This is a genomic window from Corynebacterium sp. KPL4015 (assembly GCF_040225725.1).
GTDB classification, from domain to species: domain Bacteria; phylum Actinomycetota; class Actinomycetes; order Mycobacteriales; family Mycobacteriaceae; genus Corynebacterium; species Corynebacterium rhinophilum.
The window spans coordinates 1-45,350 of the sequence record NZ_JBEHGF010000022.1 but is presented as its reverse complement, the minus strand read 5'-3'; the positions used below and the strand labels follow the sequence as shown (position 1 = coordinate 45,350).

40 protein-coding genes and 4 tRNA genes are annotated in these 45,350 nt (G+C 57.9%); 19 read left to right on the top strand and 25 right to left on the bottom strand.

Annotated features, from left to right (window positions below):
* Nucleotides 1–119 precede the first annotated feature (119 nt).
* Together sugR and lexA are read right to left on the bottom strand one after the other, a co-directional pair.
* On the bottom strand, nucleotides 120–902 hold the full coding sequence (gene sugR / locus ABRP64_RS08810) for a transcriptional regulator SugR (RefSeq protein WP_296087144.1): 783 nt from the start codon (nucleotides 900–902) through the stop codon (nucleotides 120–122).
* A 487-nt stretch (nucleotides 903–1,389) separates the two neighbouring features.
* Entirely contained in the window at nucleotides 1,390–2,100 is a 711-nt protein-coding gene (gene lexA, locus ABRP64_RS08805) for a transcriptional repressor LexA (RefSeq protein ID WP_296087146.1), read from the bottom strand.
* Nucleotides 2,101–2,353: 253 nt separating this feature from the next.
* Here lexA and ABRP64_RS08800 point away from each other — a divergent pair, with 253 nt between their 5' ends.
* Together ABRP64_RS08800 and nrdR are read left to right on the top strand one after the other, a co-directional pair.
* Nucleotides 2,354–2,758: a hypothetical protein gene (locus ABRP64_RS08800; RefSeq protein ID WP_296087147.1), complete on the top strand. Its 405-nt coding sequence runs from the start codon at nucleotides 2,354–2,356 to the stop codon at nucleotides 2,756–2,758.
* Between the two features lie 205 nt (nucleotides 2,759–2,963).
* A complete protein-coding gene (nrdR, locus tag ABRP64_RS08795; RefSeq protein ID WP_023017363.1) occupies nucleotides 2,964–3,422 on the top strand; it encodes a transcriptional regulator NrdR in 459 nt (152 codons plus the stop codon).
* Between the two features lie 291 nt (nucleotides 3,423–3,713).
* Here nrdR and hrpA read toward each other — a convergent pair whose 3' ends face one another.
* On the bottom strand, nucleotides 3,714–7,616 hold the full coding sequence (hrpA, locus tag ABRP64_RS08790; RefSeq protein WP_349866171.1) for an ATP-dependent RNA helicase HrpA: 3,903 nt from the start codon (nucleotides 7,614–7,616) through the stop codon (nucleotides 3,714–3,716).
* 121 nt (nucleotides 7,617–7,737) lie between these two features.
* Here hrpA and ABRP64_RS08785 point away from each other — a divergent pair, with 121 nt between their 5' ends.
* Nucleotides 7,738–8,670, top strand: coding sequence for a hypothetical protein (locus tag ABRP64_RS08785; protein ID WP_284769663.1), 933 nt, complete (start codon nucleotides 7,738–7,740; stop codon nucleotides 8,668–8,670).
* Between the two features lie 65 nt (nucleotides 8,671–8,735).
* On the opposite strand, the gene ABRP64_RS08780 is transcribed toward ABRP64_RS08785, so the two are convergent.
* Nucleotides 8,736–9,683: a hydrogen peroxide-inducible genes activator gene (locus ABRP64_RS08780; RefSeq protein ID WP_284769664.1), complete on the bottom strand. Its 948-nt coding sequence runs from the start codon at nucleotides 9,681–9,683 to the stop codon at nucleotides 8,736–8,738.
* Between the two features lie 162 nt (nucleotides 9,684–9,845).
* Here ABRP64_RS08780 and ABRP64_RS08775 point away from each other — a divergent pair, with 162 nt between their 5' ends.
* Together ABRP64_RS08775 and ahpD are read left to right on the top strand one after the other, a co-directional pair.
* A complete protein-coding gene (locus ABRP64_RS08775; protein ID WP_023022697.1) occupies nucleotides 9,846–10,439 on the top strand; it encodes a peroxiredoxin in 594 nt (197 codons plus the stop codon).
* A gap of 99 nt (nucleotides 10,440–10,538) precedes the next feature.
* On the top strand, nucleotides 10,539–11,063 hold the full coding sequence (gene ahpD, locus ABRP64_RS08770; protein ID WP_126319209.1) for an alkylhydroperoxidase, AhpD family: 525 nt from the start codon (nucleotides 10,539–10,541) through the stop codon (nucleotides 11,061–11,063).
* 124 nt (nucleotides 11,064–11,187) lie between these two features.
* Here the strand turns inward: ahpD and ABRP64_RS08765 are convergent, their stop codons facing one another.
* Both ABRP64_RS08765 and ABRP64_RS08760 read right to left on the bottom strand, forming a co-directional pair.
* Nucleotides 11,188–13,731 carry a DEAD/DEAH box helicase gene (locus ABRP64_RS08765; RefSeq protein WP_349866169.1) on the bottom strand — a complete coding sequence of 848 codons (2,544 nt, stop codon included), beginning with the start codon at nucleotides 13,729–13,731 and terminating at the stop codon, nucleotides 11,188–11,190.
* A 34-nt stretch (nucleotides 13,732–13,765) separates the two neighbouring features.
* Nucleotides 13,766–14,782 (bottom strand): PAC2 family protein, encoded by a 1,017-nt coding sequence (locus ABRP64_RS08760; protein WP_284769667.1) that lies wholly within the window; start codon nucleotides 14,780–14,782, stop codon nucleotides 13,766–13,768.
* Between the two features lie 260 nt (nucleotides 14,783–15,042).
* On the opposite strand from ABRP64_RS08760, the gene ABRP64_RS08755 reads away from it, so the two are divergent.
* A complete protein-coding gene (locus tag ABRP64_RS08755) occupies nucleotides 15,043–16,128 on the top strand; it encodes a DUF4192 domain-containing protein (RefSeq protein WP_349866167.1) in 1,086 nt (361 codons plus the stop codon).
* Between the two features lie 9 nt (nucleotides 16,129–16,137).
* Here ABRP64_RS08755 and galE read toward each other — a convergent pair whose 3' ends face one another.
* From galE to ABRP64_RS08710, 9 genes are all read right to left on the bottom strand, one after another.
* Entirely contained in the window at nucleotides 16,138–17,121 is a 984-nt protein-coding gene (gene galE, locus ABRP64_RS08750) for a UDP-glucose 4-epimerase GalE (protein ID WP_284796054.1), read from the bottom strand.
* A 3-nt stretch (nucleotides 17,122–17,124) separates the two neighbouring features.
* Nucleotides 17,125–17,802 (bottom strand): metal-dependent transcriptional regulator, encoded by a 678-nt coding sequence (locus ABRP64_RS08745; protein ID WP_284796056.1) that lies wholly within the window; start codon nucleotides 17,800–17,802, stop codon nucleotides 17,125–17,127.
* A 235-nt stretch (nucleotides 17,803–18,037) separates the two neighbouring features.
* Nucleotides 18,038–19,051 carry a sigma-70 family RNA polymerase sigma factor gene (locus ABRP64_RS08740; RefSeq protein WP_349866165.1) on the bottom strand — a complete coding sequence of 338 codons (1,014 nt, stop codon included), beginning with the start codon at nucleotides 19,049–19,051 and terminating at the stop codon, nucleotides 18,038–18,040.
* A gap of 190 nt (nucleotides 19,052–19,241) precedes the next feature.
* Nucleotides 19,242–20,006, bottom strand: a complete 765-nt coding sequence (locus tag ABRP64_RS08735; protein ID WP_410755708.1) for a helix-turn-helix transcriptional regulator — start codon at nucleotides 20,004–20,006, stop codon at nucleotides 19,242–19,244.
* Between the two features lie 129 nt (nucleotides 20,007–20,135).
* Entirely contained in the window at nucleotides 20,136–21,509 is a 1,374-nt protein-coding gene (locus tag ABRP64_RS08730; protein ID WP_284796058.1) for an L-serine ammonia-lyase, read from the bottom strand.
* A 37-nt stretch (nucleotides 21,510–21,546) separates the two neighbouring features.
* Complete coding sequence (locus ABRP64_RS08725; protein ID WP_284796059.1) at nucleotides 21,547–22,941, bottom strand: SLC5/6 family protein; 1,395 nt, start codon at nucleotides 22,939–22,941, stop codon at nucleotides 21,547–21,549.
* Nucleotides 22,942–23,303: 362 nt separating this feature from the next.
* Nucleotides 23,304–23,747 (bottom strand): D-aminoacyl-tRNA deacylase, encoded by a 444-nt coding sequence (gene dtd / locus ABRP64_RS08720; protein WP_284769675.1) that lies wholly within the window; start codon nucleotides 23,745–23,747, stop codon nucleotides 23,304–23,306.
* Nucleotides 23,748–23,788: 41 nt separating this feature from the next.
* Nucleotides 23,789–25,366, bottom strand: coding sequence for a DUF7782 domain-containing protein (locus tag ABRP64_RS08715; protein ID WP_284852022.1), 1,578 nt, complete (start codon nucleotides 25,364–25,366; stop codon nucleotides 23,789–23,791).
* Between the two features lie 48 nt (nucleotides 25,367–25,414).
* Nucleotides 25,415–25,798, bottom strand: coding sequence for a DUF3099 domain-containing protein (locus ABRP64_RS08710; RefSeq protein WP_284769677.1), 384 nt, complete (start codon nucleotides 25,796–25,798; stop codon nucleotides 25,415–25,417).
* A gap of 138 nt (nucleotides 25,799–25,936) precedes the next feature.
* Here ABRP64_RS08710 and ABRP64_RS08705 point away from each other — a divergent pair, with 138 nt between their 5' ends.
* Nucleotides 25,937–26,188 (top strand): DUF3039 domain-containing protein, encoded by a 252-nt coding sequence (locus tag ABRP64_RS08705; protein WP_005278940.1) that lies wholly within the window; start codon nucleotides 25,937–25,939, stop codon nucleotides 26,186–26,188.
* On the top strand, nucleotides 26,185–27,948 hold the full coding sequence (locus ABRP64_RS08700; RefSeq protein WP_284769678.1) for a DEAD/DEAH box helicase: 1,764 nt from the start codon (nucleotides 26,185–26,187) through the stop codon (nucleotides 27,946–27,948). Before ABRP64_RS08705 ends, ABRP64_RS08700 begins: the two co-directional genes overlap by 4 nt.
* Before the next feature lie 146 nt (nucleotides 27,949–28,094).
* Here ABRP64_RS08700 and ABRP64_RS08695 read toward each other — a convergent pair whose 3' ends face one another.
* Together ABRP64_RS08695 and ppgK are read right to left on the bottom strand one after the other, a co-directional pair.
* Nucleotides 28,095–29,573 carry an RNA polymerase sigma factor gene (locus ABRP64_RS08695; RefSeq protein ID WP_284769679.1) on the bottom strand — a complete coding sequence of 493 codons (1,479 nt, stop codon included), beginning with the start codon at nucleotides 29,571–29,573 and terminating at the stop codon, nucleotides 28,095–28,097.
* 196 nt (nucleotides 29,574–29,769) lie between these two features.
* Nucleotides 29,770–30,528, bottom strand: a complete 759-nt coding sequence (gene ppgK / locus ABRP64_RS08690) for a polyphosphate--glucose phosphotransferase (protein ID WP_284782078.1) — start codon at nucleotides 30,526–30,528, stop codon at nucleotides 29,770–29,772.
* On the opposite strand from ppgK, the gene ABRP64_RS08685 reads away from it, so the two are divergent.
* Together ABRP64_RS08685 and ABRP64_RS08680 are read left to right on the top strand one after the other, a co-directional pair.
* Nucleotides 30,527–31,414 (top strand): inositol monophosphatase family protein, encoded by an 888-nt coding sequence (locus ABRP64_RS08685; RefSeq protein WP_349866163.1) that lies wholly within the window; start codon nucleotides 30,527–30,529, stop codon nucleotides 31,412–31,414. The two genes, ppgK and ABRP64_RS08685, sit on opposite strands and share 2 nt — an antisense overlap.
* A gap of 111 nt (nucleotides 31,415–31,525) precedes the next feature.
* Nucleotides 31,526–31,816 (top strand): DUF4193 domain-containing protein, encoded by a 291-nt coding sequence (locus tag ABRP64_RS08680; protein WP_023022651.1) that lies wholly within the window; start codon nucleotides 31,526–31,528, stop codon nucleotides 31,814–31,816.
* A gap of 702 nt (nucleotides 31,817–32,518) precedes the next feature.
* Here the strand turns inward: ABRP64_RS08680 and ABRP64_RS08675 are convergent.
* Nucleotides 32,519–32,989, bottom strand: coding sequence for a DUF3093 domain-containing protein (locus tag ABRP64_RS08675; RefSeq protein ID WP_023022647.1), 471 nt, complete (start codon nucleotides 32,987–32,989; stop codon nucleotides 32,519–32,521).
* Nucleotides 32,990–33,092: 103 nt separating this feature from the next.
* Here ABRP64_RS08675 and dut point away from each other — a divergent pair, with 103 nt between their 5' ends.
* The 5 genes from dut to dxs all read left to right on the top strand — a co-directional run bounded on the left by dut (nucleotide 33,093) and on the right by dxs (nucleotide 38,543).
* The gene (gene dut / locus ABRP64_RS08670; protein ID WP_349866161.1) at nucleotides 33,093–33,566 is read left to right on the top strand and encodes a dUTP diphosphatase; all 474 of its coding nucleotides are present in this window, start codon (nucleotides 33,093–33,095) and stop codon (nucleotides 33,564–33,566) included.
* A gap of 14 nt (nucleotides 33,567–33,580) precedes the next feature.
* Nucleotides 33,581–34,552, top strand: a complete 972-nt coding sequence (locus tag ABRP64_RS08665; RefSeq protein ID WP_284784254.1) for a DUF3710 domain-containing protein — start codon at nucleotides 33,581–33,583, stop codon at nucleotides 34,550–34,552.
* A 29-nt stretch (nucleotides 34,553–34,581) separates the two neighbouring features.
* Nucleotides 34,582–35,289, top strand: coding sequence for a DUF3159 domain-containing protein (locus ABRP64_RS08660; RefSeq protein ID WP_284782249.1), 708 nt, complete (start codon nucleotides 34,582–34,584; stop codon nucleotides 35,287–35,289).
* On the top strand, nucleotides 35,282–36,538 hold the full coding sequence (locus ABRP64_RS08655; RefSeq protein ID WP_284784253.1) for a class I SAM-dependent RNA methyltransferase: 1,257 nt from the start codon (nucleotides 35,282–35,284) through the stop codon (nucleotides 36,536–36,538). The genes ABRP64_RS08660 and ABRP64_RS08655 overlap by 8 nt, the downstream gene beginning before the upstream one ends.
* Before the next feature lie 106 nt (nucleotides 36,539–36,644).
* Complete coding sequence (gene dxs / locus ABRP64_RS08650; protein WP_284769686.1) at nucleotides 36,645–38,543, top strand: 1-deoxy-D-xylulose-5-phosphate synthase; 1,899 nt, start codon at nucleotides 36,645–36,647, stop codon at nucleotides 38,541–38,543.
* Here dxs and ABRP64_RS08645 read toward each other — a convergent pair.
* Nucleotides 38,540–39,760: an HRDC domain-containing protein gene (locus tag ABRP64_RS08645; protein WP_349838349.1), complete on the bottom strand. Its 1,221-nt coding sequence runs from the start codon at nucleotides 39,758–39,760 to the stop codon at nucleotides 38,540–38,542. The genes dxs and ABRP64_RS08645 overlap by 4 nt on opposite strands.
* A 1-nt stretch (nucleotide 39,761) precedes the next feature.
* Complete coding sequence (locus tag ABRP64_RS08640; protein ID WP_284852026.1) at nucleotides 39,762–40,436, bottom strand: DUF3000 domain-containing protein; 675 nt, start codon at nucleotides 40,434–40,436, stop codon at nucleotides 39,762–39,764.
* A gap of 152 nt (nucleotides 40,437–40,588) precedes the next feature.
* Between ABRP64_RS08640 and hemQ the strand changes: the two genes are divergently transcribed.
* Nucleotides 40,589–41,290, top strand: a complete 702-nt coding sequence (gene hemQ / locus ABRP64_RS08635; protein ID WP_284769689.1) for a hydrogen peroxide-dependent heme synthase — start codon at nucleotides 40,589–40,591, stop codon at nucleotides 41,288–41,290.
* A 95-nt stretch (nucleotides 41,291–41,385) separates the two neighbouring features.
* On the opposite strand, the gene msrB is transcribed toward hemQ, so the two are convergent.
* From msrB to ABRP64_RS08610, 5 genes are all read right to left on the bottom strand, one after another.
* A complete protein-coding gene (gene msrB, locus ABRP64_RS08630) occupies nucleotides 41,386–41,802 on the bottom strand; it encodes a peptide-methionine (R)-S-oxide reductase MsrB (protein ID WP_023022629.1) in 417 nt (138 codons plus the stop codon).
* Nucleotides 41,803–41,812: 10 nt separating this feature from the next.
* Nucleotides 41,813–42,964, bottom strand: a complete 1,152-nt coding sequence (locus ABRP64_RS08625; RefSeq protein ID WP_284849953.1) for a glycosyltransferase family 87 protein — start codon at nucleotides 42,962–42,964, stop codon at nucleotides 41,813–41,815.
* A gap of 6 nt (nucleotides 42,965–42,970) precedes the next feature.
* Nucleotides 42,971–43,669 carry a pyrimidine reductase family protein gene (locus tag ABRP64_RS08620; protein ID WP_284849952.1) on the bottom strand — a complete coding sequence of 233 codons (699 nt, stop codon included), beginning with the start codon at nucleotides 43,667–43,669 and terminating at the stop codon, nucleotides 42,971–42,973.
* 45 nt (nucleotides 43,670–43,714) lie between these two features.
* Nucleotides 43,715–44,617 (bottom strand): DMT family transporter, encoded by a 903-nt coding sequence (locus ABRP64_RS08615; protein WP_284769692.1) that lies wholly within the window; start codon nucleotides 44,615–44,617, stop codon nucleotides 43,715–43,717.
* A gap of 87 nt (nucleotides 44,618–44,704) precedes the next feature.
* A tRNA-Val gene (locus ABRP64_RS08610) sits at nucleotides 44,705–44,779 on the bottom strand.
* 255 nt (nucleotides 44,780–45,034) lie between these two features.
* On the opposite strand from ABRP64_RS08610, the gene ABRP64_RS08605 reads away from it, so the two are divergent.
* The 3 genes from ABRP64_RS08605 (at nucleotide 45,035) to ABRP64_RS08595 (ending at nucleotide 45,350) form a co-directional block, all read left to right on the top strand.
* A tRNA-Gly gene (locus tag ABRP64_RS08605) sits at nucleotides 45,035–45,110 on the top strand.
* A gap of 54 nt (nucleotides 45,111–45,164) precedes the next feature.
* Nucleotides 45,165–45,236 (top strand) — tRNA-Val (locus ABRP64_RS08600).
* Between the two features lie 38 nt (nucleotides 45,237–45,274).
* Nucleotides 45,275–45,350 (top strand) — tRNA-Gly (locus ABRP64_RS08595).

Below are 45,350 nucleotides of genomic sequence, written 5' to 3'. Positions count from 1 at the left end.
ACTTCGTACTCTCAAAGAAAACTACTCCCTACTAGTCGGTAACTGATTTCTCAGTCCAACTAATGGGGAGCAGTTCACGGCGCCGAGGCAGGGAGGGCGAAGTCGTGTGCGGCCTGGATCTATTCGCTGGCTAACACAACGTCTATCTCGCGCTCGCGGAGAGCATCGACGAAGGATTCCGGCGTGCCGGAATCAGTGATGACGACATCGATATCGGCAATGGAAGCGAAGCTCACCAGGTAGTCGTTGCCCAATTTGCTGGAATCGCACATGACCACGACCTTGTGGGCATTCGTGACGAAGGCGGATTTGATGGCTGCTTCTTGGGAATCGGCCGTAGACAAGCCGTGATCGAGGGTCAGGGCATTGGTGCCGATAAAGGCGACATCGGCACGCATGAGCGCCATGGTGCGCAAGGCGGTATCGCCGACGACGGCCTGAGTGATTGCGCGTACGGTTCCGCCGAGGAGCTGGACATCGGGGACGCCACTATTGGCGAGGGACAGCGCAATGGGCAGGCTATTGGAGACGATATTGAACTGCGCTTGCGGGTATTGCTGGCTGATGAGCTCGGCAAAGGTATTGATGGTGGTGCCGGCGTCCAAAAAAATGCTGCCGCCGCCAGGGGGAAGGAAATCGAGCGCGGCATGCGCGATGGCGGCCTTGGCCCCCGATGCGGATCGCTGACGGGTATCGAGCGTGAGCTCTGCGGTTTGGAAGGCTTGCGAAGCAACGGCGCCGCCGTGCACGCGGTGGACAACGCCCTCTCTATCCAGCACAGCTAGGTCGCGGCGGATGGTTTCGGCAGTCACATCGAAACGCTCTGATAAATCGGTGACATTAACGCGACCCTCGACAGCAGTTTGGGACGCGATTTGGCGGCGTCGCTCCTCTGCGTACACGGACCCTCCTTGCTCCTTGCCTTCGGCCGGGCGGTTACTCCATTTGCGTATGCAGGTGCGCGGTGAAAGCTATATGATGTGGGATTTCTTCCTCCATTGTGTCAAAATTCAGCGGTAATCGGACGAAAACAAAAATGCAGGTTTGTGCGGCTGTCCGTTTTTGAACAAAACTTGCTGGTCAGTAAGCAATATTTCACCTTGATGAAAGTCAGACCAATTAGCGGTTAACTTACGGATCCGTTATTTCGGGGGTGCTTTATCAATAGGGAGCCCGAGTTCAAGTTGGTTTTGTGGGGCGTGATTGTATGGATGAACGGTCTTAAACTTCGGTAAAACTGGTACGCCCTGCTCTCCAAGTCGGGGAGACAGGGCTGTGCGAGTGGGTCGAAAGAATGCGTTTCAAGGAAGCGGGCGCAGAATACAGGTAGCGGTTATGGCCGCTGGTGAAGAACCGGCGTACAGCGAGTTCACATCTGCCTGGCGCGACTTAGAGCTTGCGGAAGACGGATACTACCTTGCCCATAATCTCTGCATCGTCGCCGTTGATGGGTGGGTAGGCATCATTGTGGGGAAGGAGCCACACGCCGGAGGAGTCGCGGTGGAATTCCTTGACGGTGGCCTCGGAGTCATCGAGAAGCGCGGCGACAAACTCGCCTTCCTCAGCCACTGACTGCGACCGGATGATGACCCAGTCGCCGTTAAGGATGCCGGCATCCTGCATGGAATCACCCACAACCTGCAACATATAAAGCTCGCCGCCGCCGACGACCTCGTCCGGCATGGGGAAATACGTATCAATATTTTCCTCTGCGGTGATCGGTGCACCGGCGGCAATGCGTCCCACGACTGGAATATAAGCTACGGCAGCGGACTCTTCAGGGCTGCGGGCAGAGGTATCGGTGGCCTCTTTAGATTTACGACCTGGTTTCTTTTCGCCGTCGTCAGTATTGAGGTGACGCACATCGACCGCGCGTGGCTTATTAGGATCGCGGCGCAAGAAGCCCTTTTCTTCCAGCTGCTTGAGCTGATAGGCCACGGACGAGGTGGATTGCAGGCCTGCGGCATCGCCAATTTCGCGGATGCTGGGTGGGTAGCCGCGTAACATCACCGCATCGCTGATGACGTTCAGGATGCGGCGTTGCCTTTCGGAAAGAGAAGCGTAATCGTTCTTTGCGTTGCTTGCTTTTTTGCGGCCCATGTGCGGCTCCTAGCTAGGGGTCTGAGGTTCTGCGGTCGTGGCTTGAAAAGGGGACTGGGTGGCAGTTGCGTGCCATAACCCATTTGTAGCACGAAAAGTACAGGCGTTCGAGATTTGCACACAAAACTGGACAGGTTTTCGAAGGAATGCTATAAATCGAACATAGAATCAATCTCGAACACAGGAGCGACATTATGCTTCTGTCGTGTCAAGGGGCCGCTTTAGACTTACGGCGGTCGTCGAAAGGAAAGAAATGTCTCAACTACTTAACTCTCGCAATAACATGGTTAAACAGCACTCGGTACGTCCACAGATCGTACCTTCAGCCGCTATCTGGGATATTGATGATCGTAGGTGGGGTGCTCAGCATCCCCGCTCTGAAAGAGGAAAAATTAGGACACTAGATTCTGAATATCGAACGAATTCTAAAGGGGATTCGAATATGTGGACTGAAGAGTATTCGTTGCCTAATGTGGCAAACAAGACGATCGAAGAAGACGATGCCCAGAGTTCACGCAAGAATTATCTCCTTGGTGCTGTGTTCGGCGCTGCGGTATTTTTTGGCACGGTCGTCGGCGGATTGATGGGCACGAGCGCTGAGGCACCGACTGAACCTGGCGCTTCGGTACAGCAAGTAGAAGCAGCGCTCGTTCAGTAATGCATCTAGTACTTAAGCGAGCGTTGGGAGGGCTTTAGGCTTGGCGTCTTTTTTGCCATCAGCTTGCCTTCCTCTGATTAGACGAGACCTGCTCACTTAACGAGGCAGGCATGCCGGTAACAGGAGTCTGGTGTATTGGCGTCTGAATCCTGGTTTGGCCTCGGGGTAAACTAAGCCGAGAAGCTAAAATAGCGAAAGGACTAGCGTGTACTGCCCGTTTTGCCATAACGAACAATCCCGCGTTATTGACTCTCGCGTGGTTGATGCAGGCGCATCGATACGGCGCCGCCGCGAGTGTGCTTCGTGTAAAGGGCGTTTTACCACTGTGGAAAAGGCCGTACTGCTGGTCGTTAAGAGAAACGGCCTTGCAGAACCATTTAGCAGGGACAAACTCATTCGGGGTGTCAGGCGCGCTTGCCAGGGCCGAGATGTTAGCGATGATGCCCTTAAGAAGTTGGCACAAGAAGTTGAGGAAACAGTGCGGGGCCATGGGTCATCGCAGGTTAACGCCAACGAAATTGGGCTTGCGATCCTTGAGCCGCTGCGCGACCTAGACGAGGTCGCATATCTGCGCTTTGCCTCGGTATATAAATCTTTCGAGAGCGCGGACGATTTTGAATCGGAGATTCGACTGATGCGGCGACGCGATCGCGGGGACCTTTAAAATGCGGGGCTTATGGCGGTTTCTTAGCAGTTATACGGCCATGCGAGTGCAGGTTTAGAGCAGTTTTAGCTGGCTTTTTGCATCATTATTTCGCTGTGGTCGGCTAATTCTCATGGCGCCGGCGGCCAAGAGAACGGATTTCCTTGTGGTTCGTCGGCAGCGGCGCATGGGCGGCAGTTGTGTTTGGGCTGCGGCGATAGTCGGCTGGCGGTTTTGGTTAGCCAGCCGACCGACCAGCGATGGCGGGAGCGGAGTTCTCAGCGGGTGACGGGGACTCGAGGTGCTGGGAGGTCAGCGCAGTTTATCCACTGCCTTCTGGATCCTCCGCAGGGATACCGCGTGCGCCGTTCCGAGGCGCTGGGCGAATAGCGAGACCCGCAATTCCTCGATCATCCAGTGGAGGTCCTTGACCTCGCGCGTCTTTTCACGACCCGCGGGGAGGTTGCGCAGCCGGTTTGCCAGGTAGGCCATGGCGTTATCTACCTCGGCCTGACGGTCGGCATCGCGATCTGGGTCGAGCGACAGGTCTTCCAAGCGGATCCGCATTGCCTGGATGTAGCGGGGAAGGTGTCGCAGGTGCGCGGCTCCGTGCACGGTGATGGCATTCGGCGGGAGAAGGAAAGCGAGTTGCTTTTCCATATCGTCGATGGCGGGACCGTCCCAGTGAGAAAGCTCGGCGCGGAGATTGGAATACTCAGCTAAGCCAGGTGCGATCGAGACAATTGATTGCCGCACGCGGCCGGGGACCTGTGGTTTTACAGATTCCTTGAGCTCGGTAAACGCCTCAGGGGAGCGTACGGGGCCGCCGGCTTCGAGCATAAGATCACGGATTGCCGCGACGCGTGCGTCATTGACCAGCCCGTCGGCACCGCCATGCGGATAAGAGTCCACGGCGACGCGCTGTTGCAAGGGTAGCCCCTTGACCATTTGCGCGGTCGAGACAGAAATTTCGCGCATCAAGAGCGTGAGGGTGGTGGTGACCATGGCGGCATCGGCAGCGGCCTTGGTGGGGTGAACCTTAAGCTCCACGCCGTCTTTGGTGGCCACCAGCGCTGGGTAGGCGGTGACTTCGTGGCCGTCAACGGTGGTGGTGACGGTCTCGTCAACGGTGCCGAGGGTATCGTCGGTCCACTCGCTGACTGCGGTCGATTCGGCGGTGCGGCTAACTTGAGAGACGGACGATTTGATGTGCCCGGCCTGGCGCTCGCGCAGGGCGGCAAGGTCCCTATCGGAGTCGATGATGGTGCCACGCTTGTCGATGGCCGCGTAGTTCATCCGCAAATGATCCGGCAACTTGTCCGGTTGGAAGTCGGAGGCGTTGATGCCGTGGCCACCGAGCTCGCGCAGGACATCGGCAAGCTGCTGGGTAAGGGGGCCTTCGAAGGGAATGAGCCGGTCCATGGCGCGCTCGGCAAATTCCGGGGCGGGCACGACGGTGCGCCGCAGGGCCTTGGGAAGGGAACGAATAAGCTCGTTGACGAGCTCGAATCGCAGGCCGGGAACGAGCCAATCGAAGCCTTCGGTATCGAGGCCGGCAAGCATGGGAACGGGGACCATGACGGTGACGCCATCGAGCGGGTCGCCGGGTTCGAATTTATAAGTCAGCTCGTAATCGATGGAGCCTTTGCGCCAGTGATCTGGGAAGGAGACTTCGGTTACGTCGTGGGAGTCATCGACAAGCGTGGCTGGGTCGAAATTCAGCAGATCGGGTTCCTGGCGGCGCTTTTTCTTCCACCAGGAATCGAAATGGCGGCCCGTGGTGACCTTGGCGGGAATGCGCTGGTCATAGAAATCGAAGAGGGTATCCTCATCCACGATAAGGCCGCGGCGGCGGGCCTTTTCCTCGTATTCGGCCGCTTCATCAAGGGCCTGCGCGTTTGCCTTGAGGAAGTCGTGGTGCGCGTTCCACTCGCCGGCGATAAGCGCATTGCGGATGAACATATCGCGCGCCGCGACGGGATCCACGCGGTGATAGGGCACGGTGCGATCCGCGACGATGGGCACGCCGTAGAGCGTGGACTTCTGGTGTGCGATGGCGGCCGCGCGCTTGCGGGACCACGTGGGATCGGAATAGTTGTGTTTGAGCAGGTCCGCACCGAGTTTTTCCACCCAGGCCGGATCGATAGCGGCAACGTCGCGTGCCCAAAGCCGAGAGGTTTCGACGAGCTCCGCCGCCATGAGGAACTCGGGTGGCTTTTTGGCCAAGGCGGAACCTGGAAAGACGAGGAAACGGGTATTGCGCGCGCCGTGGAACTCCTTGGAATTGCCGTCGCGGGCGCCAATATTGGAAAGCAGGCCAGATAGCAGCGCGATGTGAATATCGTCGGAGCGGCGTTCGGTGCCTTCTTGGTAATCCCACCCCAGCTGCTTGGAGACGTCTTTGAGCTGGCGGACCAGGTCGAACCACTCGCGGATGCGCATGTAGTGGAGAAACTCCTGCTTCATGCGCTTGCGGAATTTATTGCCTGATTGCTCATTGCGGGTCTGTTTGATGTAATCCCACAACTTCAGCATGGACAAAAAGTCAGAGGTCTTGTCCTTAAAGCGCGCGTGCGCTTGATCAGCTTGCGCTTGGTAGTCCAGCGGGCGTTCGCGCACGTCTTGGATGGTCATGGCGGCAACGATGACGATGACATCGTGGAGGCAGCCGTTGGTATGGGCCTCGATAAGCATGCGTGCCATGCGGGGATCGAGTGGGATGCGGGCCAAATTGCGGCCGGTTTCGGTCAGCGCCGGTTTCTCGTGCTTGTCTTGGAGGGCACCGAGCTCGTGGAGGAGGTTGAGGCCATCGCGAATGGCCTTGAACTCGGGTGGCTGGAGGAAGGGGAATTTCTCGATATCGCCGAGCTTGAGCGAGACCATCTGCAAAATGACGCTGGCCAGGTTGGTGCGCAGGATTTCCGGATCAGTAAACTCTGGTCGGCTTTGAAAGTCTTGCTCGCTGTAGAGGCGGATAGCGATGCCATCGGCGACGCGGCCGCACCTACCCGAGCGCTGATTGGCAGAGGCCTGCGAAATGGGCTCGATAGGTAGGCGCTGCACCTTGGTCCGCGTGGAATAGCGCGAGATGCGCGCGGTGCCGGTATCCACGACGTAGCGGATTCCGGGCACGGTCAGCGAGGTTTCGGCGATATTGGTGGCCAAAACGATGCGCCTTCCGCGGTGATTGCTAAATACGCGGTGCTGTTCCTGGTTGGACAGGCGCCCGAAGAGGGGAGCGACCTCCACGTTTTTCCACTTCTTAGCCTCGATTGCTTCCATAGCATCGCGGATATCGCGCTCGCCTGGGAAAAAGCAGAGGATATCGCCGTCGCCTTCTGCCATGAGCTCCTCGATGGCCTCGGTTAAGCCATCGAGCGGGTCTTGATCCACCAGCTTTCCACCGGCCTCGAATTCGAGGGGACGGTAGCGGATTTCTACCGGATAGGTGCGCCCGGATACCTCGATGATGGGCGCAGGGGTGCCATCGGGCTGGGCGAAGTGCTCGGCAAAACTTTCCGGATCGATCGTCGCGGAGGTGATGATCACTTTGAGATCGGGCCGCTTGGGAAGCAACCGCTTGAGATACCCCAAGAGGAAGTCGATATTCAGCGAGCGCTCGTGCGCCTCATCGATAATGATGGTGTCGTATTTATTAAGGAAGCGATCGCGCCGCATTTCCGCGAGCAGGATACCGTCCGTCATGAGTTTTACGGCGGTGCTATCAGAAACCTGGTCATCGAAGCGGATGGCGTAGCCTACAGATTCCCCGATATCTTGGTCCAGCTCGGAGGCGATGCGCTCGGCGACGGTCCGCGCGGCAATGCGGCGCGGCTGCGTATGGCCGATAAGGCCGCGGCGGCCCCGGCCGATGTCGAGGCAGATTTTAGGGATCTGCGTGGTTTTACCGGAACCGGTTTCGCCGGCAATGATGACGACCTGGTTTTCTTCAATCGCGGCAGCAATATCGTCCTTGCGGCCGCTGACCGGCAGGGAATCGGGGTAGGTGAGTGGGGGAACGGCGGCATCGACAAGCGCTAGGCGATCTGCGGCAGCCTGGATATCCTGGCCGACTTCGCGCAGGGCCTTGGGGGCGCGTGCCTTCGATAGGCGGCGGCGGAAGCTGCGGGCCTCGGCGATGGTGACGTTGTCTAATGCGGCAAAAAGTTCATCGCGGCTAGGGGCCTGCGATGTCGTGGTTTCATGCTGTGTCATGGCTAATCTATGAGCTTACCCCGGTTTCGTGGAGTGGAAAAAGTTGCTATTGTGAAAATACTTGTCTAAAAGATATTTTTCTCGTTGCACCCAACCCGAATATAGAAGGAAGGCACCGCTGATGAACGACAAAAACTCCGGTGGAAATGACGATTTTCCCCGCTATGAACCGACTGATCACCCGGAGGATCAGCCGAGCTACGGAAGCCTGCCGTCCTATGGCGGCAGCCACGAGAGCGGCAGCTACGAAAGCTCCGGCAATCAAGGATATGCGGGCTACCAAGCACAGGACAATACCGTAAATTCCGGCGGATTTACCGGAAAGCCCTCGGCCATTGATTCGATTTCGTGGGCCTTTCGCACGGTGTTTAAGAACTGGAAACTGTGGATACTCGGTGCCTTGCTCGTTGGCGTCATTGTCATAGCAGTCTCCGGAGTGAGCCTGGCCGTTGCTCCCGCAGAGGGCGCGGATGCCTCCGGTGCGGGATCCATTGTGCAAATCGTGTCCTACGTGATCATGGTCGTCGTCAGCTTGTTGGCGATGCGACTGGCGCTTTTCCAGATCGATGACCCGCGTACTGGGTGGAGCTATGTGGGCAAGGACGTGCGGTGGTGGCAGCCACTGGTGATCATGATCATCATCGGTATTATTTCCTCGGTAGTAATGTTCATCTTCGTTGGTGGCTCGATCTTCCTCGGCCCAGACGCGGGCGCCGACGCCACCGAGGACGAGGCGTTGGAAGCCATGGCGAGCTTTTTCGGAGTCATGGCTGTAGTGGCTCTCATCGGCCTATTCATCCAGCCGCTTTATATGCTGATGCAATGGTTTGCAGCCGACGGTGACGGGGTTGGCCAAGCCATTAAGAACGGTTTTAAGGCCGGTAAAGGAAACTACGGCCAGCTCCTGCTGCTGACGGTGCTCAACGCGCTGATTACGATTGCCGGCGGCATCCTGTTGCTGGTTGGCTTGATTGTGGCCGTACCGGTTACCTTACTGGCTACGGCTTACTTGTTCCGCCAGTGTGCAGGCCGCGCGACCGGCCAAACTGCGTAAGCGCTTTAGCATTATTTAAGGCCACCGAGGCATTGCTTCGGTGGCCTTAATCGTGTGTGGCGGTTTTATCCCTCCAGCGAGCGTGCGAGGGCATTTTCATAAGCGGCGGTAATCAGGGTGCCGAATTCGCGGAACTCTTCACTGCGTGCGGCAGAGGAGCGGAAGACGAGGCCGATTTCGCGCTCAGCGGTGACATCGGGATCGAAGTAGGCGATGCCGAGGTTTTTGCCGTGGCATTCGGTGGCCAATGCGGACTTGGGGATAAGGGTGCAGCCGAGCCCGCCCATGACCAGCTGCATAATGGTGGTAAGCGATGAGGCACGCGTGACGGAATTGGTTGCTTCCGCCGGGTTGACGTGGGCGTGCCGGCAGAGATCGACGATTTGGTCGCGGAGACAGTGGCCATCGTCAAGCAGCAGCAAATCCAAGTCCCGCAGCTCCGCCACCTGGACGTCCGTACGCCCGGCGATGGGGTGATCGGGCGGGCTGACGATGGCGAAGTCCTCGGTGTACAGCGGGCTGTCGACCATGCCCGTGGCCTCTGAAGGCAGCGCAAGGACGGCTAAATCGAGGTTGCCGTTGCGCAGGCGCGCGATGAGGTGCTGGGTTTGCTCCTCCACAAAGCGCGGCTCAAGCTCTGGGTAGGTCTCCGTAATCATCGCCAGCAAGTCCGGGAGGATATACGGGGCGATGGTCGGGATGACGCCAATGGTCAACGGGCCGGACAGCGTGCCGTGGGCGCCGCGGGCGTGCGCGAGAAAGGTATCGGCGGCCTCAAGTGTGGATTTGGCATAGGGCAGAAGGGTTTCACCGGCCGAGGTTACGATGACCTTGCGGGTGGAGCGCTCGATGAGCTGCACGCCGAGCCCCTGCTCGAGTGCCACGAGGCCCTGGGAGAGGGAGGGCTGAGAGATCTCCAGCTTGGCGGCAGCGGTGCCGAAGTGCTTGTTTTCCGCCACGGTGACAAACGTGCGCAGCTGGGCAAGTGTTGGTCGATACTCTTTATTATGCATGCCTATCACTCTAACATTTATCTATAGGATTAGCTATTGACGTGACCGGAATTAATGGTATTGTCTTTGGTGTTGGGCCGGAGAGGGTCCGGCCCGTGGTCCTCGGTACGGGACTGTCAGAAACTTGAAAAAGATTACCCTTTTAAGAAGGAGTTGAAGAACATGCCTATCATGACCGTTGGCGAAAAGTTCCCAGAATTCGACCTCACCGCCCTGACCGGCGGCGACCTGCACGACGTTAACGCTAGCCAGCCAGAGGACTACTTCGAGCAGGTTTCCTTGGACAAGTACGAGGGCAAGTGGAAGGTCGTCTTCTTCTACCCCAAGGACTTCACCTTCGTTTGCCCGACCGAGATCGCTGCCTTTGGCAAGCTGGATGAAGAATTCCAGGACCGCGACACCCAGGTGCTGGGCGGATCCACCGATAACGAGTTCGCTCACTTCAATTGGCGCGCAACCCACCCGGACCTGAAGGACGTTCCGTTCCCGATGTTCTCTGACGTGCGCCACGACCTGATCCGCGCCCTGGGCGTAGAAAACGCTGACGGCGTTGCTGACCGCGCAACCTTCATCATCGACCCAGATGGTGTTATCCAGTTCGTCTCCGTTACCCCGGACGCTGTGGGCCGTAACGTTGACGAGGTTCTGCGCGTTCTCGACGCCCTGCAGTCCGAAGAGGTCTGCGCCTGCAACTGGGAGAAGAACGACCCAACCAAGAACATCGACAAGATGGACGTTGTTCAGTCCCAGCTTTAAGCCTTAGTTATCAGTAGGTGCTTCCCCCGCCGTTCTGGCGGGGCACGCACTTGCCTTGCAATTTAAGTTACTGAGAAAAAATTTAGAAGGAGAAAAACTGTGTCTATCGAGAACTTGAAGTCAGCACTGCCTGAGTACGCCAAGGACCAGAAGCTCAACCTCGGCGCGTTGACCCGCACCACCGAGCTGGATGAAGAGCAGCTGTGGGGCACCCTGCTCGCCTCGGCGGCAGCTACCCGCAATGACACCGTGATTTCTGAAATCGCGGAAGAGGCGCAAGAGCACCTCTCTGAGGAAGCTATCAACGCCGCTTACGGCGCTGCTACCGTCATGGCAATGAACAACGTTGCCTACCGCGCCAAGAGCTGGTTGGGCGATGACTACGCACAGGTTAAGTTTGGCCTGCGGATGAACTTCATCTCCAAGCCTGGCGTGGAAGACGCTAACTTCGAGCTGTGGAATATCGCCGTGTCCGCTATCAACGGCTGCGAGCACTGCTTGGGCGCACACACCCAGAAGCTCAACGATACTGGCGCGACCAAGGAGCAGGTCTGGGAGGCCATCAAGGTTGCTTCTGTCATTCAGGCAGTCGCACAGGCCGTCCAGATTGAGGCCGCACGCTAAAAGCGCTGCTTAATTAGCCTTTGGAATAAGCCACCCCCGCGCGCTGCTTCCCTCGGTGTCCCCCATAGGACGCCGGGTACAGCGCAGGGGGTGGCTTTTATCGTTTTAGCTAACCCGCGTGTGATTAATACTCGACGCGCAACTCTGACAGGCGGACTTCGCCGGCTTCATCGGAGGCGTCCAGATCAACCGTGGCGACAAACTGATAGGCGCGATCGCCTGCTGGGTCCTTGATAATCTGCCGCGCGGGCCAGCTGCGGGAGCTGGATTCTTCCAACCGGAAGTACTCGGGTCCGCGCGCCTCAGGGCCGGTATCAATATCGTCGTATTCGTCAAAGTAGTCATCCAAGACGGCGCCAAAATCGGGGACCTCGTCCAGATAATCCAATACCTCGGCCAGGCGGTCTTCTTCCTCCAGCGCGAAGAGCTGCGCGAGGCGGAACATGTAATTGCGCACCATAATGCCAAAAGCGCGGCGGTTGGCGGTAAGGGCTGTTGGGTCTTCGACGCCAAAGGCCAGCTCGCGGTCGAGCGTATCTTGATCGATGGGGGAGTCTTCGCCGGCCATCTGCGCCCATTCATCGACAAGCGAGGAATCCACCTGGCGGATAAGCTCGCCCAACCAGACAATGATGTCTTCAATTTGGGGCGTCGTGTATTCATCGGGGATGGACTGTTTGAGGGTGCGCCAGGCATCGGTGAGGTAGCGGAGGATAACGCCCTCAGAGCGGGCTAAGCCGTAAGTGGCCACCAAATCCGAGAAGGTCATGGCATTTTCCACCATGTCGCGCACCACGGATTTCGGCCGCAGCTCGAATTCCTTTACCCACGCATTGGTTTCCGCAAAGGTATCGTAGGCCTGCTCGATCAGCTCCTCTAGGGGTTTGGGCCAGGTAATATCCTCCACGATATTCATGCGGTCGGTGTAGTCCACCCCGTCCGCCTTGAGTGCGGCAATTTCTTCCCCGCGCCGCTTCTTCTGCTGGGCCTGCAACACCTGCCGGGGATCATCGAGGATCGCCTCAAAGACCGAGATCACATCAAGGTGATAGCTGTCTGCCTCTGGGTCCAACAGGGAGAGCGCGGCCAAGGCAAAGGGCCCGAGGGGCTGGTTTAGGGCAAAGTCTCGCGGCAATTCCCGCACGAGGTGGTAGGGGCGGCCGTAGATATCCAGCCCCTTGGTGGATTTTTGGACCACGCCGGAATCCACCAATCCGCGGAATAGGTCGAGGGCGGTGAGGATATCCTTGTTCTGCTTGCTGCGGGGATCGTGATTATCGCGCAAGAGGTGGCGCATATGCGCATAGCCGTCGCCGTGGCGGGCTAAGACATTCAGCAGCATCGAATTCGACACCCGGAATTGCGAGGTCAACTGCTCCGGTTCTGCTTCTGTGAGCCGCGCAAAGGTCTTCTCGGACCAAGAGACTTCGCCCTCGCGTGCGGACTTTTTCTTAAGCTTCTTGAGCCGCTTCGGGTCATCGCCAATGCGCCTGCGGGCCTTGGCATTTTCAATCTCGTGCTCGGGGGCCTCGACGACGACGGTGCCTTCCGTGTCATAGCCCGCACGCCCAGCGCGCCCCGCAATCTGGTGGAATTCGCGGGATTTCAAGATGCGCTGGCGTTGCCCATCAAATTTGGCCAGTCCGGTCATCAATACGGTGCGGATGGGCACGTTGATGCCCACGCCCAAGGTATCGGTGCCGCAAATAACCTTGAGGAGGCCGCGCTGCGCGAGGCGCTCCACGAGCCGTCGGTACTTGGGCAGCATTCCTGCATGGTGAATGCCAATGCCCTTGCGAAGCAACTTTGAGAGGTCCTTACCAAAGGCAGTGGTAAAGCGGAAGCCGCCGATTTCTTCAGCGATGTCCTCTTTTTCCTCTTTGTTAATGATGCCAGACAGCGAGGTCAGGGCTTGGGCCCGCTCGGCGGCCTCGCGCTGGGAAAAGTGCACGACATAAATGGGTGCCTTATAATCGGCGAGCAGCTCTTCGATGGTTTCGTGCACCGCGCTGAAAACATAGGAAAAATCCAGCGGCACCGGGCGGGTGGAGCCGGCCACTAAATTAGTCTCGCGGCCCGTGCGGCGGGTGAGATCTTCCTGCAGCCAGTCGGTATCACCGAGCGTGGCGGACATTAAGAGGAATTGCGCCTTGGGTAGCTCCAAGAGCGGCACCTGCCAGGCCCAGCCGCGATCTGGATCGGAGTAGTAGTGAAATTCGTCCATAACCACTTGGTCGATATTGGCCTCGGCGCCATCGCGAAGCGCGATATTGGCTACGATCTCGGCGGTGGCGGCGATGATGGGGGCGTTGCCGTTTACGGTGGCATCGCCTGTCATCATGCCCACATTCTCTGCGCCGAAGATTTCACACAGTGCAAAGAACTTCTCGCTGACCAGCGCCTTAATGGGCGCGGTATAAAAACTCCGCTGTCCACGGGCTAGGGCGATGAAGTGGGCGGCGTTGGCCACCATGGACTTTCCCGAACCCGTGGGGGTCGCGAGGATGACGTTATCTCCGGCCAAGATGCCGAGCGAGGCCTCCTCTTGCGCGGGGTATAAATCGATTCCCTTGCTGGTGGTCCACGAGTTAAAAGTATCCCAAATGGCCTCATCGATGAGGGACTCGGGGACTTCCGTTAAATCTGGCAGCTGCTGAGATAAGTTCACCCCCACCACCTTAGCGGCGATGGGGGCGGGTTCGTTAGATATCGTCGCCTAAGTCTCTGTCGTCATCATCGGCAGAGTCTTCGCGGTCATCAATATCAGTATGGATAATCTCCTCGCTATCGGACTCATCGAGCGAGGCGAGGAAGGCTTCGAATTCTTCGCTGATTTCCTCCGCGCTGGGCACGGCTTCCTCGCCCGGCATAATGGCCTGTGGGTGCTCTTCGCGGTAGCGGTCCATGAAGGCATCGTATTGCTGCTCCAATTGCTGGACCACGCCCTCAATCTCTTCCGAGCCATTGACCTGCTCATCCAGCTGGCCCTCGACGCGGGAAATATCCGCCTCAATGCTGCCCAGCGGAATATTGAGCTGGGCGGCTTTAGCCACGGAGTCAAGGAGCTCCAAGGTGGCCTGCGGGTACGGGGACGCAGCCAGGTAGTGCGGCACGTGCGCGGTATAGCCCGCGACCGTCCGGCCCTTATCCGCTAAGGCCTTTTCTATATAGAGCGCCGCGGCTCCCGGAACCATCATCGTCGAGTCCATCTTGACCATGCCTTCCGTCAGGCGGGAGGCAGTACCGTGCGCGGTGACCACGGTGGGGCGAGTGTGCGGCACGGGCATCGGCGCGGCGTAGAGCATGATGGTGTCTTCAATATCGAATTTCTCCACCAGCTTGACCACCGCCGTGGTAAATGCTTCCCAGCGCATATCCGGCTCTGGGCCAGACAGAAGAAGGAAAGACTTGCCGGAATTATCCCGGAGCACCTTCAAGCCCAAATCCATGGGTTCTACCTCGAGGGCCCGGTCATTATCGATGGTGACGGCGGGGCGGCGGGAGCGATAATCGATGAGCTCATCAGAGTTAAAGGAGGCTAGCTGGCGGTTTTCCAGCGCCGCCTTGAGATGATCGGCGCTCGACTCAATAGCCTGGCCTGCATCGGCATAGCCGTGCATGGCAACAATCATGGTGGGGCCTTTTCCTTCACCGGAATTGTCCTTGACCACCGGAGCGGGGTACTCCAATTCGTACATGCTGCGCTCTTCTTCGTGCATGATGTGTTACCTCCTTGGTCTCTTAATCTAGATCAACGACCGCCAGGACCGTACTATTCCCACACGCACTCAGTTCAGTGTTCGCGGAGTAGTTAAATAACCCATTATGCCCTAACTCGGCAACCCGCGCTAGGCCCGGTGCGATGGGGTTGTGCATAACTGCTTGCCGATGCCCCCTTCCACCCACCTTATCCACAGATTTCGGCCCTCTGCCTGTGGTGGGCTTTCGGTACTTGCCGCAGGCCCCGAAGCTAGGAGCCATGAAGATCACAACACCACAACAGCCCATCCGTACTCCCGGCGATATCCTTGCAAATATTCCAGGAATCCTCGGATTCTTTCCAGCAGAATCCATCGTCCTCATCTCCATCGAACCAACTCCAGCAGGCCGCACCATGGGGCCAGTCGCGCGTGTAGACCTGTCCGATGTCCCTGCGGCCCTTCCAGAGATCATGAGCGTCTTTCACTGTGGGAACCCGGAAGTCGTCCTCGGCTTTATCATCTCCCAGCGCGAGGAAGTAGAGCTCTGGGAGATGATCGAGTCGCTCTACCACTTCGAAGATGACCAGGGCACCGGAATTGATGCCTGCTGGCTGGTGGAAGAAATCGCCACGTCTACTGCCTACGACCTCGTATTCGGCTTTAGCACCGGGGGTGGCAAGGGCCCTATGCCCGCCTGGACTGAAGGAACCATTCCCGCTATTTCCACCAGCTCTTCCATGCGCGCCTGCGTAGAAAACGGCACTTTGCCGGAACTTTCCCGCAATGAGCTGGTCCAGCAATTCGCCCCGCACAATCCGTACTTCGGGCACGAAGAAATCGCGTCCATGCAGCGCTGCTCTGAGGAATTGTCCCGACAGATGCGCGCCGGCCACGGCTACGGCACAACGGATCCAACTCGTGTAGTCCAGAACCTCATCGCGGATAGGCAATATGTATTAAACGAGGTAGAAACCCTGGAAGAGACGTTGGATAACGAAGAATTACTTTGTGTGGGAGCAATGTGGATGTCGACGACATGGATGCGAGACCTGGTCATCCGGGACCTCGTCGAATCCCCGCACGCGGCCGGCAACTTGCTTTTGGCCACGGCGCGCACCTTTGGCGGCCCCATCCGCTATAACGCCCTAGCGTTATATGCGGCGACCCAGGTGGCGCAGAAATTCGGACTCTATGCCGGCCCGGCGCTGACCGTCGCCATCGATGAGGCGCCGGGGCACAATTTGAGTCAGCTCATCGCCCAAGCCTATCGCAGCGGAATGGGGGAACGCCTCATTACTAGCTTGAGCCGCGGTTGCGACGCCGCGCGGGAGGCAGCGGGGATTGATGCCGATGGCTTTGTTTAGCCCCGCGTTTTAGCGCCGTGCCGAATGCGCCCGGTCGCCCAGCTGCCGAGTGAAATTCCACGCGTCGGTCACGATGGTCTCCAAGTCCGTGCGCTGGGGATTCCAGTCAAGCTCCCGCTTGATTTTTTCTGAGGATGCAATGAGTGTGGCTGGGTCTCCGGCACGGCGCGGGGCGATTTCCGCCGGAATCTCGTGGCCGGTGACTTTCCGGCACATCTCGATGACCTGCTTGACGGAGTATCCCTCGCCGGAACCCAAGTTATAGATTCGGTGGGTCCCGGGGGTATTGCTGTGGAGGGCGAGCACGTGGGCATCGGCAAGATCGCGGATATGGATGTAGTCGCGCACCGGCGTTCCATCCGGGGTATCCCAATCCGTGCCAAACATGAAAATCTTATCGCGGTGCCCCAGAGCAACCTGCAGGACAATGGGGATAAGGTGGGTTTCAATCTCGCGGTTTTCGCCGATGGAACCGTACGCGCCGGCAACGTTGAAATAGCGCAGGGACGTAGCCGCGAGCCCAAACGCCTGGGAAAAAGACGAAATCATGTAGTCGATAGCTAGTTTGCTAGCGCCATAGGGATTCGTGGGCTGGGTCGGCATGTCCTCAGTAATAGGAACCTGCTCCGGCTCGCCGTAGGTGGCCGCGGTGGAAGAAAAGACGAGGCTTTTCACATCGTTATCGCGCATGGCATTGAGCAGGCGCAGCGTGGTCACGACGTTGTGCTGCCAGTATTCGTCCGGCTTTTCCACGGATTCACCGACGAGCGAGCGGGCGGCGAAGTGTAGAACGCCCTCGAAACCGCCTTCGCCCAGCACCTCTGCGGCCTTGTCTGCCACATCGCCTTCTACTATGCGGGCCGAGTTCGGTACTGCATCTCGGTTTCCCGTGGAAAAGTTATCGATGATGGTGACATCGTGGCCTTGCTCAACGAGGACTGCGGAGCACACGCTGCCGACATAGCCGGCGCCGCCAGTAACCAAGAGTTTCATGGCCTAGACCTCCACGCGCACAGCGTGCGCCAGATCATCTGCCAAGGTGATGACCTTACCCGAGGGAGTGGTAAGCGAAATGGTGCCGCCATTATTGACCACGGTGACCTCGGTGCCGATGCGGATTCCAGCCTCTGCGAGGTCCCGGAAGGTAGCCTCATCTACCTGCAGAATCTCATTGATCTGGATAATCTTGGCGGACTTCTCTTCGCCATCCGGGAGATCGATAGCCCGCGTCCCAATCGCTGGTTCGGGGACCTGGAAGCCCAGCTCTGCCAGCGCCGGAATCGGATTGCCAAAAGGAGAACGGCTGGGATCATCGAGGACCGTGACCATGCGCTTTTCCACCTCTTCGCTCATCACGTGCTCCCAGCGGCAAGCCTCGTCGTGGACTTTGCTGATATCGAGCCCGAGGACATCAGTAAGCAAACGCTCTGCAAGGCGGTGCTTGCGCATAACAGCCGTAGCCAATTCGCGTCCCTTTTCGGTAAGGTCCAAGCTCCGATCCGAACGGACGTGGAGGAGACCATCGCGCTCCATGCGGGCAACGGTTTGGGATACGGTAGGTCCGGACTGCTCTAGGCGTTCGGCAATCCGAGCGCGCAGGGGAGTGATGCCTTCTTCTTCCAATTCATAAATGGTCCGAAGGTACATCTCAGTAGTATCAACGAGGTCCCTCACGTGGGCATACCTTTCTTTGAGAAACAGTAATGCGTGCCGTGCGCAATGCAGACAGCGCCTTTTACATTCTGTATCCAGACTAGCTTAAGTTGCCCTAAGTTTGCTGGAGAGATTTTCGGAGACGAGTTCGAGCTCGCCGCTTGCATAGAGAACGCGACCTCGAAAGCACACTGGAAAAAATTCTCGGCAGTACAGGCGAGGTCGCGATTAATGAAGGTTCAGGAGGCGAAAAGTTTTATAGCGCGTACTCGCGGAGGCGATCGGCGCGGTTGCCATCGCGCAACTTGGCCATGACCTCACGCTCGATTTGGCGTACGCGTTCGCGGGAGAGCCCGAACCGGCGACCAATCTGGTCAAGGGTGCGTGGCACGCCGTCATCCAAGCCGTAGCGCAGGCGAATAACGTCCTGCTCGCGCTTTTCTAGCGTGTCAATGACACCGCGAATATCGGAGTGCCGCATGGAGGCCACGACGGCGGTCTCAGCATCGGTAGCCTCAGCATCCTCGATGAAGTCGCCCAATGGGGCTTCCTCGTCGGTGCCGACGGGCATGTCGAGCGAGACGGGATCGCGGGACTGGCGCAGCAGCATCTCGATTTTGTTTTCATCGATGCCGGATTCCTCCGACAGCTCCTCATTGGTCGCCTCGCGGCCCAGGGACTGATACATCTCACGCTTGATGCGGGAAAGCTTATTTACCTGTTCCACCAGGTGGACCGGGAGGCGGATGGTACGCGACTGATCGGCCATACCGCGGGTAATGGCTTGGCGGATCCACCACGTGGCGTAGGTGGAGAACTTAAAGCCCTTGGCATAATCGAACTTTTCCATGGCGCGGATAAGGCCAAGGTTGCCCTCTTGGATGAGGTCCAATAGTGGCATGCCGCGGCCGGTGTAACGCTTGGCCAAGGAGACTACGAGGCGGAGGTTTGCCTCCAGCAGGTGGGAGCGGGCCTTCTTGCCGTCGCGAGCCAAAATTTTCAGGTCGCGCTTTTCTGCGCGCGTCAGCTTCTCTGCGTTATTGAGCTTGTATTCTGCATACAGGCCCACCTCAATGGTTTGCGCGAGTTCAACCTCGTCCTCGGCGCTGAGCAGGGCGGTCTTACCGATTCCGTTGAGGTAGACGCGTACCAAGTCCGCAGAGGGATTGTCATTGGTTTGATTGCGGCGAGACCCGCGGTCTACTTCCTGTTCCTCATCAGTAGCGGCAGTCGAAGTGCCATTGGCGGTGTTGGCAGATGGATTCGTCATCTTTCAGCCTCCTGAAATTGTCGCCTGTTTCAAAAAGTACAACGGTGTTAGGCCGCATTTAGTTCCCACGCATCCTGAAATCTTTAAAACGGCGACGTGCCGGGCGTTTTGCCCCACCTTTTTGGGGGCGTCGACAAGCGCATGCGCCACGTGAACGCGCTAAAACCGCTCATCCACGTGGCGGGGCGTCTTAGCCGCGGACTTGTACGAGGTAGCGATATACCGTGGGCTCAGACACGCCGAGCCGGGCGGCCGCGGCGGCGATGCCGCCCTTGAGCAGGAAGAAGCCAGCGTATTCAAGGGAAGCGATGACTTCGAGCCGTTCGTTGCGCTGCATCGCCTCGACCGGAGTGGAGTGCGTGGAAATCGCGGAATCCAGCATGGAGTCCAGAAGGTGCTCGACGTTGGAACGCAGTGATTCGCTATAGGGCGCTTCCGGCTTTTTATTCGCCGTCGCTTCAGATGCCGGAGTTTTTGGCGGTGTGGTGGTGTCGGGGTAGCCACCGAAGGCCTTCGTCTTATCGATGGCCGGTTCAGTGCCACCGATCATCGCGTTAGCGGCATCGCGGATTTGGATCAGCTCGGATAATTCCACATTGATACAAAGCATGCCGCGCATATGGCCGGTGGTATCGCGCAGGAAATAGCTTGAGGAGCGGCACACTTTCCCCTCGCCATTGACCGCGCGGTATCCCGTCATCATTGGAACGGCCGCCGCGTCGCCCTGTTTCATGAACCAGAGGGCAAAGTCTGTGACCGGGCCGCCTAGTTCGCGTCCAGAGATGTGGCCGTTGGCAATGGCAATGATGGATTTATCGGGTACATCGAGATCATGAAGCACGATTTCGGTGTTAGGGCCCATGGCCTGACCGAGGAAATCGACGAGTGGTATGTACTGCTCGAGGAAGTTTTCTTCGGGGGCATGGCTGCTAGAAAGGTTCATTAGCTGAAGCATGTCCTTATAATTCCTGTCAGATTATTGATAAGGTACCACAAAGTAACGACAAAAGGAGGCGAGTAACCGGCCGTGGCCAAGTACTCACCTCCTTATATGGCGCTCTTTCCGGAGCCTAGGGTGCCGACATTAACCACATACCGGAATGGGCGGGTGCACCGCTAGGGCGAGGCCGCCTTGTGAGGTTTCCCGGTATTTGGCGTTGATGTCCTTGCCGGTGTTGTACATGGTCCAGATCACCTCATCGAGGCTGACACATGGCTTGGTTTCGCGGTCCAAGGCCATGCGCGCGCTGGTAATCGCGTCTACCGCGGCTACGGCGTTGCGCTCGATGCAGGGGACTTGCACCTGGCCTAGGACCGGGTCACAGGTCAGGCCCAATTTGTGTTCCATGCCGATTTCGGCCGCCACGCAGACTTGTTCCGGTGTCGCCCCCATCAGTTGGGCCAGCCCGGCTGCTGCCATGGAACAGGCGACGCCAATTTCACCTTGGCAGCCTACTTCCGCACCGGAAATGGAGGCATTCATCTTGTAGAGCGCGGCAATATGGTTGCAGGCGAAGATATAGTCCGCGAACATGCTTGGAGTAACCGGCTCAACGAATTCATCGAAATAGGCCAGTACCGCAGGCACGACGCCGCATGCGCCGTTGGTAGGCGCGGTGACGACGCGGCCACAGGCGGCATTTTCCTCCGAAATGGCCAGGGCAAACATATTCACCCAGCTCAAAATGTTGAGGCCATCGTGGGGGTCGGATTGTTCCAGCCTGCGCTTCAGGGCGGCGGCGCGGCGCGGCACGAGCAGGGCGCCGGGCAGGGGGCCATCGGTTGTGGAGCCGCGCTTGATGCCGGTGTACATGACATCGCGGACCTTGCGCAGGTGCTCGTCGATGTCCCCCTCGCTGCGCAGTGCTCTTTCATTGGCCCTGCCGAGCTCCGGAAGTGTCATATTATTTGTTTCGCACAGCGCCAGTAGTTCTTCCGCGCTGGCATAAGCAAATGGGACGTCGACGGTATCTTGGGTGCGCATGGCGAAGTCTTCTTGCTTGACGATGAACCCGCCGCCCACTGAGTAGTAGGTCTTGTGCAGGATGTCTTCCTCGCCGGCAAAGGCGATAAGGCACATGCCGTTTTCATGCATGGGGAGGTATTCGTCGTGGAAGTAAAAGCCGCCGTCTTTGGGGAAGCTCACCTTGTGCGTGCCACCGAGAAGGAGCGTTTCGCTCTGGTTGATCTTTTTCATGAAGGCGGAGATGCCGTCGATATCGACGGTTTCTGGTTCTTCGCCGGCCAGTCCCAACAGGATGGCTTTATCGGTGGAGTGGCCCACACCGGTCAAGGATAGGGAGCCGTAGACGTTGGCCTGGACGCGGGTGACCTTATCCATGAGGCCTTTTTCTTTGAGTTCGTCAACGAAGGCCTTGCCGGCTTTCATTGGCCCAAGGGTGTGTGAGCTTGAGGGGCCGATGCCGATCTTGAACATATCGAAGATGCTGATGAACATGGTTTTCTCCTGGAAAATCCTGAGAAGCAAGTGCTGCTTAGAAAGCCTGCACGATGGAGTAGATGATGGTGGCGAGGGCGACCAGGCCCATGATGAAGACGAAGTAGTTGGAGGCCTTGCCCTTGAAGCGGGCGAGAGCTGGGACCTTGTGGATGGCAATCATCGGAATAAGGAACAGCATGATGGCGATGGTCGGGCCGCAGAGGGTTTCAATCATGCCGAGGATGGAAGGATCTGCCCAGGCAACGAGCCATGCGGTTACCAGCATGAAGATGAGCGTGATGGTGTCAAGCTTGTGGCTGGATTCTGCATCATCTTTATTGGCGTTTTTGCTGCCTTTGACCAGGAGGCCCTCGAAGCCTTCTGCAGCGCCGAGGTAGTGGCCCAAAAAGGACTTGGCTACGGCAATCATGGCGATGATGGGGGCAATCCACTGGATGACGGGGTTATCAAAGTGGTTGGCCAGGTAAGACAAGATGGTGATGTTTTGTTCCTTGGCCTCGGCCATATCCGCAGGCGATAGGCTGAGCGCGCAGGAGAAGACGAAGAACATCACGACGACGACCATGAGGATTTCCGCGCGGAGCAAGATCTTGCGGGACTTGTATTCCGCGTACTTGCCGTAGGTCTGGCGGCGGTCAACGGCGAAGGAAGAAATCATGGGCGAGTGGTTGAAGGAAAAGACCATAACTGGGACCAAGAGCATCAAGGTAATACCCATGCCGTGGCCGGAAGCTTCGCGCGCGACGTCGAGGTCGAAGCTATCAAAGAGTGCGGTATTCCACTTGGGGATGAGGTACAGCGAGAGCAGGACCAGGATACCGATGAACGGGTATACCAAGTAGGACATAACGTGGACGACCACGCTTTTGCCCATGCGTACGACGAGGATGAGTCCGCCTACGAGAACCAACGAGGTAAGCCACCGCTCCGGTGGAGTGATACCTAGCTGGTGTTCCAAGAAGGAATTGACCGTGTTGGTGATGGTTACCGAGTACACCAACAGGATGGGGTAGACGGAAAGGAAGTAGAGGATATTCATCAGCACGCCGGCTTTAACGCCGAAGTGTTCCTCCACGACGTCGGTGAGATCGCCATCTGGCTTCGAGCTTGATAGGACCAAGCGGGTCATGCCGCGGTGGGCCCAGTAGGTCATCGGCAAGGCGACGACGGTCATGATAAGAAGCGGGATGATGCCGCCGATACCAGCGTTAATAGGAAGGAAGAGCACGCCGGCACCAATGGCGGTGCCGAATAGGGAGAGCATCCAAACGGTGTCTTCCTTGTTCCACGCCGGGGCGCCTTCTTGGCCTGCAAATGGGGTCTCTATGCCGTCGGCAGGTGGCTTTTCTTCTGCGGGTAGTTGTTCCGGAATTTGCGCACTGTGTTCCGGGTGTTCGACTTGTCCGTGGCGCAAGAGCTTGTGGGACATTTTCTTTCCTCCTCTGCATGGGGTTGACCGAAGCTTGAGGGCTCCTGTCACCCTGGAGTGAGAAAATATTTTCTCTCACCAGCGTGTGCGGGCAAGGGCCTGAAACTAAACTTTCAGCTTGTATCCAGCCCATTCACTTCGTTACGCGTTAAGTATAAGCCTGCGGTAATGCCACGTGATAATAATTTATTACATTTTGGGATAGGTTAATTATCACTCTAAAAAAGCTTGCGCGGCACCCAGCGATATGCATTGTTGAACAATATCGAACTCTCTGCGATCTAACTCATAAATAATCGTGGGTGTGAGTGAGCGCTCGTGCAGGTAATTGCCAGATGATGAGAAAAATGCGTTAGAGGAGATTAGGTCTCGACCAAAACCGTAAACGGGCCTTCGTTGACGGAAGATACGCGCATCATAGCCCCGAATTGGCCTGATTCAACCGCGATATTGCGCTCGCGAAGGTGCTCGATGATGTACTCGATGACCGGCTCGGCCTCTTCCCCCGGGGCCGCATCGGCCCACGATGGGCGCCGCCCCTTGGCGGTGCGGCCATAGAGCGTGAATTGGCTGACTACCAATACCGGTGCTCCAGCATCAGCGACCGATACTTCACCTTCCAGGATGCGCAGCTCCGCGATCTTGCGGGCCATCTTTTCCGCGCGCGGTGCCCAATCGTCCAAATCCTCCCTGGAAACACCGACGAGGGCTAAAAGTCCGCCGGTCTCAGGGCAATCGATGGCGCCGACGGTTTCGCCTGCAACCGTGACCGCGGCTTCGGATACGCGGGTTAGTACTGCGCGCATAAAAGTCTCTTCCTTTCTCAGCTATACGGCGCTATTCGGTGTTAATCGGCGTGGGTAGCCGGGGAAGCGTCGTCCTCGAGCAGCAGATCGGCAGGGATGAGCAGGCCGTGGCGGACCATATCGATAATGGCGGGAAGCGCCGCCGCGGTCAGTTCTGCTTCATCGAAGCCGTGCGCGGCCGCATAAAGGCCCACGGTCTCGGCAAGGTTGAGCCCGTAGGGAGATAGGCCCGCAACGATTGCGGCCAAGTGCTCATCAACTTCGTGGCTCCACCGGGGCCCATCGGTACGGGTTAGCCGGATTACCGCCCGGTTAAATCCTTGTTTGTTATCGGTATCGGCCACACTGACTTCTTCCTTGGCCACCTGTGGGCGTACCTGGAAGTGCTTGCCCTCCAGCTCACCAGGAACCAAATCGCGCAGCCACGCCACGCGGGCGAAGTATTCTTCCACCTCGGGTCCCAAAGGATCACTAAAGTGCTGCGGCATTTCTTCGGCCAAGATATCGGAGGGCTCATCATCGGCGATTTTTTGGATGGCGACGAATCCAAACCCGATACCCGTGACATCGTGGTCGTGGAAATGATCCAGCCACGCCTTGGAGCGAGCCTTGCCCTCATCGCTGCGCACATCCAACGATTCATCCTTGAGCCACGTAGATACGTAGAGGGAAGGATCGGCGATATCGCGCTGAATGATCCAAGCGGCTATACCCTTATCCGGCAGCCACGAGGCCACGCGCTGCTGCCAAGTCTGCCCACTGGTATGTACCCAGGCGGCGAGCAAGTGTGCGGTTCCGCCCGGGGTGAGGTGATCCACCGCCTGGGATACCACCAATTCGCTGGCCCCATCCAAGTTCAGGCCAGAATCGCGGTAGACATGGCCCACCTCAGGAAGACCAACGACGAATGGGGGATTGGCAACGATGCGGTCAAAGGTGCGCCCCGCAACGGGCTCGAACCACGAGCCCTCAATTAGCTCTACCTCGGTGCTGGACCCCGCGGCAGCGACGGTGGCACCGGCCAAATCAAGCGCGCGCCGGTGGACATCCGTCGCGGTAATGCTGCGCGCGCACTCGAGCTGACCCAACAATTGCACTCCCGAACCGGTGCCCAGATCGAGCACCGTTGATACCGGGCTTACCGGCGTCGATTGCAAGAGTGAGAGGCTTGCCGCCCCGACGCCCAAGACGTGATCCGCGCCGGGGACGTGGTCCACCAGCGAGGCATCGACATCGGAAAAGACGAGGCGGTTGGAGCCGACGATGATATGGGGCCGGATATCGAGGGCCATGTAGATGCTGCCGCGATCATCGGAAAGCGCCACGCCGGCATCCAGGAGCTTGGTGGCAAGGCGGGCCCCGAGGGCATCGGCAAGCAGCGTGGCAGGCAAATGTTCATGCAGCAGGAAGAAGCGGATGAGCGTATCCAGCTGGGAATTACCGGCGGTGCCGCGCGCCACCGCGGCAGGCTCACCGCGGTAGAGGGCCTCCGTAAGCTCCGGGCCCAAATGCCCCGCTAAACCATCGGTAGTAAAACCAGCCTGCGAAAAAGCCTCCGCTAATTCTGGGGCAAGATCGCGCAGCGCGGCGGCATCGAAATGAGGGCCAAAGGACGTCATGCTGGGAGAAGTTCCTTTCCAGTCGTGCTATTCATGCGGGTTATGCGCCTAATCGGAGGCAGTATCGTCATGGTCAATAACGGAATACTGAGATTCGATTGCCTTGGAGCCACCGCGGGAAATCTGTTGGTTCTGATACTGCGAATATAGCTGACGATTCATCGCGGGTTTATAGACATTTTTATCCCGCTTGTCCTTCTTCTCACCGCGGCTATTGCCAATGACCACGGCAATCCACGGCAAAGGAAAAGTCACGCCCACGATGATCGCCGCGAGCAACCACCAATGCAGGTACAAAAAGACCCCGGCAATGAGCAGCGATGGCACGCGCAGGAATTGGAAAAATCCGTACCACAACTCCCGGCGCCTGCGATCTTGTGCGGGCGAGAGCTTGGCATCCGTGATGAGAAAACGTTCCTTTTTGCCAAACACTTAAATTACGCACCTCCCTGGAGCGCGGCGCGTAACCCTACAACAGGGGACGGGAAAGCCGACGTTGGAGTGCGTAGAGTGTGCATGCTCTCCAAGGGTAGACGCATGACTCGCAAAGTTCGATGCTGATGCGGCAAAATGGGGTGCGTGACTACGACTACGAAGACAATTGAACGGCCAGATATTCGTGAAGACACTTCGACGACGGATAATGACACGCCGAAGTTCTTCCACTACGTCAAAAAGGATCAGATTCTCGATTCCGCGGTCAACGGCAAGTACGTCGTTGCCCTGTGCGGTGAGACCTTCCCGGTAACCAAACAGGCAAAGCCGGGCTCGCCGGTCTGCCCCGATTGCGAACGCGTTTTTAAGGGTCTTCGCCGCAAGTGAGGACGTTTAAGAAGACGAACCTCCGCGCGTGGCAGCAATCAGCCCTCGATAAATTCCTCGCCACCAAGCCACAAGATTTTATGGCCGTGGCGACCCCAGGTGCGGGTAAAACCACCTTTGCTCTGCGCATCGCGACGGAGCTTATGGAAGACCGCACGGTAGAGCGCGTCATCGTCGTGGTGCCTACCGAGCACCTGAAGACGCAGTGGTCTGCCGCCGCCGCGCGGGTGGGATTGGCCTTGGATCCTGCCTTCACGAACTCCTCTGCGGTCAATCCCAGCATGGACGGCATCGTGGTGACCTATGCCCAAGTGGGCATGCACCCCTTCAAGCACCGCGCCGTTGCCTCCGCTCGGCGCACCTTGGTGATCTTGGACGAGATCCACCATGCCGGCGATGCCAAAAGCTGGGGCGATGGCGTCAAGGAGGCCTACGACGACGTCAACCACCGCCTCGCGCTGACCGGTACGCCGTTTCGCTCCGATGAATCGCCCATCCCCTTTGTGCGCTATGAGGACGATGGGGAAGGCCATAAGGTCTCGCGCGCCGACCACACTTATGATTACGGCGATGCGCTTGCCGATGGCGTCGTGCGCCCCGTCGTCTTCCTGTCCTACTCCGGCGAGGCTCGCTGGCGGGACTCCGCCGGGGAGGAGCACTCCGCGCGACTGGGTGACATCATGAACGTGGAACAAACCGCGCGCGCCTGGCGCACCGCGCTCGACCCCAAGGGCGAATGGATCCCCGCCGTGCTGCAGGCGGCGCATACCCGCTTGATGCAGATGCGGCGCAATATGCCGGATGCCGGCGGGCTCGTGCTCGCTTCCGATACCACCACCGCCCGCGCCTACGCGAAAATCCTCAAGCAACTCTCCAATACCCCAGTCTCGGTCATTTTGTCCGATGACCCAGGTTCCTCAGACCGTATTCAAGAATTTGCGGACTCCACCGATGAATGGATGGTTGCCGTACGCATGGTGTCCGAGGGCGTCGACGTACCCCGCCTCGCGGTGGGCGTCTACGCCACCTCCGCGTCAACCCCCTTGTTCTTCGCCCAGGCAATCGGCCGCTTCGTGCGCTCCCGCATGCCTGGCGAAACCGCCTCGGTATTCTTGCCCTCCGTCCCCGTGCTGCTCGGCCTTGCCGAGCACATGGAAAAATCCCGCGACCACGTCTTGGGCAAAGAAAAGACCGAGAAAGAAGGCTGGGACGACGAGCTACTCGAGCAGGCAAACCAGAAAAAGACCGAACCGGACATGCTGGAAAAGTCCTACGAGTCTTTAGGCGCCGAAGCCGAATTCTCTGGCCTGCTCTATAACGGCTCGCAGTTTAATACCGGCGACATGACCTCTGATGAGGAGGCCGATTTCCTCGGCATCCCCGGGCTCCTCGACGCCGACCAGGTCAAAGACCTCTTGCGCAAGAAGCAATCTGAGGAGATGGACCGCCGCGAGGCCGAGGAGAAGGCGCGCCGGGCCGCCGAGGCAGAAGAGGCCCACCGCCGCAAGATCTACGGCATGGGTCATGCGCCCGCCGCGAAGCAGCAAGAGTCCGATGCCGCAGAGGATACCGGCGTGGTGGATGAGCTCGGCGCGCTGCGCAAGGAGCTTAACACCGTGGTCTCCATCGCCGCGCAGAGCTCTGGCCGGCCGCACGGTGCCATCCACACCGAGGTCCGCAAGGCCTGCGGTGGACCGCCCACCGCGTTATGCAGCGCGGAGCAACTGCGCGAGCGTATCAATTACCTGCGCAAGTGGTAGAGCGCCTCTCCGTCGCTGGTTGGCTGCTGGCCGGCGGTTGGCGCTGCGCCCCTTTCGTCGCGCCAGCCCGCAGGAGGGAATTAGGCACATAAAAAGGCCGCACCATGGTGGTGCGGCCTTCATTTTGTGCAGGACGGGCGAGTTATCTAGTCGAGGTAATCGCGCAATACCTGCGAACGAGAGGGGTGGCGCAGCTTCGACATCGTCTTGGACTCGATCTGGCGGATGCGCTCGCGGGTAACGCCGTAGACTTGGCCGATCTCGTCTAAAGTGCGCGGCATGCCATCGGTAAGCCCAAAGCGCAGGCGCACGACGCCGGCTTCGCGCTCGGACAACGTCGTCAGCACGTCCTGGAGCTGGTCCTGCAGCAAGGTGAAGGACACGGCATCGACGGCGATGACGGCCTCAGAATCCTCGATGAAATCACCCAGCTGGGAATCGCCCTCATCACCGATGGTCTGGTCCAGCGAGATGGGCTCACGCGCATACTGCTGAATCTCCATCACCTTTTCTTCAGTGATGTCCATTTCCTTCGCGAGCTCCTGTGGAGTGGGCTCGCGGCCCAAGTCCTGGAGTAGCTCGCGCTGGATGCGGCCCAGCTTGTTGATGACCTCCACCATGTGAACCGGGATGCGGATGGTGCGGGCCTGGTCAGCCATGGCGCGGGTAATAGCCTGACGAATCCACCACGTGGCGTAGGTAGAGAACTTATAGCCCTTGGTGTAGTCGAACTTTTCCACCGCACGGATAAGGCCCAAGTTGCCTTCCTGAATAAGGTCCAAGAAAGCCATGCCGCGGCCGGTGTAGCGCTTGGCCAAGGAGACCACAAGGCGAAGGTTGGCCTCCAACAGGTGGTTTTTAGCCTTGCGCCCGTCCCTTGCGATGCTGCGCAGGTCGCGCTTTTCCATGGGGGAGAGCTTGGCAGCCTTATCGCCCTCCGCACGAGCCTTTTCCATCTCATCCATGCGGTGCTGCGCGTACAGGCCAGCCTCAATGCGCTTTGCCAAAGAGACCTCCTGCTCCGCATTCAGCAAGGCAACCTTACCGATCTGCTTAAGGTACGCGCGGACGGAGTCGGCGGAGGCGGTCAGCTGTGCATCCTTGCGCGCCTGGCGCAGGGCGACGGATTCTTCCTCATCCCAGACCGAGGACGTATCTTCTGCTTCGTCCTCGTCTTCTTCTTCGCCCAACTCTTCCTGGATATCGTCTTCATCCAGGTCAGTGGGGGCATCGAATTCATCTTCTTCGATGTCCTCATGGGTGGGCTCGAAGTCGACGTCATCCGCAGGGGCGTCTTGCTCAACGGCGTCGAGCTGATCCTCTGCGTCCTCAGCTTCCGACGGTGCTTTCTCCGCGGAGTTTGCGGGGGAGTCTTGCGGTTCTGCCGCAGAGGCTCGCACGGTCTTTTTGACAGCTTTTTTGGCTGATTTCTTCGCCGACTTCTTGGCGGTCTTCTTAGCCGTTTTCTTGGCAGTCTTTTTCGCCGTCTTTTTAGCTGTCTTCTTGGCGGTTTTCTTCGCCGTTTTCTTTGCCGTCTTTTTGGCGGTCTTCTTTGCAGGAGTAGATGCCTCGACTGACTTGTCGTCCTCGCCGAGTGCCTGGTCTGAAGAATCAGTGGCTGCCACGTACGCCCTTTCGACTTACTACTTGATGGAAATAGCTCACCGCACCCGCACAGGGTGGCAATAGCATTATGAATGCTAGCGGGTGTAGGCCTTATGCAGGTCAGACACGCCCGAGAGCCATGCAATTTTGGATCGACCGCCCAGTATAGGCGATTTTTGCACAATGCCGGTAGATAGGGTTAATGCAACGGTGAATTTATGGCTCTAGGCCTTCCAATACAGCCATCGCTGCACCTACAATACCTGCACGATTTTGCAGTTGTGCAGGCATAACGGGGGTATCAATAGTTAAGTGGGGTCCCCATTTGTGGAATTTGCGAGATATGCCACCCCCGATGAGGAAAGCTTGGGGGTTAAATAACTTCTCGTATTCCTGCAGCACGCGATCGAGCCGAACCGCCCACTCCTTGTACTTCAACCCTTCGCGTTCTTTGGCTGCGGAGGATGCGATCGCTTCGGCCTCGTCAGTTCCCACAGTGAGGTGTCCAAGCTCAGTATTGGGAAAGAGCTGCCCGTTGAGGAAGAAGGCCGAGCCGATGCCGGTTCCCAGCGTCAAAAAGATGACTGGCCCGGTTTTAGCCAACTCGTTTCCATACGCGACTTCCGCAAGGCCTGCGGCATCGGCATCATTTAAGACCACAAAGTCAACGTCTAGATAACGAGAAAACAACTCAGTGGTATCCACACCGACCCACTCAGGTGAGATATTGGCAGCGGAGTGCACCGTGTGGTTGGACACCACCGAGGGCAAGGTGATGCCGACGGGCTTGTCCCACTCTTTTTCGCCCACAATCTGGGCCACGACCGTGGCTACCTCATGTGGCGTGGACGGCTGTGGGGTGGGGATCTTTAGCCGTGGGCCCACGAATTCACCGTTTTTGAGGTCGACTTCGGCGCCCTTAATGCCGGAGCCGCCAATATCGATGCCAAAAGAGTGGCCAGTATGAGTAGTCATGCTCGCAAGTGTAGAAGAAGGCACAATGGATGGCATGGATCATGACATAGATTTTCTGCAGCTGCGAGATTTTGCGGAATCTACCGCAATGCGTGCGGCGGAACTTATTCGCGCGCGCCGTGCGGACTTGGTGGCTGGCGACGGTATTGCGGCACATACTCAGACAAAGTCGAGCGCCGTCGACCCGGTAACGGAGGTCGATACCGCCACCGAGGAGTTCATTACGCGCACGATTAAGGAAAGCCGCCCTGGCGATGGCCTATTGGGTGCGGAAGGCGCGAGCTTCGACGGGACGACCGGGGTGAGGTGGATCGTGGATCCCATCGACGGAACCGTCAATTTCCTTTACGGCATTCCGGACTATGCGGTCTCGATTGGCGCGGAATACGACGGCCGCTTGGTAGCGGGTGCAGTAGTCAATGTGGCGCGGAGGCAAGTGTATTCCGCAGCAGCAGGCCAGGGTGCCACGGTTACCGCTGCGGATGGCACGCGGTCCTCACTACGGTGCGGTGAGCAAGACGATCCCGCGCTTTCCTTGGTAGCGACGGGATTTGGTTACGGCGCACAGCGGCGCAAGCAACAGGCGGAACTACTGACTAAGTTGTTGCCGCAGGTCCGCGATATCCGCCGCATCGGCGCAGCCGCCCTTGATTTATGCCGCGTGGCAGAGGGGAGTGTTGATGCCTATTTCGAGCACGGTATTAACGCCTGGGATTTTGCCGCCGGTGCTCTCATCGCCCGCGAGGCAGGAGCTGAAGTCCATCACCCAGGCCTGGACAAGGGGTCTGCTGATGGTGAATTAACCTGGGCCGCGGGGGTGAATTTGGCACCCGCATTTGAGGAACTTTTGGCAGCACATGGCGCTAAGGAAGCGATGCGGGGGTGAAGCATCTAAGAATTTCTTAGCAACAGGATGACATATCGGTGTTTGTCCTTTACTATGCGCGATCGATAAACAACTATTCCTAAAGCAACTCGACTTATAGGGGCGTGCAGTATGGCCACCGATTATGACGCACCGCGCCGCGGTGCAGAAGAAGAACTTGAAACTGACTCTCTAGAGGGACTGAAAGCAGCTGAACCCGAAAGCAATGGCATGGATGACGATGGCGAAATCGTCGAAGCATTCCAACCTCCATCAGTTGACCTGACCGGCGAGGAACTCAACGTACAGGTCGTTCCCCGCCAAGAAGACGAATTTACCTGCGGTTCCTGCTTTTTGGTCCAGTCCAATAAGCGTTATTCGCACGAAGAAGATGGCATGCCCATCTGTAAGGATTGTGCCTAAGCAGCCAGTATTGGCTTAGCTAGTCGTTATTGCGAACAACCCAAATAAAGATTCACCCCGCCGCAGTTTGCAATGGTAAACGCGGCGGGGTTTGAAGTTTTCCTTGTTTAGCAGACACCCAATGTGCGCGGGACCTAACTGCGCGGGGTGTCTACTTTCTGAGAAGGCAAATCTTCTCAGTTATCCAGTTCTATCTAAGGCTGCTCGTCTTTGCCCTTCTTATGCGGTTCGCTTCCTTGCTTTTGCTGTTTCTCCCATAGATATCTACGCACTAGGAAGATGGGCAAGACTAGAACGAAGTAAAAAGCCATGTACCCGACTACGTGAAGGACGATGCCATCAGAGCTCACTTCGCTCCAGGCAACCCCCTCTACGTTTGATGAGGACACTCCACGCCAACCGGTTACTTGACTGACGTAGAATTCAGCGATGACCATTAGTGGCAGTATCACAAAGGAAAACCACCACGGAGGTATCCAGGGTTTCCCATCTTTCTGAGTTCTGCGTAGAGCTCCTCCGAAACCCATTGTGATCTCCTCCTAGTCCAACTTTTCACTGATGGTACAAGAACCCGCGTAAGGTGCGACCGAAAGTCTTCTTTAATGCTGTCGTGCGGGCTTGCTCGGGGGATGTAGTAGCACCGAAAAACACCAACGGCACTCTCACAGGTGACGCCTTCTAAAAAGCAGCGACCCCTAGAATCTACGAACCTTTTGCGTGCTGCTCTGGCAGGAAGGCGCGGAGCAGTTGGTCTGGATCTTTCGAGGCAATGAGCCAATATGGGGTGTCATCCTCCGGATCATTGAGGACCATCATGGCGTGCTCGTCAATCCACGCATGAGAGACCAAGAATGCGGCCGGATCGAATTGCGGGCCCAGTGCGTTATGGCGCGCAGACTTTGGAACGGTAATCGAACGAGAGACAACCTCATTGGGCAACTGCGCATCCTTGACGAGCAGCCACCGCGTTCCATCTTCATCTTGTTCCACCTGCACAACGGTCCCAGACCACGTGATGAGGACCCAGATAGCGATGGCGCCGAGCAGGACTGCGGGAATGATGGTCCACCACACAGAGCGGTTAAGTCCGGCCGTAGCTGAGGTTAAAGCCACAACGATTGCTGCAAAAATCCAGAAGTACCACGGCACCCACTGGCGTTCGCGATACAACACTTTCGGGGCAGCGGGTTGAGGAGCAGAAATATCAGACACGCCTAGGCATTCTAGTCCACTCCAGGCGCAGAATGAACCGGCTGGGGCAGGTAGGATTGGCTAAGTGACTGATTCGAATTCGCTACCGCAGGAACAAACGCCAGTAGGAGACGTCAAAATCAAGCGCCTCGATAAAGGGCTCCCGATGCCATTTCGGGCGCATCGGGGTGACGCCGGCTCCGATCTTTACGCCGCCGAGGCGCTTACCCTCCAACCTGGCGAACGCGCACTTGTCGGCACCGGTATCGCCATGGCCTTACCGCTCGGCACCGTGGGATTAATCCATCCGCGGTCCGGCTTAGCAGCTAAACACGGGCTGTCCATTGTCAATACGCCGGGTACGGTGGATGCTGACTACCGCGGGGAGATCAAGGTGTGCCTGATTAACCACGATCCCCACACCCCGATCGAGATCGAGCGCGGCATGCGCATCGCTCAACTCGTGGTACAGCGTGTAGAACTAATGGATTTTAGCGAAGTAGAAGACTTGGATGAGACCGACCGCGGTACCGGCGGTTACGGATCAACCGGGGTATAGGAAGGATTAAGCACATGGGTATTTGGCCATTTGGAAAAAAGAAAAACGATGACGGCCGAAAGGAAGAGCCGGAAAACTCTCAGCAATCGCAGCCGCAAGAGCCTGCCGCTGATTCCGCAGGGTCGGCTCCGGCTGACTCGAATTCCCTTGCATCCGTAAAAGATACGGCTGCCGATGCCGCCGCAGCCTCGGGACAGGTGCCAACGGAGTTTGCCCACGACGCCGTGAACGGCGAAACCGGCCCCTTCGATGGCGATTCCGTCAATATCGAAGACTTTGACTTTTCTGATTCATCCATCGGCATCCTTGACCTTGGCTCGATGCGCATTCCGCTGCCAAAGGACTCCCAGGTCCAGGTGGAAATGGGTGAACAAGGCCCTAAGATGCTGCACATTGTCACCAAGGCTGGTCGTATTACTCCCGTTGCCTTCGCAGCTCCGCGCAAGCCCGGTCAGTGGGCAGAATCCGTGGAAGAAATCAAGGAAGGCATGAGCCGCGATGGGCTTTCCGTTACCACCGAGCAAGGTCCCTGGGGGTTGGAAATCGTTGGCAAAAATGACAACGGCCAACTGCGCGTTATTGGTGCCGAGGGCCCGCGGTGGATGCTGCGCTTAACTCTTGCAGCACCTACCGGCCTTGAAGAAGATTTGGCGCAGATCGCGCGCGACGTAGCATCGCGTACCTTTGTCTACCGCGGTGAGGATCCCATTTTGGCGGGCAATGCACTGCCGGTCATCATGCCAAAGCAGCTGGTGGAACAGGTCAAGCAAGCCATGGAAAAGCGCCAGCAGGAACAATCCGGCGCAAATACCCAAGGTCAGCCGGCTCAAGGCCACCCAGAAAACGGGGTAGGCGGCCCCGATCCCGCAGCTGAGGCGGAAGCGGAAAAGCAACTGCGCGATTTGGGCGCGCAGCCACCCGAGGGGGACAATGAATCTCCCGCACATGACAAAGACAAGGGGTCTAACCCCGATACCGATAAGTGAGTAAAGCAGAACGCTACGTGAGTAACTCTTTGCCGGAGCCGCAGGCTCCTCAGCTAAGCGACGACCAGGACCGCGATACTGAACCAACTCTGTTGGAACAAATGGGAGGCCTACCGGGCCTCGTCGCGGCCACGTTGCCCATCGTCGTCCTTATTCCAGTCAATAGCCTCTATGGCCTCACCCCAGCGCTGATCTCCGCGCTGGGTGTGGCGGTAGTGATCGCCATCTGGCGCATCGTTCGCAAACAGACTATTCAGCCGGCTATATCTGGACTTATCGGCGTGGCCATTTGTGCCGCCATCGCCTGGTTTACCGGGGATGCCAAAGGCTACTTCCTATACGGCATTTGGATGTCGCTGGCCTTGTTTATTGCCGCAGCGCTCTCCATCCTTTTCCGGTGGCCGGCCGTAGGCGTTATCTGGAAGGGCTTGAACGGCGATGATATGGCCTGGCAGAAGGTAAAGCTTGCGCGGAGGGCCTATTCCATTGCCACCGCTGGGTGGGCCGTTATCTTCTTAGCGCGGTTTATCATCCAGCGCGCGATTTATGACGCCGGGGAAACTACCGCATTGGGAATCACCAGGATCGTCATGGGCTGGCCCTTGACGCTATTGGTGACGGCATTAACCGTGTGGATGGTGCGCCGCGCAGACGCTGCAGTAGAAGAGGCAGAAAATGTCGGACGTGCCACAAATTCAAATCGCAGTACACAAGAGCTCGAGGCAGAAAATGAATGAGTCCGCACTATCTCGCGGGGACACCGTAGAGGTCACTATTGACCGCATGGCCCATGGTGGACTCGGTATCGGCCACGCCCCGGATGGGCGCGTCGTCTTCGTTCCCCGGGCTTTTCCTGGTGACACGGTTCGCGCAACCGCCGGTAAGGTGAAAAAGTCTTTTATCAAGGGCGAACTCGATAGCATCGTCACCGCAGGGCAGATGCGTGTACCCAGTAGCTGTCCCGCCGCGGAGCTAGGCGCTGGGTGCTGCGATTTTGCTGAGTTGGATCCCGCAGCGGAAATAGACATCAAGATGGATGTCTTCCGCGAACAGCTGCGCCGCAGCGGCATTGAGGGGCTCGAGTCCCTCGCTATTGAGCAACACGAGCTGCCGCCGGTACGGGGCTGGCGGACGAGGGTCCGGTTGGGCGTCGACAAGCAAGGCCGCGCCGGATTGCGGAAGTACCGCTCGAATGAGCTGGTCACGTCCGTCGGTTGTACCCAATTAGCAGATGGCTTGATTGATGGTCTGGTTGGGGATGGCGCGCGGCGTTTTACCCCTGGGGCCGAAATCGTCGCGGTTCTTGATGGCGCCGGTAACCGGCATGTGGTGGAAACGCGCAAGGCCCCGCGAGGCAGGCGAGTGGAGACCATTCGTGAGGTCATCGAGGGCTCTGGCACGGTGGCCGAATACGTCAATGGCTGCGAGTTTTCCTTCCCCGCCACGGCATTTTGGCAAGCGCATGTGGCGGCGCCGGAGATTTATAGCGCTGTGGCAGGGCAGTGGCTGGCCGGCCGGGATTACCAGCACAAGATCGCTTGGGATTTGTACGGCGGCGTTGGACTATTCGCGCCCGCGTTATCAGAAGCCACCGGCGGAAAAGTCATTTCCGTGGACTATTCGCCCGCGGCAACGGCGACTACGCAGCCGGGGTTGCGCGATATCGATATTGCCGTGAAATCCGCCAAGGTAGAACAGGTTGCTGCGCAATTGCCCCAACCAGGTGCCGTGGTGCTCGATCCGCCGCGAACCGGGGCAGGCGAGCAGGTGGTCCGCGCCGTGGCGGAGGCAAAGCCCCAAGCCGTGGTGCATGTGGGATGCGATCCAGCGACCTTTGCCCGCGATCTGTCCCTATGGCAAAGCGCTGGGTATAAGCCCGAGAAAATGGCGCTGGTCAATGCCTTCCCCGGCACCCATCACTTTGAGGTAATCGCTCTTATTACCCCAGATAAGGCGGCGAATAACCCGGCGCAGGACGCTGTTTAATGCGAAAATACCCCGCCTGAATTAAGAAGCCGATATAAAAGAAAATACGGACCACGGGTACGGTGGATAGGAAGAACTAAGCACAGAAGGAGTTGAAGGCCGCTCCATGACTATCTTGGATACCATAAACTCGCCGCAAGACCTGAAGGCACTGCCTGCAGAAAAGTTGGAGGAACTTGCGGCGGATATTCGCCAGCGCCTCATCGATAAGGTATCGGTGACGGGTGGGCACTTGGGGCCCAATTTGGGCGTGGTGGAATTGACCATTGCGCTGCACCGGGTCTTTGATTCCCCGCGCGAGCCCATCATCTTTGATACCTCCCACCAGTCTTATGTGCACAAGATGCTCACTGGCCGCACGGCCCAATTCGATACCCTGCGCCAAAAGGACGGCCTGTCCGGTTATACGGACCGCGGTGAGTCCGAGCATGACTGGACGGAATCCTCGCATGCTTCCGCCTCGCTTTCGACCGTGGATGGGCTGTCCAAGGCCTTTAAGATTCGCGGGGAAGGCCACCGCAATGTCATTGGCATTGTGGGCGATGGCGCCTTGACCGGCGGCATGTGCTGGGAAGCGCTCAATAATATTTCTGAAGATAAAAAGCGCAATGCAGTCATCGTGGTCAATGACAACGGCCGCAGCTATTCGCCCACCATTGGCGGCATTTCTGAAAACCTGGGGCGCATTCGTTCCCAGCATGGCTACGACGAGCTCATGGAGCAGGGCAAGCGCCGCTTAAAATCCATGGGGTGGGTAGGCGAGCGCGCCTTTGATGCGCTCCACGCCATGAAGGAAGGCGTCAAGTCCACCGTCTTGCCCACGGAGATTTTCCCAGAGCTGGGGATTAAATATATTGGCCCTATCTACGGCCATGACATCGATGGCTTGGTGCATGCGCTTTCCTATGCCCGCGATTATGAGGGCCCCATTATCGTGCATGTGGTCACGGAAAAGGGCCACGGATTTGCCCCGGCGGTCAATGAGCCGAAGGACCAGATGCACTCGACGGGTGCTATCGACCCAGTCACCGGTGTTGCCAAGGGCACCAAGCAACCAGGGTGGACGGCCGCATTTTCTGAAGAATTGATTGCGGCGGCGGAAAAGCGTGAGGACATCGTCGCGATTACCGCAGCCATGGCGGGTCCTACGGGGCTAGCTCCCTTCCAGGAACGTTTTCCGGATCGGTTCTTTGATGTGGGCATCGCCGAGCAGCACGCCATGGCCTCTGCCTCTGGTTTGGCTTTGGGCGGCATGCACCCCGTGGTAGCTGTGTATTCCACCTTCCTGAACAGGGCCGTGGACCAGGTGATCATGGATATTGCCTTGCTCAAGCTGCCGGTGACCATCGTGCTGGACCGCGCGGGCGTGACGGGATCTGATGGCGCCTCCCACAACGGAATTTGGGATATGTCCTTAATGAGCATTGTCCCTGGCATGCACATCGCCGCCCCGCGCGATGGTGCGCGCCTGCGCGAGCTCTTCCAGGAATCCCTGGACATTGATTCTGGGCCCTCAGTGGTCCGGTTCCCCAAGGGAAACTTGCTGCCCGATATGGAAGCCGTGGATACGCTTGCCGATGGCGTCGATATCCTCTACTACGGCGAGGCTGACGCCGGTGAGGATACCCCCGAGGTCCTCATCGTCTCTATCGGTGCGATGTCCGCGCGGAGCATCAAGGCAGCGCAAGAGCTGGAGAAACAGGGACTCAACGTCACGGTCATTGACCCGCGATGGGTCGCACCAGTGGCAAGCTCCGTCATCGCTATGGCAGCAGATCACGATTTGGTCGTAACGGTAGAAGATGGACTCATTCGCGGCGGAATTGGATCCATGATTGCTGAGGCCCTCGGCGCCGCAGAGGTGGACACCCCAGTGCGTCGCCTGGGTGTTCCTGGTTACTTCCCCAAGCACGGTTCCCGCGGCGAGGTTTTGGCAGAATTTGGCCTAAGCCCTGAGCTCATTGCTGCATCGATTACCGAGTGGGTAGAAAACCTGACCGCTTAATGCGGCTGGGAAAATAGGCTCGCGATCAATGCCGGGGCAACGAGGTTGACCTGCCACGACCGCGCGCCTTCGCGTTCTAGGAAGGCGGGCACATCTTCAGGCTGGCTGATGGTTCCGCTCCCGCCAATGGCCGCCCACACGGTGGCGCGAAGGGTTGCGGGTCGAAGCAGCAGCTCCTGTGGCAGCCCGAGCTCTTCGGCGATATCCCCAATGGCAGCGCGGATCTCTTGATATTCCTCCCACTGCTGTGGATACTCCCTAGACCACACCGATTTCGAGGGAACGGTTCTTTCCTGGCGAAGCGGGCCCGGGCGCCCGCGCGGTGGAATATTCTGGGACTGCTGCACGGCCAGTAACCAGCGGTGCGCGACGCCCTTGCTCCGCCGTGGAAACCCCTTGATGCGGGTTAACTGCGGCTGCGTGCTGGGCAGGATCCGGGCTATCTCTACTAGTACCTTATTGGGCAGCACGCGCCCGGGCGCGGTATCGGTTCGCCGGCTAATATCATCGCGCAGGTTCCACAAAGACTGCGCCGCGGCGCGCTGCTTCCCATTCTTTAGGCTCGATACTCCCTTGATATCGCGCCAAGAGTGCGGCTGCGGGGCGGTGTCATTCGCGTGCTTGGCGACGATCGCCGCACATTCCTCCACAATCCAGTCCAGCTTTTCTTGTTCGGCCAAGATATCGCGCAGCGTCGTAGCCAATTCTAGTAAGAGCTCGACATCGAGTGCGGCATAAGCGCGCATTTCTTCACTGAGCCGCGGGATGGACCAGTCATCGTCGCCGTGGCCTTTTTCTAGCTGGACATCGAGAAGCTCCGCGATAATGGCGCCCAAATTGGTGCGGTGAAATCCTGCAAACCGGGCGGCTAATTCCGTATCGAAAAGAGTGCCAGGGAAAAGCCCGAGCCATCCAAGAGACGGGAGATCCGAGGGTGCGGCGTGAATGATCCAGTGCTGCCCATTGAGCACCGGAGCAAGCTCCCGGGTCAATTCCGCGCGGTGGCCTTCGGGGGCAAAAAGCATCGTCCCAGCGCCGTGCCGGCGAATCTGGATGAGAAAGGCGCGGTCATCGTACCGGTAGCCTGAGGCGCGTTCGGTATCGATGGCAAAGGACCCAGTGCCCGCCTGCAACCGCGCGGCCGCAGCGGCAAATTCCGCTGGTGTGGATAATACCTTCGGAATACCCTCTTTCGGCTGCTTCCGAAATTCCACCATCTTAACGGCCGAGTTCAGTAACGCCTTCAGGCGGCAGCCCCGCGACGTTGGCTAATACTTGTGCGAAGGCCTGCACGTGCGGTGCTAAATCCAGCCCCTCCGCCGTCCACGATGCGCGCATTTCGATCTGATAAGCGCGCGGGGGACCGCCGATCTCGCCGAAGCGGACCGAGGCGGTGGAGGTAACGGTGCCGCCGACGTTGGTAATCTCCGCGCCTTCTTTTTCCAAGCCTTCGTTGAGCCATTGCCAGGCTACGTCCGGAAGCAGTGGATCTCCTGCCACCGAATCATCCATATCTGCCTGGATATACGCCACCAAGCGCATGGCGCCCTCCCAAGCCTCTTCCGCGCCCGGGTCATGGAGGAGGATGAGGCGCCCGAAGGCATCGCCATCTGAATCGGTGGCGATGATATCCGGCTCCTCTTCCGTGCCCACCTCAAGGCCAATGGCGTGGCTAAAGGGCGCTAATCGCTGCGGTGGGCGAATGGACCCGAGGCTAATTTCTGGGCGAAGAGTGGCCGCGTGCATGGACTCAACCGCCTGAGTAAAAGCCGGCGGCGTCGTTGGCTCCTGTGCCTCGTCATTGCGGCGTAGGGAGGTAAAGGCTGCGCCATCTCCGGAGTTGGCTCCGGCATTCTTACCGGCGCTGGGCGTGCTCGATTCGGAATTACTCACCTTGATAAAGCTATAGTTTCGCTACCTTGAGCTGGCGGAGGCGCGCCGAAAGTGGGAGGTGCACAGGGGGGGGAGGGATGACAATCGGTCTAACTCCAACTTATGATGGATATGTCCGAATATTCGAATAAGCTTCTGCAAAGGAGAAGGCAATGGCGAAGCTCGATTTCAAGGAACTCAACGAGGTACAGCAATACTCCCAACACGCCGTTTTCAAGGTGATTCCCGGCGGGCTGGGCAGCGAGCGCGAGGAGATCGTCTCCCAAGCCCAAGAATTCTTTGCGGAACTAGAAAAGGACAATAAGGTCACTGTCCGCGGCGTTTACGATCTGACCGCGATGCGCGATTCTGCGGACTTCATGATCTGGTGGCACGCCGAGGAATTTTCCGATATCCAGAAAGCCTTTGGCGATTTCCGCCGGGAGACTACCTTGGGCCAGGTGAGCGAAGTAACGTGGATTGGAAATGCCCTGCACCGGCCGGCCGAGTTTAATAAGTCCCACCTGCCTTCCTTCATCATGGGGGAAGAGCCCAAGGAGTGGATTTCCGTCTACCCATTCGTGCGTTCGTATGACTGGTACACGATGGAAGAAGAAAAGCGTCGCCGCATTTTGATGGAGCACGGAATGCAGGCACGCGACTACCCCGATGTGCGCGCCAATACCGTACCGGCATTCGCGCTTGGGGATTATGAGTGGGTCCTTGCCTTTGAAGCCGACGAGCTACACCGCATCGTAGACCTGATGTATAAGATGCGCTATACCGAAGCCCGCCACCACGTGCGTGAGGAAATTCCATTCCACACCGGACGCCGCGTGAAGGACATCGCAGAACTCATCAAGGTTCTGCCCTAAGATTTGAAATAAAAACAGCGCTGGGAGCCCCCCCCCTTAACTGGAGGGAGCTTCCAGCGCTGTCATTCGTTCTCACTGCGCGTGGTAGTGAAATCCTAGTTTTCCTCGATGGGCTTTTCTTCCAGGTTCAAAGAAATAGAGTTAATGCAGTAGCGCAGGTCAGTCGGGGTATCGTAGCCTTCGCCTTCGAATACGTGGCCCAAGTGGGACTCACAGTTGGCGCATAGTACCTCGACGCGGCGCATGCCCAGGGAATTATCTTCCCGCTCGATAATCTTGTCACCGGCTAGCGGGGAGAAGAAGGAAGGCCAACCACAGTGGGAAGCAAACTTCTCGGTGGAACGGAATAGCTCCTCGCCGCAGGCCTTGCAGGAGTAGACACCCTCTGTGGTGGTATCTGTGTATTCGCCCACGTGCGGCGGCTCCGTGCCTGCTTCGCGCAATACGTAATATTCTTCGGGGCTAAGGCGCTTTTGCCAGTCGGCATCAGCAATGAGCTTAAAATCAGTCATGACTTTAAGTTTAATCCTTTATTTGCGTGGCACGCCACCACCCGGCAACGGAGGCGAAGATGATGACGATGAGCAGGCTCCACCCCACGGTGCCGGAGAAAGTGTTCATCCACCGCCCAGCATCCGGGTGCGCTTGCGACGTCCATGTCACTGGGGCCAAGAACAGGAATGCAGCCACCCATGCGCCCACCGAGTGAAAGACCGAGCGCGGTAGGAACACGGTGAAAATTAGCGGGAATAACCACATTGAATAATATTGCTGTCCTAGTGAGGATAAGAAGAAAATCCCGACCATAATCGTGCCACTCGTCGTCAGCGCCCAAAATACCGGTTCGGATTGTCGCCACCGCAGTAGTCCGAGCACCGCGCACCCGACCAAGGCGGCGAAGACTACCCACACCACCCAGTAGAGAACGGGGCCGAATTCCACATAGGCCCGCAATCCCGCCCAGGAGGAATTGGCATAATCGCGGGTCGTGGAAAGATAGGGCACCAGCTTGTCGAAGTAACCGCTAGCACCCGGGACGATCGGCCACGCTAGGACATTGAGAACGACCGGAATCCCGAGGCCCGCGAGGAGGTTGCGCCATTGCAGCTTGACCAAGGGCAAGAAAAGCAGGGGTGCGAATTGGGGCTTAATCAAAATGGCTAGCCCAAGGGCTATGCCGGAGACCCATGCGAGCTGCGGGGTGCGCTCAGACTCTAAGAAAGCCCATAGGAAAAGCGCCATGCAGAATAAGAGCACACCGTTGATATTGGTAAACGCCAAAGTGTTGGTGACTGATTCAGTGGCGAAGGCTAAAGCAATCGAGGTTGGAAAAACCGGCGAGGTGAGCTTTCTTCCCACCACGTGGGTTAGCAGCGCCAGTGCGGCAATGATGGCAAGAGCGTTGACAACGATGAAAAGTCCGCGCGCGAGGCTGAAATCGAGCCACGCTAAAGGCGATAAGAATAGCGTTGCGCCTGGGGTGTAGAGATATAGCGGATCCACATGGTTATAAGCCTGTTCATACACCGGAATACCGTCGACCATGCGCTTAAGCGCGCTATAGACCGTAGTGAAATCATCAGTCAACGTCCCATTGCGCGCGACGATGAAGATGCGCTGAATGACGAGGAGAACGGCAATAGGCCATGCGGCGGCGTTTATTCGAGCAGTCACGACCTTTTAGTCTACGGACTCAGTAGTGCGCGAGTACCGCAGAAACACCGTGCTATCTGTATCGGCGGCAATATTTTCTAGCTGCATTCGGCGGTGGGAGTGCGTGCCATGAAAGGTAGCCACGGGTTTTTCTACGCCGGTGGAAAGGTGGGGATCCAGGGTTAAATACATCTGATCAATCGCATCGATATGCACCAGCTGGCCGAGCATTCCTGGCCCACCTTCGCAGAGGATGCGCTGGAATCCACGCTCCCGCAATACGCGGAGATAGTCCTGCATGGTGCCTTCACCGGCATCGATTACCTCTGCACCTGCTGCCTCGATGGAGCGCTTTCTCGCGGAGACCTCTGCGCTTTGCAACGCGGCGTGGGGGAGAAGGAAGAGCGGGGCAGTGGTGAAGTGCGTTAAGAATTTCGAACCCGGATCAAACTTCAAGCTTTGCGTGGGCACGGCGATGGGGGCGGGCTGTGAATCGGGAGAGTCGCGCTCTACTCCCGCATAATCTTCTGACCTGACTGTCTGCCCGCCAACGAAGACGACGTCCGCCCAGCCGCGCAGGGCCTGAAAAAGCTGTGCATCGGTGTCATTGCCCATGGCCTCTGAAAGATCGTTGATGGTGGCAGAACCGGTGAGGGTAGAAACCATATTGGCCCGCACGGCGGGCAGGTAAGCGGGTTCGGGGCCCAGAAGCGAAGCGATGTCCATGGTCTGCCAGTGTAATGGTTGTGCAGACGTGAATCGTCCCGCTGGCTACACCAGCCGAATAAGCACCACACCGGTCAAAAGGAGGGCAATGCCCAGGACCTGGCGGGACTTAATGGGGGCGCCGCTTACGCGATCAATGATGAGCGAGCCCAGCATCGAGCCAAGCAGGCCGGCAACCACGGTGAGACCGGTACCAATCTGCGGAACGAGGGCGGCGTTGCCGAAGATGAAAAGTGCGCCCAATACACCGCCTATCCACATCCACCACGGGTTTGGTTTTCCTTCCGGGCGCTCGATGCGCGGGCGCCAGCGCAACACGATATTGATGATGACCAAGGCGGTAACGCCGACGGCAAACGATACCAGCGCAGCGCTCACCGGAGATCCCGTCACCTGGCCAAGGTGGCCGTTGATGGCGGATTGGCTGGCTGTAAAACAGCCAAAAATAAATCCGGCTAGCCGCCACAGCCACAGGGCGGTCGCGGAATCTGCATTACTTGTTGCTGCGCTCGGTGTGGCTACCACCGCAATTACGCCGAAAAGTACAATAATGGCGCCGATAGCGCGCACCACCGTTAAAGAAGACTGAGGCGACTCGAAGAGCCCGAAGTGGTCAACAATGAGCCCCATGATGACCTGCCCGGCAATGGGTAAGACCACAGTCTGCACCGCGCCTAGGTGCGGAAAGAGAAGAATATTTCCGGTCAGTGCGACAACACCCAACAAACCGCCGAACCAAATCCAGAGTGGTTCGTCAAAAGCCTGCGCAATACCGTAGTCCCCGCCGGTAACTGTGGTGGCCACGATGAGCAGGGTTATTGTTCCTACGGCGAAGGAGATCATCGAGGAGGAAAACGGGGTGCCGGTGGAGGCGCAAAGACGGGTATTGACCAGCGTTTGTATCGGTAAGACCAGTCCAGCAAGAATTCCCAAAAGTATCCACAACACGGGTGGACACTTTACTCAGTTAAGGCAAAAAGCCCACCTGAATGGGAAAAGCCCACCTAAGCGAAGAAAATAAGCTTAAGTGGGCGGTGGTGGTCCTAACTGGGATTGAACCAGTGACCTTTCCGGTGTGAACGGAACGCTCTCCCACTGAGCTATAGGACCTTGCGGGGGATAAATCTACACCCGGTGCATTCCATTTTCCTAATTGGCTGGATGGCAGGCGTGGAAGGTGGGGTAGACGCGGATATCCAGGGGAGGTTTACTCGTGGGGTAAATGACAACCCTGCAATTCACGGTGCGGAGAAATGCGTGATGTGTGTCGCGCAATAGGGGTGCTGGGCTGGGGATTTGGAAACTGACAGGGAGCACGATAATGTTTGTTCACGCACCGCAAAGCATTAAGCACTGCGGCGCGATGCGGATGTAGCGCAGTTGGTAGCGCATCACCTTGCCAAGGTGAGGGTCGCGAGTTCGAGTCTCGTCATCCGCTCCACGCTTTTCTTGAGGGTATTACACCACAAAGGGAAAGTGGAACTAAATGAATAGCGCGCGATTAGCTCAGTGGGAGAGCGCTTCCCTGACACGGAAGAGGTCACTGGTTCAATCCCAGTATCGCGCACAAGGACTTTGTCCTAGAAACCGGGCCTGGTTTCGCATGCGGATGTAGCGCAGTTGGTAGCGCATCACCTTGCCAAGGTGAGGGTCGCGAGTTCGAGTCTCGTCATCCGCTCCA

Coding starts and splice junctions, on each gene's coding strand:
- ABRP64_RS08780 (WP_284769664.1), bottom strand. CDS start 9,683: ATGCATAATAAAGAGTATCGACCAACACTTGCCCAGCTGCGCACGTTT.
- ABRP64_RS08760 (WP_284769667.1), bottom strand. CDS start 14,782: ATGCACGAAGAAGAGCGCAGCATGTACGAATTGGAGTACCCCGCTCCG.
- galE (WP_284796054.1), bottom strand. CDS start 17,121: ATGAAACTCTTGGTTACTGGCGGCGCCGGCTATGTCGGCAGCGTGTGC.
- ABRP64_RS08785 (WP_284769663.1), top strand. CDS start 7,738: ATGAACGACAAAAACTCCGGTGGAAATGACGATTTTCCCCGCTATGAA.
- ABRP64_RS08705 (WP_005278940.1), top strand. CDS start 25,937: ATGGGGTGCGTGACTACGACTACGAAGACAATTGAACGGCCAGATATT.
- hrpA (WP_349866171.1), bottom strand. CDS start 7,616: ATGACACAGCATGAAACCACGACATCGCAGGCCCCTAGCCGCGATGAA.
- dxs (WP_284769686.1), top strand. CDS start 36,645: ATGACTATCTTGGATACCATAAACTCGCCGCAAGACCTGAAGGCACTG.
- ABRP64_RS08715 (WP_284852022.1), bottom strand. CDS start 25,366: ATGACGTCCTTTGGCCCTCATTTCGATGCCGCCGCGCTGCGCGATCTT.
- ABRP64_RS08725 (WP_284796059.1), bottom strand. CDS start 22,941: ATGTCCCACAAGCTCTTGCGCCACGGACAAGTCGAACACCCGGAACAC.
- ABRP64_RS08730 (WP_284796058.1), bottom strand. CDS start 21,509: ATGTTCATCAGCATCTTCGATATGTTCAAGATCGGCATCGGCCCCTCA.
- ABRP64_RS08665 (WP_284784254.1), top strand. CDS start 33,581: ATGGGTATTTGGCCATTTGGAAAAAAGAAAAACGATGACGGCCGAAAG.
- ABRP64_RS08740 (WP_349866165.1), bottom strand. CDS start 19,051: ATGACGAATCCATCTGCCAACACCGCCAATGGCACTTCGACTGCCGCT.
- ABRP64_RS08685 (WP_349866163.1), top strand. CDS start 30,527: ATGCTCGCAAGTGTAGAAGAAGGCACAATGGATGGCATGGATCATGAC.
- ABRP64_RS08620 (WP_284849952.1), bottom strand. CDS start 43,669: ATGGACATCGCTTCGCTTCTGGGCCCCGAACCCGCTTACCTGCCCGCC.
- msrB (WP_023022629.1), bottom strand. CDS start 41,802: ATGACTGATTTTAAGCTCATTGCTGATGCCGACTGGCAAAAGCGCCTT.
- ABRP64_RS08645 (WP_349838349.1), bottom strand. CDS start 39,760: ATGGTGGAATTTCGGAAGCAGCCGAAAGAGGGTATTCCGAAGGTATTA.
- lexA (WP_296087146.1), bottom strand. CDS start 2,100: ATGGGCCGCAAAAAAGCAAGCAACGCAAAGAACGATTACGCTTCTCTT.
- ABRP64_RS08775 (WP_023022697.1), top strand. CDS start 9,846: ATGCCTATCATGACCGTTGGCGAAAAGTTCCCAGAATTCGACCTCACC.
- dtd (WP_284769675.1), bottom strand. CDS start 23,747: ATGCGCGCAGTACTAACCCGCGTATCCGAAGCCGCGGTCACGGTTGCA.
- ABRP64_RS08680 (WP_023022651.1), top strand. CDS start 31,526: ATGGCCACCGATTATGACGCACCGCGCCGCGGTGCAGAAGAAGAACTT.
- ABRP64_RS08755 (WP_349866167.1), top strand. CDS start 15,043: ATGAAGATCACAACACCACAACAGCCCATCCGTACTCCCGGCGATATC.
- ABRP64_RS08655 (WP_284784253.1), top strand. CDS start 35,282: ATGAATGAGTCCGCACTATCTCGCGGGGACACCGTAGAGGTCACTATT.
- hemQ (WP_284769689.1), top strand. CDS start 40,589: ATGGCGAAGCTCGATTTCAAGGAACTCAACGAGGTACAGCAATACTCC.
- ABRP64_RS08735 (WP_410755708.1), bottom strand. CDS start 20,006: ATGCTTCAGCTAATGAACCTTTCTAGCAGCCATGCCCCCGAAGAAAAC.
- ABRP64_RS08800 (WP_296087147.1), top strand. CDS start 2,354: ATGTCTCAACTACTTAACTCTCGCAATAACATGGTTAAACAGCACTCG.
- ppgK (WP_284782078.1), bottom strand. CDS start 30,528: ATGACTACTCATACTGGCCACTCTTTTGGCATCGATATTGGCGGCTCC.